The organism is Pseudomonas fulva, from assembly GCF_023517795.1.
Taxonomy (GTDB): domain Bacteria; phylum Pseudomonadota; class Gammaproteobacteria; order Pseudomonadales; family Pseudomonadaceae; genus Aquipseudomonas; species Aquipseudomonas fulva_D.
On record NZ_CP082928.1, the window covers coordinates 3,528,892 to 3,583,767 of the forward strand.

Annotated in this window: 58 protein-coding genes (2 of these 58 cut by a window edge); 35 read left to right on the plus strand and 23 right to left on the minus strand. The window is 64.4% G+C overall.

Features of this window, described 5'->3' with window-relative positions; genetic code table 11:
• A protein-coding gene (gene garD / locus K8U54_RS16100) for a galactarate dehydratase (protein ID WP_249906757.1) crosses the window boundary here: on the plus strand, positions 1-56 show its end. 1,501 nt of this gene lie to the left of the window's left edge; only the last 56 of its 1,557 coding nucleotides appear in the window; its start codon lies beyond the left edge, outside the window; it ends in the stop codon at positions 54-56.
• Between the two features lie 313 nt (positions 57-369).
• Positions 370-1,299 carry a 2-hydroxyacid dehydrogenase gene (locus tag K8U54_RS16105; protein WP_249906758.1) on the plus strand — a complete coding sequence of 310 codons (930 nt, stop codon included), beginning with the start codon at positions 370-372 and terminating at the stop codon, positions 1,297-1,299.
• Positions 1,300-1,410: 111 nt separating this feature from the next.
• On the opposite strand, the gene K8U54_RS16110 is transcribed toward K8U54_RS16105, so the two are convergent.
• Both K8U54_RS16110 and K8U54_RS16115 read right to left on the minus strand, forming a co-directional pair.
• The gene (locus K8U54_RS16110) at positions 1,411-2,088 is read right to left on the minus strand and encodes a GntR family transcriptional regulator (RefSeq protein WP_249906759.1); all 678 of its coding nucleotides are present in this window, start codon (positions 2,086-2,088) and stop codon (positions 1,411-1,413) included.
• Positions 2,089-2,136: 48 nt separating this feature from the next.
• Entirely contained in the window at positions 2,137-2,871 is a 735-nt protein-coding gene (locus K8U54_RS16115) for an SDR family NAD(P)-dependent oxidoreductase (protein ID WP_249906760.1), read from the minus strand.
• A 210-nt stretch (positions 2,872-3,081) separates the two neighbouring features.
• Here K8U54_RS16115 and K8U54_RS16120 point away from each other — a divergent pair, with 210 nt between their 5' ends.
• Both K8U54_RS16120 and K8U54_RS16125 read left to right on the plus strand, forming a co-directional pair.
• On the plus strand, positions 3,082-4,143 hold the full coding sequence (locus tag K8U54_RS16120; protein WP_249906761.1) for a phosphotransferase: 1,062 nt from the start codon (positions 3,082-3,084) through the stop codon (positions 4,141-4,143).
• 2 nt (positions 4,144-4,145) lie between these two features.
• Positions 4,146-5,462 carry an aspartate aminotransferase family protein gene (locus tag K8U54_RS16125; RefSeq protein WP_249906762.1) on the plus strand — a complete coding sequence of 439 codons (1,317 nt, stop codon included), beginning with the start codon at positions 4,146-4,148 and terminating at the stop codon, positions 5,460-5,462.
• A 46-nt stretch (positions 5,463-5,508) separates the two neighbouring features.
• On the opposite strand, the gene K8U54_RS16130 is transcribed toward K8U54_RS16125, so the two are convergent.
• On the minus strand, positions 5,509-6,066 hold the full coding sequence (locus K8U54_RS16130) for a tetratricopeptide repeat protein (RefSeq protein ID WP_249906763.1): 558 nt from the start codon (positions 6,064-6,066) through the stop codon (positions 5,509-5,511).
• Between the two features lie 188 nt (positions 6,067-6,254).
• On the opposite strand from K8U54_RS16130, the gene K8U54_RS16135 reads away from it, so the two are divergent.
• Genes K8U54_RS16135 through K8U54_RS16145 form a run of 3 tightly spaced genes read left to right on the plus strand, consistent with a single transcriptional unit; the run spans position 6,255 to position 9,476 of the window.
• On the plus strand, positions 6,255-7,544 hold the full coding sequence (locus K8U54_RS16135; RefSeq protein ID WP_249906764.1) for an NAD(P)/FAD-dependent oxidoreductase: 1,290 nt from the start codon (positions 6,255-6,257) through the stop codon (positions 7,542-7,544).
• Between the two features lie 14 nt (positions 7,545-7,558).
• The gene (locus K8U54_RS16140; protein ID WP_249910457.1) at positions 7,559-8,116 is read left to right on the plus strand and encodes a helix-turn-helix domain-containing protein; all 558 of its coding nucleotides are present in this window, start codon (positions 7,559-7,561) and stop codon (positions 8,114-8,116) included.
• Positions 8,117-8,135: 19 nt separating this feature from the next.
• A complete protein-coding gene (locus K8U54_RS16145; RefSeq protein ID WP_249906765.1) occupies positions 8,136-9,476 on the plus strand; it encodes a glutamine synthetase family protein in 1,341 nt (446 codons plus the stop codon).
• Positions 9,477-9,536: 60 nt separating this feature from the next.
• Here K8U54_RS16145 and K8U54_RS16150 read toward each other — a convergent pair whose 3' ends face one another.
• Positions 9,537-10,148: a Yip1 family protein gene (locus K8U54_RS16150; protein WP_083329891.1), complete on the minus strand. Its 612-nt coding sequence runs from the start codon at positions 10,146-10,148 to the stop codon at positions 9,537-9,539.
• Between the two features lie 433 nt (positions 10,149-10,581).
• Between K8U54_RS16150 and K8U54_RS16155 the strand changes: the two genes are divergently transcribed.
• From K8U54_RS16155 to K8U54_RS16190, 8 genes are all read left to right on the plus strand, one after another.
• Positions 10,582-10,884, plus strand: coding sequence for a hypothetical protein (locus K8U54_RS16155; protein ID WP_249906766.1), 303 nt, complete (start codon positions 10,582-10,584; stop codon positions 10,882-10,884).
• Positions 10,884-11,495: a DUF6436 domain-containing protein gene (locus K8U54_RS16160; RefSeq protein WP_249906767.1), complete on the plus strand. Its 612-nt coding sequence runs from the start codon at positions 10,884-10,886 to the stop codon at positions 11,493-11,495. The genes K8U54_RS16155 and K8U54_RS16160 overlap by 1 nt, the downstream gene beginning before the upstream one ends.
• 452 nt (positions 11,496-11,947) lie before the next feature.
• On the plus strand, positions 11,948-12,844 hold the full coding sequence (gene cyoA, locus K8U54_RS16165) for a ubiquinol oxidase subunit II (RefSeq protein WP_249906768.1): 897 nt from the start codon (positions 11,948-11,950) through the stop codon (positions 12,842-12,844).
• 3 nt (positions 12,845-12,847) lie between these two features.
• Positions 12,848-14,821, plus strand: coding sequence for a cytochrome o ubiquinol oxidase subunit I (gene cyoB / locus K8U54_RS16170; RefSeq protein WP_249906769.1), 1,974 nt, complete (start codon positions 12,848-12,850; stop codon positions 14,819-14,821).
• A gap of 3 nt (positions 14,822-14,824) precedes the next feature.
• Positions 14,825-15,448 carry a cytochrome o ubiquinol oxidase subunit III gene (cyoC, locus tag K8U54_RS16175; RefSeq protein ID WP_070887569.1) on the plus strand — a complete coding sequence of 208 codons (624 nt, stop codon included), beginning with the start codon at positions 14,825-14,827 and terminating at the stop codon, positions 15,446-15,448.
• Positions 15,448-15,780, plus strand: coding sequence for a cytochrome o ubiquinol oxidase subunit IV (locus K8U54_RS16180; protein WP_070887568.1), 333 nt, complete (start codon positions 15,448-15,450; stop codon positions 15,778-15,780). The genes cyoC and K8U54_RS16180 overlap by 1 nt, the downstream gene beginning before the upstream one ends.
• Positions 15,781-15,791: 11 nt before the next feature.
• Positions 15,792-16,736, plus strand: a complete 945-nt coding sequence (gene cyoE, locus K8U54_RS16185) for a heme o synthase (RefSeq protein ID WP_205881611.1) — start codon at positions 15,792-15,794, stop codon at positions 16,734-16,736.
• A 94-nt stretch (positions 16,737-16,830) separates the two neighbouring features.
• Positions 16,831-17,223, plus strand: a complete 393-nt coding sequence (locus tag K8U54_RS16190; protein ID WP_249906770.1) for a 3-phosphoshikimate 1-carboxyvinyltransferase — start codon at positions 16,831-16,833, stop codon at positions 17,221-17,223.
• Here K8U54_RS16190 and K8U54_RS16195 read toward each other — a convergent pair.
• Together K8U54_RS16195 and K8U54_RS16200 are read right to left on the minus strand one after the other, a co-directional pair.
• Positions 17,210-18,148: a class I SAM-dependent methyltransferase gene (locus K8U54_RS16195; RefSeq protein WP_249906771.1), complete on the minus strand. Its 939-nt coding sequence runs from the start codon at positions 18,146-18,148 to the stop codon at positions 17,210-17,212. The two genes, K8U54_RS16190 and K8U54_RS16195, sit on opposite strands and share 14 nt — an antisense overlap.
• A 138-nt stretch (positions 18,149-18,286) precedes the next feature.
• Positions 18,287-19,555, minus strand: a complete 1,269-nt coding sequence (locus K8U54_RS16200; RefSeq protein WP_249906772.1) for an OprD family porin — start codon at positions 19,553-19,555, stop codon at positions 18,287-18,289.
• 533 nt (positions 19,556-20,088) lie between these two features.
• Between K8U54_RS16200 and K8U54_RS16205 the strand changes: the two genes are divergently transcribed.
• Positions 20,089-20,445, plus strand: a complete 357-nt coding sequence (locus K8U54_RS16205; RefSeq protein WP_249906773.1) for a 5-carboxymethyl-2-hydroxymuconate Delta-isomerase — start codon at positions 20,089-20,091, stop codon at positions 20,443-20,445.
• 35 nt (positions 20,446-20,480) lie between these two features.
• Here K8U54_RS16205 and gcvT read toward each other — a convergent pair whose 3' ends face one another.
• The 6 genes from gcvT to K8U54_RS16235 all read right to left on the minus strand — a co-directional run bounded on the left by gcvT (position 20,481) and on the right by K8U54_RS16235 (position 26,608).
• Positions 20,481-21,602 carry a glycine cleavage system aminomethyltransferase GcvT gene (gcvT, locus tag K8U54_RS16210; protein WP_249906774.1) on the minus strand — a complete coding sequence of 374 codons (1,122 nt, stop codon included), beginning with the start codon at positions 21,600-21,602 and terminating at the stop codon, positions 20,481-20,483.
• Between the two features lie 91 nt (positions 21,603-21,693).
• Positions 21,694-24,546: an aminomethyl-transferring glycine dehydrogenase gene (gcvP, locus tag K8U54_RS16215; RefSeq protein WP_249906775.1), complete on the minus strand. Its 2,853-nt coding sequence runs from the start codon at positions 24,544-24,546 to the stop codon at positions 21,694-21,696.
• 9 nt (positions 24,547-24,555) lie between these two features.
• Positions 24,556-24,939: a glycine cleavage system protein GcvH gene (gcvH, locus tag K8U54_RS16220; RefSeq protein WP_249906776.1), complete on the minus strand. Its 384-nt coding sequence runs from the start codon at positions 24,937-24,939 to the stop codon at positions 24,556-24,558.
• A gap of 289 nt (positions 24,940-25,228) precedes the next feature.
• The gene (locus tag K8U54_RS16225; RefSeq protein WP_249906777.1) at positions 25,229-26,032 is read right to left on the minus strand and encodes a SirB1 family protein; all 804 of its coding nucleotides are present in this window, start codon (positions 26,030-26,032) and stop codon (positions 25,229-25,231) included.
• Between the two features lie 94 nt (positions 26,033-26,126).
• Positions 26,127-26,390, minus strand: a complete 264-nt coding sequence (locus tag K8U54_RS16230; protein WP_249906778.1) for a YebG family protein — start codon at positions 26,388-26,390, stop codon at positions 26,127-26,129.
• Positions 26,391-26,413: 23 nt separating this feature from the next.
• Positions 26,414-26,608, minus strand: a complete 195-nt coding sequence (locus K8U54_RS16235) for a hypothetical protein (RefSeq protein ID WP_249906779.1) — start codon at positions 26,606-26,608, stop codon at positions 26,414-26,416.
• A 65-nt stretch (positions 26,609-26,673) separates the two neighbouring features.
• Between K8U54_RS16235 and K8U54_RS16240 the strand changes: the two genes are divergently transcribed.
• A complete protein-coding gene (locus K8U54_RS16240) occupies positions 26,674-27,147 on the plus strand; it encodes a phosphate-starvation-inducible protein PsiE (protein WP_249906780.1) in 474 nt (157 codons plus the stop codon).
• 6 nt (positions 27,148-27,153) lie between these two features.
• Here K8U54_RS16240 and K8U54_RS16245 read toward each other — a convergent pair whose 3' ends face one another.
• The 7 genes from K8U54_RS16245 to yaaA all read right to left on the minus strand — a co-directional run bounded on the left by K8U54_RS16245 (position 27,154) and on the right by yaaA (position 34,366).
• Positions 27,154-29,787, minus strand: a complete 2,634-nt coding sequence (locus tag K8U54_RS16245) for a DEAD/DEAH box helicase (RefSeq protein WP_249906781.1) — start codon at positions 29,785-29,787, stop codon at positions 27,154-27,156.
• Between the two features lie 105 nt (positions 29,788-29,892).
• On the minus strand, positions 29,893-30,138 hold the full coding sequence (locus tag K8U54_RS16250) for a hypothetical protein (protein WP_249906782.1): 246 nt from the start codon (positions 30,136-30,138) through the stop codon (positions 29,893-29,895).
• A 65-nt stretch (positions 30,139-30,203) separates the two neighbouring features.
• Entirely contained in the window at positions 30,204-31,616 is a 1,413-nt protein-coding gene (locus K8U54_RS16255) for a GGDEF domain-containing protein (protein WP_249906783.1), read from the minus strand.
• A gap of 65 nt (positions 31,617-31,681) precedes the next feature.
• The gene (locus K8U54_RS16260) at positions 31,682-32,068 is read right to left on the minus strand and encodes an ABZJ_00895 family protein (RefSeq protein WP_249906784.1); all 387 of its coding nucleotides are present in this window, start codon (positions 32,066-32,068) and stop codon (positions 31,682-31,684) included.
• 57 nt (positions 32,069-32,125) lie between these two features.
• Positions 32,126-32,956: an SDR family oxidoreductase gene (locus K8U54_RS16265; RefSeq protein WP_249906785.1), complete on the minus strand. Its 831-nt coding sequence runs from the start codon at positions 32,954-32,956 to the stop codon at positions 32,126-32,128.
• A gap of 44 nt (positions 32,957-33,000) precedes the next feature.
• A complete protein-coding gene (locus K8U54_RS16270; protein ID WP_249906786.1) occupies positions 33,001-33,465 on the minus strand; it encodes a multidrug transporter in 465 nt (154 codons plus the stop codon).
• A gap of 121 nt (positions 33,466-33,586) precedes the next feature.
• Positions 33,587-34,366: a peroxide stress protein YaaA gene (gene yaaA, locus K8U54_RS16275; RefSeq protein ID WP_249906787.1), complete on the minus strand. Its 780-nt coding sequence runs from the start codon at positions 34,364-34,366 to the stop codon at positions 33,587-33,589.
• A 386-nt stretch (positions 34,367-34,752) separates the two neighbouring features.
• Here yaaA and K8U54_RS16280 point away from each other — a divergent pair, with 386 nt between their 5' ends.
• From K8U54_RS16280 to moaE, 4 genes are all read left to right on the plus strand, one after another.
• On the plus strand, positions 34,753-36,144 hold the full coding sequence (locus tag K8U54_RS16280) for a PhoH family protein (RefSeq protein WP_249906788.1): 1,392 nt from the start codon (positions 34,753-34,755) through the stop codon (positions 36,142-36,144).
• 110 nt (positions 36,145-36,254) lie between these two features.
• Positions 36,255-36,734: a cyclic pyranopterin monophosphate synthase MoaC gene (gene moaC, locus K8U54_RS16285; RefSeq protein WP_249906789.1), complete on the plus strand. Its 480-nt coding sequence runs from the start codon at positions 36,255-36,257 to the stop codon at positions 36,732-36,734.
• On the plus strand, positions 36,731-36,973 hold the full coding sequence (locus tag K8U54_RS16290) for a MoaD/ThiS family protein (protein ID WP_249906790.1): 243 nt from the start codon (positions 36,731-36,733) through the stop codon (positions 36,971-36,973). Before moaC ends, K8U54_RS16290 begins: the two co-directional genes overlap by 4 nt.
• A gap of 1 nt (position 36,974) precedes the next feature.
• The gene (moaE, locus tag K8U54_RS16295; protein ID WP_249906791.1) at positions 36,975-37,433 is read left to right on the plus strand and encodes a molybdopterin synthase catalytic subunit MoaE; all 459 of its coding nucleotides are present in this window, start codon (positions 36,975-36,977) and stop codon (positions 37,431-37,433) included.
• A gap of 7 nt (positions 37,434-37,440) precedes the next feature.
• Here the strand turns inward: moaE and K8U54_RS16300 are convergent, their stop codons facing one another.
• Entirely contained in the window at positions 37,441-37,605 is a 165-nt protein-coding gene (locus tag K8U54_RS16300; protein ID WP_167364675.1) for a hypothetical protein, read from the minus strand.
• A 273-nt stretch (positions 37,606-37,878) separates the two neighbouring features.
• Between K8U54_RS16300 and purT the strand changes: the two genes are divergently transcribed.
• Positions 37,879-39,060, plus strand: a complete 1,182-nt coding sequence (gene purT, locus K8U54_RS16305) for a formate-dependent phosphoribosylglycinamide formyltransferase (RefSeq protein WP_249906792.1) — start codon at positions 37,879-37,881, stop codon at positions 39,058-39,060.
• A gap of 433 nt (positions 39,061-39,493) precedes the next feature.
• On the opposite strand, the gene K8U54_RS16310 is transcribed toward purT, so the two are convergent.
• Entirely contained in the window at positions 39,494-40,747 is a 1,254-nt protein-coding gene (locus K8U54_RS16310; protein WP_249906793.1) for an HlyC/CorC family transporter, read from the minus strand.
• Between the two features lie 3 nt (positions 40,748-40,750).
• On the minus strand, positions 40,751-41,551 hold the full coding sequence (locus K8U54_RS16315) for a cytochrome C assembly family protein (RefSeq protein WP_249906794.1): 801 nt from the start codon (positions 41,549-41,551) through the stop codon (positions 40,751-40,753).
• A 196-nt stretch (positions 41,552-41,747) separates the two neighbouring features.
• On the opposite strand from K8U54_RS16315, the gene ffh reads away from it, so the two are divergent.
• The 9 genes from ffh (at position 41,748) to thrC (ending at position 50,073) form a co-directional block, all read left to right on the plus strand.
• Positions 41,748-43,124 (plus strand): signal recognition particle protein, encoded by a 1,377-nt coding sequence (ffh, locus tag K8U54_RS16320; protein ID WP_249906795.1) that lies wholly within the window; start codon positions 41,748-41,750, stop codon positions 43,122-43,124.
• A 143-nt stretch (positions 43,125-43,267) separates the two neighbouring features.
• Positions 43,268-43,519: a 30S ribosomal protein S16 gene (rpsP, locus tag K8U54_RS16325; RefSeq protein ID WP_009403592.1), complete on the plus strand. Its 252-nt coding sequence runs from the start codon at positions 43,268-43,270 to the stop codon at positions 43,517-43,519.
• A 9-nt stretch (positions 43,520-43,528) separates the two neighbouring features.
• Positions 43,529-44,065: a ribosome maturation factor RimM gene (gene rimM, locus K8U54_RS16330; protein WP_249906796.1), complete on the plus strand. Its 537-nt coding sequence runs from the start codon at positions 43,529-43,531 to the stop codon at positions 44,063-44,065.
• A gap of 5 nt (positions 44,066-44,070) precedes the next feature.
• Positions 44,071-44,823 (plus strand): tRNA (guanosine(37)-N1)-methyltransferase TrmD, encoded by a 753-nt coding sequence (gene trmD / locus K8U54_RS16335; protein WP_249906797.1) that lies wholly within the window; start codon positions 44,071-44,073, stop codon positions 44,821-44,823.
• Between the two features lie 41 nt (positions 44,824-44,864).
• On the plus strand, positions 44,865-45,215 hold the full coding sequence (rplS, locus tag K8U54_RS16340; RefSeq protein WP_013790154.1) for a 50S ribosomal protein L19: 351 nt from the start codon (positions 44,865-44,867) through the stop codon (positions 45,213-45,215).
• Between the two features lie 187 nt (positions 45,216-45,402).
• Complete coding sequence (gene xerD, locus K8U54_RS16345) at positions 45,403-46,299, plus strand: site-specific tyrosine recombinase XerD (RefSeq protein ID WP_249906798.1); 897 nt, start codon at positions 45,403-45,405, stop codon at positions 46,297-46,299.
• A 108-nt stretch (positions 46,300-46,407) separates the two neighbouring features.
• Complete coding sequence (locus tag K8U54_RS16350; RefSeq protein ID WP_249906799.1) at positions 46,408-47,133, plus strand: DsbC family protein; 726 nt, start codon at positions 46,408-46,410, stop codon at positions 47,131-47,133.
• A gap of 165 nt (positions 47,134-47,298) precedes the next feature.
• Positions 47,299-48,603 carry a homoserine dehydrogenase gene (locus K8U54_RS16355; RefSeq protein ID WP_249906800.1) on the plus strand — a complete coding sequence of 435 codons (1,305 nt, stop codon included), beginning with the start codon at positions 47,299-47,301 and terminating at the stop codon, positions 48,601-48,603.
• Positions 48,604-48,663: 60 nt separating this feature from the next.
• Positions 48,664-50,073 (plus strand): threonine synthase, encoded by a 1,410-nt coding sequence (thrC, locus tag K8U54_RS16360; protein WP_249906801.1) that lies wholly within the window; start codon positions 48,664-48,666, stop codon positions 50,071-50,073.
• A 246-nt stretch (positions 50,074-50,319) separates the two neighbouring features.
• Here the strand turns inward: thrC and K8U54_RS16365 are convergent, their stop codons facing one another.
• Positions 50,320-51,042, minus strand: coding sequence for an endonuclease (locus K8U54_RS16365; RefSeq protein WP_249906802.1), 723 nt, complete (start codon positions 51,040-51,042; stop codon positions 50,320-50,322).
• A gap of 259 nt (positions 51,043-51,301) precedes the next feature.
• On the opposite strand from K8U54_RS16365, the gene bacA reads away from it, so the two are divergent.
• From bacA to K8U54_RS16385, 4 genes are all read left to right on the plus strand, one after another.
• On the plus strand, positions 51,302-51,916 hold the full coding sequence (bacA, locus tag K8U54_RS16370; protein ID WP_249906803.1) for a biofilm formation regulator BacA: 615 nt from the start codon (positions 51,302-51,304) through the stop codon (positions 51,914-51,916).
• Between the two features lie 12 nt (positions 51,917-51,928).
• Positions 51,929-52,624, plus strand: a complete 696-nt coding sequence (locus tag K8U54_RS16375) for a PspA/IM30 family protein (RefSeq protein ID WP_249906804.1) — start codon at positions 51,929-51,931, stop codon at positions 52,622-52,624.
• Positions 52,625-52,696: 72 nt separating this feature from the next.
• A complete protein-coding gene (locus tag K8U54_RS16380; RefSeq protein ID WP_249906805.1) occupies positions 52,697-53,323 on the plus strand; it encodes an OB-fold-containig protein in 627 nt (208 codons plus the stop codon).
• Between the two features lie 38 nt (positions 53,324-53,361).
• Positions 53,362-54,876 carry the 5' portion of a flotillin family protein gene (locus K8U54_RS16385; protein ID WP_249906806.1) on the plus strand. Its footprint extends 537 nt past the window's final position, so 1,515 of the gene's 2,052 nt are visible here — the first part of the coding sequence; it begins with the start codon at positions 53,362-53,364; the stop codon falls past the right edge of the window.

A 54,876-nucleotide genomic window follows, 5' to 3' on the forward strand; every position in this document is an offset into this window, starting at 1 on the left:
AGAAGCATCGCCTGCACAACGACTTGGTGCTGTTTAACCCGGCCCCAGTCACCTGAGAACCCGCCCCAAGTCAGCTGCGCGTCGGCCCTGCGGCGTTAAAAACAGGCTCGGAAGCCGCTTGCGGCTAACGCGCTTTAGCGCGGCTCTGAAGGAGCGAGCGGAGCGAGTCATGCTCATGTACACCAGTACAGTCGGACGCGACCCCGGCCACTTCCTCGCCTGTTTTTGCGGGGCCGCCTAGGCCTTGCAGGGCTCTAGCTCGCAAGACTCGAAGCGGATTCTTTCTGAGGAGAATCCCGAGCCGCGTTGCTTTCGCCCGTGCCGGGGCAGGTATCATCCGCACTTCGATATCCACGACAGGAGAGCCGCATGAGTCGTCCAACCGTGCTTCAGGTCGGTCGTTTTCCGCCGCGTTTCAATGAGCGCCTGCAGCGCGACTATCAGTTGATCCGCCTGTGGGAGCAGAAGGATTTCCTCACCGAGCGCGGCGCCGAGGTCGAAATCGTCGTCACCTCGGCGCGTTATGGTTGCTCGGCCGAGCAACTGGCGCAGATGCCCAACCTCAAGGCGATCTGCAGTTTTGGCGTTGGTTACGACTCGATTGCCGTCGATGAGGCCAAGGCCCGCGGCATCCTGATCAGCACCACGCCGGACGTGCTCAACGAGTGCGTGGCCGACACCGCCATCGGCCTGATCATCGACACCGCCCGGCAGTTCGCCGCGTCCGATCAACACGTGCGCCAAGGCAAATGGCTCAAGGGCCAGTACCCCTTGACCCGCAAGGTCAGCGGCAAGAAGCTCGGTATCGTCGGCTTCGGGCGAATCGGCAAGGAGATCGCCAAGCGCGCCGCCGGTTTCGATATGGATATCCGCTACCACAATCGCCGGCCTGACCCGAGCACCGATCATGGCTACGAGGCCGATCTCAGGGCCCTGGCCGGCTGGGCAGATTTCCTGGTGCTGGCCTGTCCGGGCGGTGCGTCCACCCATCACCTGATCGATGCCGAGGTGCTCGCCGCCCTGGGCGCCGAGGGCATCCTGGTCAACATCGCCCGCGGCAGCGTGGTGGACGAACAGGCGCTGGTCGCGGCGCTGCAGGCCGGCACGCTGGGTGGCGCAGGGCTGGATGTATTCGAAGACGAGCCGCGGGTACCCGAGGCACTGTTCGACATGCCCAACGTGGTGCTCTTGCCCCACGTGGGCAGTGCCACCGAGGAAACCCGGCTGGCCATGGAGAACCTGGTGTTCGATAATCTCGATGCTTTCATCGAGCGTGGTGAGTTGATCACTGCGCTTTGACCGAATAGGCGAATCGTCCCCGCGACTTCGCTTATACGCGCCGGGCCACAAGCCCGACCGCGGTTTCTACCCTCGAGCGTCACCCGGTGCGCCACAAGCGCACCGGGCTCCTCAGGCCTGCGTGGCCTCGCGCCGTGCGATGAACGCCATCATGGTCTGGTTGCCATCGAGAATGTCGTTGCAGATAGCCTGACGTGCCGCTGCGCCGTCACCGTTCTGCAGGGCATGAAACACTTCCCAGTGGTGCTCGATGGCCATGCGCTCGTTGAAGTCGCCATAGGCCCGGGCGATCAGCGGCCCGGTGCGCATCCACAGGCTGTCGAGCATATCGCGCAGCAGCGGCATGCCGGCGATATCGGCCAGGGCGAAGTGGAAGGCCTGGTTGAGCTTCAGCGCCGCGATCAGGTCGCCGCTGTGCACCGCCTTCAGGTTGTCGCGGATCGTGCGTTCGAGCATCTGCAGCTGTTCGGCGGTCACCTTGCCGGCTGCGGTTTGCGCCGCCAGGCCTTCGAGTGCCAGGCGGATGCTGCGGATTTCCGCGTACTGCTCCTGGGTCAGCACCGGCACGCGGATGTCGCGCGGGGTCTTGAGGATCAGCGCCTTTTCCTTCGCCAACTGCAGGATGGCGTCGCGCACCGGCGTGACGCTGGTGCCCAGTTGCTCGGCCAGGTCACGGATGCGCAGGCGATCGTCGGGCTGGAAGCGGCCGGTGATCAATGCCTCGCGCAGCAGGGCGTAAACTCCACTACCCAGGTAGGCGTGGCTGAGACCGTCGATGGGGTATTTCATGGAGGTGGCTTCCGGGGCGCGGGCCGGGCGATTCTACCTGGCGCCACCTCACACGTGCTGGCCACCGTTGACGTGGATTTCCGCCCCGTTGACGTAGGTCGCTCCAGAGGTGCAGAGAAAGTACACCAGCGAGGCGACTTCCTCGGGTTTGCCCAGGCGATGCATGGGAATGTCGCGTTCGACGATCTGCTCGGTGCCCGAAGAGAGGATCGAGGTGTCGATCTCGCCCGGTGCGATGGCATTGACGCGCACCCCGTGACAGCCGAATTCATGGGCCATCTCCCGGGTCAGCGCCGCCAGCCCGGCCTTGGAGGCGGCGTAGGCGGACCCGGCGAAAGGGTGCACCCGAGACCCGGCGATGGAGGTGACGTTGATGATGCTGCCCTGGGCCGCCTTCAGTTCTTCGAACAGGCCGCGGGCGAGCAGGGCGGTGGAGAACAGGTTGACGTTGAATACCTTGGTCCAGGTCGCGTAGTCACTGCCCAGCACGCCAAGGCGCTGGCCATCCTCGCCCTTGGGCGACACCCCGGCATTGTTGACCAGCGCATCCAGGCGCCCGCCGAGTTTCTCGCGGATCAGCGGCAGGCTCTCCTGCAAATGCTCAATGTCTTCCAGGTCCAGGTGAATGTGGTTGAGCTTGCCCTCGGCCCACGGGCACTCGCTGACCCAGTCATGCCGCGAGGCGGTGAAGACTCGCCAGCCCGCTGCATGGAAGTGTTTGACCGTGGCGTGGCCGATGCCGCGGCTGGCACCGGTCAGCAACAGGGTTTTCGAGTGACTCATGGCGGTTCTCCGCAGGGGGCAATGGCTGTGGCAACGGATGGATCATGGCGCAGCTGCATTTATGATGCATCATGTTTTTCAGGATGCTTTAATGGCTCGCCCTAGCAGACAGGTTAGATAGCCCGCCAAAGGCCTTCGGTTCCATCGTTCGCAGAGCCGACGAGGCCGTGGCGATGGCAGCTGGCGTCGGGCCTCGCGAGGTAGCTGGATATGTCACTGAATACCCAGGTCGTGCATGACCCCCTGCTGCAGGCGCAGCCCGCGCAGGTCAGCGCGGTGCGCGCCGCCATCATCGCCTGCGAGCGCTTTGGCGCGTTGGGTAGCGCTCGCCCCCTGGCCGGTGAGCGTGACCTGAATTTCCAGCTGACCTGCGCCGATGGCTCAGCGTATCTATTGAAGATTTCCCACCCGCTGGAAACCCCCCAGGTGGTGGATTTCCAGAACCAGGCGCTGCTGCAGATCCAGCGCGCCGATCCCGAGTTGCCGGTACAGCGGGTGTACCCGGCGCGCGACGGCCGCTACCAGGCGCTGGTCGATATCGATGGCCGGAGCATGCTGGTGCGCCTGCTGTCGTTCATCGATGGGCGCCCGCTGCATCAGGTTGGCGGGCGCAGCGCCGCGTTGCGTCATAACCTGGGCGAGGCCATGGCGCGGCTGGACAGGGCGCTAGCCGACTATCGGCATCCGGCATCGGGGCACGAGCTGCTCTGGGACATGCAGCAGGCCGCCCGGCTGCGGCCGCTGCTGGCGCATATCGCCGATCAGTCGTTGAGCGCGCTGGTCGGCGAGGCGCTGGACGCCTTCGAGGCACAGGCCTTGCCGCGTTATCCGAGGTTGCGCCGGCAGGTGATCCACAACGACCTCAACCCCCACAACGTCATCGTCGACCCCCGGCAGCCGGAGCGCGTGTTGAACATTCTCGATTTCGGCGACATGGTCGAGGCGCCGCTGATCAACGAGGTCGGCGTGGCGGCCGCCTACCAGCTGGGCCACCAGGGCGACGTGCTGGCGCCGGCCCTGGATTTCGTGGCCGCCTACCACCGGCGCAACCCGCTGCACGAGGACGAGCTGGATATCCTTGGCGTGTTGATCGCCACGCGGCTGGTGATGACCATCGCCATCACCGCCTGGCGTGCCAGCCTGCATCCGCAGAACCGCGACTACATCCTGCGCAACGTGCCCCAGGCCAGCGCCAGCCTGCGGGGGCTGGCGGCTATCGAGCCGGCGGTGGTGCGCCAACGTATCCAGCAAGCCTGCCGGGGAGCCTCTTAGCCATGAGCATGATCAACGGCTTCAAGGCGGCGGATGCCGAACGGCTGAGTGAAACGGAGCGCCGGCTGATCGCGCGCCGCGAGCGGCTGCTCGGGCCGGCCTACCGGCTGTTCTACGAACGCCCGCTGCACACCGTGCGCGGTGAGGGCGTGTGGCTGTACGACGCCGCCGGGCGGCGTTACCTGGATGCCTACAACAACGTGGCGTCCATCGGCCACTGCCACCCGCGGGTGGTGCAGGCGATCGCCGCGCAGGCGGCGCTGCTCAACACCCACACCCGCTACCTGCAGGAAGGCATTCTCGATTATGCCGAGCAACTGCTGGCGACCTTTCCGGCCGGGCTGGCGCAGGTCATGTTCACCTGCACCGGCAGCGAGGCCAACGACCTGGCCCTGCGTATCGCCCGGCACTACACCGGCGGTACGGGCGTGATCATCACCCGGTTCGCCTATCACGGGGTGACCGGCGATATTTCCGCGCTGTCGCCATCGCTCGGCGCCAGCATCCAGCTTCCTGCCCATGCTCGTACCGTGCGCGCCCCGGATGTCTATCGCCTCGGGCCCGAGGCGGGCAAGCTGTTCGCCGAGGACGTGCGTGCCGCCATCGCCGACCTGCGCGCCCAGGGCATCAAGCCGGCGGCGCTGCTGATCGACGGCATCTTCGCCAGCGATGGCATCTTCGCAGGGCCCGCAGGCTGCATCGCCGAAGCGGTGGCCATAGCCCAGGCCGAAGGGCTGCTGTACATCGCCGATGAAGTGCAGTGCGGCTTTGCCCGCACCGGCTCGCACCTGTGGGGGTTCCAGCGCCATGGCGTGCAACCGGATCTGGTCAGCCTCGGCAAGCCCATGGGCAATGGCCAGCCGATCGCCGGCGTGGTGGTGCGCCCCGAGGTGCTCGAACCCTTTGGCCGCAGCCTGCGCTACTTCAACACCTTTGGCGGCAACCCGGTGTCCTGCGCCGCTGGCCAGGCGGTGCTGGACGTGATCCGCGACGAAGGCCTGCAGCAGCGTTCGGCGCAGATCGGTGGCCATTTGCTGGCCGGCATCCGCCAGTTGGCGCAGCGCCACGAACTGATCGGCGATGTACGCGGGGCGGGGATGTTTATCGGTGTCGAGCTGGTCAGTGATCGGGCCAGCAAGGCGCCGGCGGCCGACCAGGCCAGGCGCGTGGTCAACGGCATGCGCGAACGCGGGGTGCTGATCAGTGCGGCCGGGCCGCTGGAGAACATCCTGAAGATTCGACCCCTGCTGGCGTTCGAGCGGGAGCATGCCGATCTGCTGATCGCCGTGCTGGATGAAGCCTTGCTCGCCCTGGCGTGACGCCGCGGTTCAAAACAGGCCCTGCCTCATCAGGGCGTTGTCTCGCTCAGGCGCCCGGCGCGCTGTCCAGCGCCTTGCAACTGGCCGCGTAGTTCTGCCGGCAGGCGCTCTGGAACAGGCGGCGGGCCTGGTTGGGGTCGCGCTCGACGCCATCGATGCCGCGCATGTAGAGGTTGCCGAGAATATGCTGAGCCATGGGATTACCGCTACTGGCGGACTGGTTCAGGTACTTGAGCATGGCAGGCGGGTTGCGGAATTCCGGGTTGTCACGGCCGGTGTAGAGGTAGGCCAGGCTGACGGCTGCCTCAGCATGGCCGCGATCGGCCGCCTGTTTCCACCAGTATTCGGCCTGCTTGAGGTCCTTCTGGGGTTTGCCGACGAAGTAGAAGCTGCCCAGCTTGAACTGACTGTCCAGATCGCCGCGCTGCGCCAGCTCGCTCAGGCGCCGGATGTCGCCGTCGACGGCCTGCTGTTCGGATGACACGGTGGCAGGCGTGCCCGGGGTTGCGGGCGCCTTGCTTTCGTCGCGGTTGGCGCAGCCGGCGAGCAGGACGATGCAGCTGGCGAGCAGCAGGGGAGTGGTCAGTGCGGACAGTTGGATCATGTAGGGCTCCAGATAGACGACCCGCGCTTCGTGGCCGATAGCGGTCAGGGAGCCGTCAGTGCTTCGATTGTTGTCGATCTTCGACCGGCTTGCTGGCAAACGGTTCGCCCCGGCGAACAGATCCTGCTTGGAGGGGTGAAAATATTCGTGTATTTTTTCATGAAATAATCATCCGATAATTTCATCGCATGTATATGCAAGCCTCCGGGCACCTCGCCACCTACTATGCAGGCTGCTACCCAGGCTCGCTCCCCGAGCGTGCTGGTCTGGAAGGTGATCTCGACTGCGATGTGGTGATCGTCGGCGGCGGCTTCAGCGGCCTGCATTGTGCCCTGCGCCTGGCCAGAGCCGGCAAGCGTGTAGTGGTGCTGGAGGCCAGCCGCGTGGCCTGGGCGGCCTCCGGGCGCAATGGCGGGCAGGCGCTGCTGGGCTGGTCGTGCGACATGCCGCCACTGGAAAAGGCCCTTGGCCTGCAGGGTGCCCGCCAGCTGTGGGACAGCATGTGCTGGGCCGCCGAGGAGTTGCGCGCATTGCCGGCGCGCCACGGTTTCGAGGTCGATTACCGGGTCGGCAGCTTGTGGACGGCGGTGCTGCCGCGCCGCGTCGCCCAGTTGCGCGAGGCGCAGCACGAGGCGCTGCACAAGTGGGGCTATCACGACCTGCGGCTGATCGAAGGCGCCGAGCTGCGTGAGTGGGTCGACAGCCCGCGTTACGTTGCGGCCCTGCATGATGCACGCGGCGCCCACCTGAATCCGCTCAAGCTGGCCCAGGGGCTGGCCACGGCCGTCGAGCAGCATGACGGCCGTATCTTCGAACGGACCCGCGCCCTTGCCTACGAAACTCTGCCGCACGGCTATCGGGTGCGCACCCCGCAGGGCGAGGTGCGCGCCGAGGTGCTGATCCTGGCCTGCAACGCCTACCTCGATAAGCTGGATCCATCACTGTCGCAACGGTTACTGCCGGTGGGCTCCTACCAGGTGGCCACAGCCGTGCTCGACCCGCAGCTGGCACGCTCGCTGCTGCCCCATGACAGCTGCGCGATCGACAACCAGTTCGTGCCCGACTATTTCCGCCTGACGCCGGACCATCGCCTGCTGTTCGGTGGCGGCTGCACCTATCTCGGCGGTTTGCCGGAGGACGTTCCCGCGGCGACACGGCCCTATCTGGAGCGGGTATTTCCCCAGCTCAAGGGTGTCGCCATCGATTACGGCTGGGGCGGGCACATCTACGTGACCATGAAGCGCGCCCCGGATGTCGGTCGTCAGGGGCAGCGTTACTGGCTGCAGGGGTTTTCCGGGCACGGCGTACTGCCGACCCTGGCCGCGGCGCGGGCAGTGACCGACGCGATTCTCGGCGATGAACAGCTGCTGGCCCTGTATCAGCGCATCGGCAATCCGCGCTTTCCGGGCGGCGCCTGGCTGGCGGCGCCGCTGGAAGCGGCGGGCAAGGCCTGGTATCGGCTGCGTGACTATTTATGAAGGACTCCACCGGCATGGACATGCAGGAAGAAATCGAAGGCCTCGCGATCCTCATCCGCGACCTGCGCAAGCACAAGAACCTTACGCTCGGCGAGCTGGCTGCGCGCATCGGCCGCTCGGTGGGTTTCCTGTCCCAGGTCGAGCGCGGCCTGTCCAGGCCGACCGTGGCGGACCTGACCGCCATCAGTGAAACCCTCGGGGTGTCGACCACCTATTTCTACAGCCTGGAAAAGCCCCGGGCCTTGCCGTGGGTCACCCGCCCGGGCGAACGTCGCACCCTGTATTACGCCGGAGGCATCACCGATGTGCTGGCCTCGCCGAGCATGTCGGCCGGCTTCTCCATGCTGGAAAGCCACCTGGCGCCCGGCGCGACCAGTGGCCAGGGGCACCTGAACGACAGCTCGGAGCAAGGCGGCTTCGTGCTCGAAGGCCAGCTGAGCATCTGGCTGGATGACCAGCCGGAGCCGGTGACGCTCGGCCCCAACGACAGCTTCCAGTTGCCGCCGCACAGCCAGTTTCGCTACGCCAACCTTACCGACCAGCCCGCACGGGTACTCTGGGTGTTCCGCTAGGCGGGCACAGGAATCTCATATGACCTTCACAAGCCTGTCCGACGAAGTTCGCGCCTTTCGCGCCGCTCACCCCGAGGTGCGTTATGTCGACCTGATCTGCCTGGACATTCCCGGGCACTTCTATGGCAAGCGTTACCCCATCGACATGCTGGAAAAAGTCGCCGCCGGCAGCCTGCTCAAGTTGCCGCAGAACTGCGTGCTGCTCGGTGCCCAGGGTGGCCTGCACGAGATCGGCGACTACTGCTTCCATGATGGCGACCCGGACGCCACGCGGCGGCTGATCCCCGGTACGCTGAAACCGGTGCGCTGGGAGCAGCAGCCGCTGGGGCAGATGCTGATCAGCTCCGATGGCACCGAGTCGCCCATCGAGTTCGAGCCCCGGGAAGTGCTGGCCCGGGTGCTGGCGCGCCTGGCCGCCAAGGGCATGCACCCGGTGGTGGCCTTCGAGCTGGAGTTCTACCTGTTCGACCGGGCCCTGAAGGAGGGCATGCCGCAATACCCGCGTGACCCGCTGTGCGGCGATGAGGACGACCAGCCCAACCTGCATATCGAGCGCCTGTCGCGTTTTTCCCCGGTGCTGCACGAGATCGTCGAGGTGGCCAATGAGCAGGGCATCGACGCCAACGTGATCACCGCGGAGATCGGCCCCGGGCAGTTCGAGATCAATTTCGGCCATTGCGAAGATGGCCTGCAGGCCGCCGACTGGGCGGCGCTGTTCACCCGGCTGACCCGTGGCGTCGCGCTCAAGCACGGTCATCGCGCCAGTTTCATGAGCAAACCCTACCTGGATGCGCCGGGCAGCGGCATGCATGTGCACGTCAGCCTGTATGACCGGCAGGGCAACAACCTGCTGGCGCCTGACGACGGCCGGCCGCTGCGCCACGCCGTAGCCGGTTGCCTGGACTGGTTGCCGCACTGCATGCCGATCTTCGCGCCGCACCATAACGCCTATCGCCGCTACGGCTCGCGGGTGAACGCCGCCAGCCGCGCCAGCTGGGGCTACGAGGACCGCGATGCCTGCGTGCGGATTCCCGACTCCGATGCCCGCAACCTGCGTATCGAGCATCGCCTGGCCGGCGCCGATGCCAACCCGTATCTGGTGCTGGCGGCGATTCTGGGCGCTATGGAGCATGGCCTCGAACAACGTGCCGAGCCTATCGCACCGCTGAACGAGAACCGTCAGAGCGGCATCGACTTTCCCATGGACATGCTTGCGGCGGTGGCGCAGATGCGCCATCACCCGGCCGTCAATGCGGGGCTCGGTGAGGAGTTCGTGATGGTGTATTGCGAGAATAAACGACAGGATCACCTGGCGTTCATGGAGCATATCAATGCCCGCGAGTACCGCTGGTTCCTCTGAGTGTGGCGCCGCTATAGATAGAAAAAACCCGCCAATGGCGGGTTTTTTATGGGGCAGCTTTTAGCGGAACAGCGACCAGCTCACCGCGTAGTCGTTGAACCCCAGGCCCCACAGGGCCACGGTCAAGGCCAGCAGCAGCTCCAGCACCAGCACGCCGATGGCCAGGGTGCCACCGGAGATGGTCAGGCCCTCGTTGACCGGGATGCGCAGGAACGCCGGCATGCCCACGTAGAGCAGACGCGCGCTGTAGGCCAGCGCGACGATGCCGACCGCCAGCAGCAACCAGGCTTTCGGGTAGAGCAGGGCGATACCGGCGATGAACAGCGGCGTGGCCACGTAGCCTGCGAAGATGATGCAGCGGCGGCGGGTCGGGCGGCTGGCGAAGGAGTCGGACATCCAGTGGATGACGTTACCCATGATCGCCACGCCGATCAGCATCAGGATGTAGAACACGATACCCAGCGCTGCCGCCGTGGGCACCGCCACCTTGTAGGCCTCGCCGCCCAGGTGCCAGCCGATCTGGGTGGTACCGATGAAGGCGCTGACCACGGGGATGAGTGCCATCAGCAGCACGTGGCGTGCGTAAAGGTGGGTGATGCTTTCCTTTTCCCGGTCGATGTTGCGCCACTCGCGGCCCGGATTGGCCAGCAGTCCCCAAATGTGATTGATCATGACTCTTCTCCTCTGACTCCAGCATCGTGCCGGCATGAGATACTCGAGAGCTGATCAGCCTGGATTGTGCGGCAGGTGCCATTCAATTCAGCCCTCACAGGTATGAGTGAAGTTCACCGCAATAGGTTTGACCAGAAATTCACCACCCCTGCCAGGCGCGGCCGATCCATTGCCAAGGCGGCGCGCTCGCACGCCACGGCCGGCGGGGCACCGCAGCAGTCGGGCACGGGCTGCAGGGGCTCGTAACCGGTTATGTCGAGCAGGCCTGGCAAGGCGCCTGGCCACCCCGGGCAAAGCCCAGCAGCCGCGCGTCTTGGCGGGCCGGCGGGGGAGAGGAGGGCGCATTCCCCTATGTTTTATGTGTGCTCTTTGGCCCCTGCCTCGGGCAGGGCAAAGGTGCTATGTTGCGCACCCTCTCAGGCAGGGCCAGAACATGAGCGACGACAACGCACGTAATCGATCCCCCGAGCAGCCGGACAGCGGCAAGCGCGGCGGTTGCCTGTGGCTGACCCTGCTGGGGCTCGGCTTCATCGTGTTGGTATTCGGCATCATCATCTATGCCATTACCCGTGAGCAGACCGCCGACGTGCAGGCCAACGAGCAGCGCGCCATCCAGGCCTGCTGGGTCAAGGCCAACGACCCGTCGGCCACGCCCACCTCGCGGGCCTTCGCCACCGACAGCTGCAAGGAGATGGAGAAGCAGTTCCGCATCAAGTACGACCGGGATCCCCAGTGATGAGCCAGGAACAGGCCGCGCCGTCCAAGCGCTTTCTGCTGATCCTGTGCCTGCTGGCGCTGGTCATCGTGGTGGCCATGGCCGCCTGGGCGTGGAGCCGCTTCGGGGTGTCGTACCTGCGCCCCTTCGGTGACCAGGAGCAGCAGGCGGTGTTCTTCCAGGGCGGTGGCCTCAAGCTGCCCGCCGAGCTGGCCGGGCCGGGCAAGATTCGCGTGGTGCATTTCTGGGACCCGCAGTGCCCCTGCCACAAGGAAACCGACGCCCACCTCAATTACCTGATCGGCCTCTACCGGTTCTCCGGGGTGGAGTTCTACAGCGTGCAGAAGCCGGGCAGCACCGGCGAGATGCTGCCGTTCCTGCGTGGCAAGCTGACGCCTCTGGAAGCGCTCGAAGGCATGGAGTCGATTCCCGCCAGCCCGGCCATCGCCATCTGGGATCAGCAGGGTAACCTGGCCTATGCCGGCCCCTACAGCGAAGGGTTGGTGTGCAACTCCTCGAACAGTTTCGTCGAGCCGATTCTCGACGCCTTGTCGGCCAATCGCAGCGTCTCGGCGGCCAATACCATGGCGGTGGGTTGCTACTGCGACTGGCAGGCGAAAGAGGGTTCCTGACTTACCCCAGTAACCCATGAGTTCCTCGTGGTTGTGGCTGTGCGACATATTGCCGCGCAACTGCGCGGATATGAGCCACTATTATGAGTCGCAACTCTCCCGGTGATGCGCGCTCGGTTCGTGAGCGGTCTTCCGCTCTCGCGCTACAGGTGCGGTCATGTGGGGCTTTGCGAGTAAAGCGAGCTGTTGCCAGCTGCCGGATAGCGGCTGGTTTGGCAGGGTCGGGGCAGGCCGGGGCGAGCAATACACCCCGACTATTTGTAGGCCCATCGTCGTTATGCGGTTGGTTTTTTTGGCTGCGTAACCGAAAATGTCGCCCCCTCCGTTTAGTAGTTTCGAAGCTGAAACGATTTCGGTGCCTCGGCGCATCGTTTTCCTGGCATGCCCGGTGGCATTGGGCGTCAGGCTGAACAGAACGCTATGTGGGATATCACTTTGCTGAAGGTCGTGAAATGAGAGAAGAGAAGTACCACCGCTTGTTCCGCACGCTTCTGACGATTGTCGTGGCCGTCTCCCTGAGTGGCTGCGACTGGGCTCTTTTCGATTCGAAAGGGCAAATCGGCATCGAGCAGCGCAACCTGATCATTACCGCCACTCTGCTGATGCTGATCGTGGTGGTACCCGTCATTTTCATGACCATTCTGTTCGCCTGGCGCTACCGCGCTTCGAACAAGGACGCGACCTACGCGCCTGAGTGGGCTCACTCGCACAAGATCGAGGCCATCGTCTGGGGCGTTCCGTGCGTGATCATCATCGTGCTGGCGGTGATCACCTGGAAGACCACTCACTCGCTCGATCCTTACCGGCCCATCGAGCACGAGAACAAGCCGCTGACCGTCGAAGTGGTCTCTCTGGACTGGAAATGGCTGTTCATCTATCCCGAGCAAGGCATCGCTTCGGTCAATGAGCTGTACATCCCGGACAATACGCCGATCAGCTTCCAGATCACTTCGCAGAGCGTGATGAACACCTTCTTCATCCCGCAGCTCGGCGGCATGGTCTACGCCATGGGCGGCATGCGCACCCAGTTGCACCTGATTGCCAACGAGCCGGGTGAATTCTTCGGCCTGTCGGGCAACTACAGCGGTCATGGTTTCACCGGCATGAAGTTCGCCGTGCATGCCACCAGCAACGAAGAGTTCGAGCAGTGGGTGGCCAAGGCCAAGCAGTCGCCGAACACGCTGGACTTCAATGGCAGCTACCAGATGCTGGCCAAGGCGAGTGAAAACAACCCAGTCGAGTACTTCAATGCTCAGCCAGGTCTGTTCCGGCAGATCCTCGGCCAGTACATCGATTACAAGAGCAACCCTGTGAGCGAAGCCGCGCACGCTTCAGGTGCGGAGGAATAAACGATGTTCGGAAAGCTGACACTAGATGCAATACCCCTGCACGAGCCCATCCTTGTAGTCACCATGATCGCGGTGGCTCTGGGTGGTATCGGTGTGGTCGCCGCCCTGACCTACTTCAAGAAGTGGGGCTACCTGTGGACCGAGTGGCTGACCTCGGTCGACCACAAGAAAATCGGCGTGATGTACATTCTCGTCGCCCTGGTCATGCTGCTGCGCGGCTTCGCTGACGCCATCATGATGCGTACCCAGCAGGCGCTCGCCCACGGCGGTGCCGAGGGCTACCTGCCGCCGCACCACTACGATCAGATCTTCACCGCTCACGGTACGATCATGATCTTCTTCGTGGCCATGCCACTGGTGGTCGGCCTGATGAACATCGTCACGCCGCTGCAGATCGGTGCGCGCGACGTTGCCTTCCCGTTCCTCAACTCGCTGAGCTTCTGGCTGTTCGTGGTCGGCGTGCTGCTGACCAACGTGTCGCTGTTCGTCGGTGAGTTCGCCATGACCGGTTGGGTCGCGTATCCACCCTTGTCGGGGATCGAATACAGTCCAGGGGTCGGGGTCGACTACTACATATGGGCGCTGCAGATATCCGGTATCGGTACGCTGCTCACCGGTGTCAACTTCTTCGTGACCATCATCAAGATGCGTGCCCCTGGCATGACCCTGATGAAAATGCCGATCTTCACCTGGACCATCCTGTGCACCAGCGTGATCATCTGCGGCGCGTTCCCGATCCTGACTGCCGTGCTCGGCATGCTGACCCTGGACCGCTACCTGGATTTCCACTTCTTCACCAACGAAGCCGGTGGCAACCCGATGATGTACGTCAACCTCCTGTGGGCCTGGGGCCACCCTGAGGTGTACATCCTGATCCTGCCGGCTTTCGGTGTGTTCTCCGAAGTCACCGCGGTATTCGCCCGCAAGCGTCTGTTCGGCTACGCCTCGATGGTCTGGGCCACCGTGGCGATCACCGTACTGTCGTTCGTGGTCTGGCTGCACCACTTCTTCACCATGGGTTCTGGCGCCAGCGTCAACGCCTTCTTCGGTATCGCGACGATGATCATCGCCATTCCGACCGGTGTGAAGATCTTCACCTGGCTGTTCACCATGTACCGCGGTCGTCTGGAGTTCACGTCGCCGATTCTGTGGACCCTGGGCTTCATCATCACCTTCTCCATCGGTGGTATGACCGGCGTGCTGCTGGCCGTTCCGGGTGCTGACTTCCTGCTGCACAACAGCCTGTTCCTGATCGCCCACTTCCACAACGTGATCATCGGCGGTGCGGTATTCGGCTACATGGCCGGTATCACCTTCTGGTTCCCGAAAGCCTTCGGCTTCCGTCTGCACGAAGGTTGGGGCAAGGCGTCCTTCTGGTTCTGGATCATCGGCTTCTACCTGGCGTTCATGCCGCTGTACATCCTGGGCTTCATGGGCATGACCCGTCGTCTCAACCAGGTCACCAACCCGGAATGGGTGCCATGGACCTACGTTGCGGTGTGCGGTGCGGCGCTGATCGGTCTGGGCATCCTGTGCACCCTGATCCAGTTCGCGGTATCGATCATCAAGCGCAAGGAACTGGCCGACGTGACCGGCGACCCATGGGATGCTCGCACCCTGGAATGGTCGACCTCCTCGCCACCACCGTTCTACAACTTCGCCGTCACCCCGCGTGGTGATCGCATCGACGAGTTCCACGAGCAGAAGCGTGACGGCCTCAAGCCGGCGCCAACCAAGTACTCGCCGATCCACATGCCGAAGAACACCGGCGTGGGCCTGATCATGTCCGTTGGCGCTCTGGCCTTCGGTTTCGCCCTGGTCTGGCACATCTGGTGGCTGGCTGCGGTGAGCTTCGTCGGTACGTTCGTGGTTCTGATCCGTAACAGCTACAACACGGATGTCGACTACTACGTGCAGCCCGACGAGATCGAGCGCATCGAAAAGGCACACATTCAAGCAAAGGCTAATCAGGCGTAAACCATGTCCAGTGAAGTTTTGAGCAACCACGCCGCTCATGACGATGATCATGAGCACGAGCATCACCACGACGCGGGTGAAATGAAGGTCTTCGGGTTCTGGATTTACCTGATGACCGACTGCATCCTGTTCGCGAGTATCTTCGCAGGCTACGCGGTGCTCAGCACCGCGTACGCCGGCGGTCCCACTCCGAAGGATCTGATCGACCTGAAGCTGGTTCTGGTCGAGACGTTCGCCCTGCTGTTCTCCAGTATCACCTACGGTATGGCCATGCTGGCCATGTACCGCGGCGACAAGGGCAAAGTGCTGTCCTGGCTTGCCGCCACCTTCCTGTTCGGCCTGGTGTTCATCTCGATCGAGCTGTACGAGTTCCACCACCTGATCCACGAAGGTGCCGCGCCGCAGGTCAGCGCCTACTGGTCCGCGTTCTTCACCCTGGTCGGCACCCACGGTCTGCACGTCAGTGCCGGCCTGGTGTGGATGGCCGTGATGATGCACCAGGTCGCCAGCCGTGGCCTGACTCCGGCCACCCAGACTCGCCTGAGCTGCCTGAGCCTGTTCTGGCACTTCCTCGACGTGGTCTGGATCTGCGTGTTTACCGTTGTTTACCTGATGGGGGCTCTGTAATGGCTCATGATCACCACTCTGTTGCTGGCGCGAGCCACGGCAGCACCAAGGATTACGTCGTCGGCTTCGTGCTGTCGGTGATCCTCACCGTGATCCCGTTCGCGATCGTGATGAACCCCGTCATGTCGAAAGCGGCCACGTTGTTCACCATCGTCGCGTTCGCGGTCGTGCAGATCTACGTACACCTGGTGTACTTCCTGCACATGAACACTTCGTCCGAGCAGCGTTGGAACACGGTTGCCTTCGTGTTCACCATCCTGATCACCATCATCGTCGTAGCGCTCTCTATCTGGATCATCTGGAGCATGCACTACTACATGATGGCCAACTAAAAGAGAGCAGCCTGATGTTCAAGCAATACCTGCTCCTGACCAAGCCGGGCATCGTCTTCGGGAACATGATTTCCGTGGCCGGTGGCTTCTTCCTGGCTTCGAAGGGGGATATCGACCTGATGCTGTTCCTGGCAACAGCACTCGGCGTCGCTCTGGTGATTGCTTCCGGTTGCGTGTTCAACAACTACATCGATAGGGACATCGATGAAAAGATGGAGCGGACCAAGAACAGGGTGCTGGTAAAAGGCCTGGTTCCGCCGACTCATGCCATCGTTTACGCCTGCGTCCTCGGGATCGCAGGCGTTGCCTTGCTCTATAAAGCCACGAATCTGCTTGCAGTCGCCTTGGTCCTGATGGGCTTCGTCGTCTACGTCGGGCTGTACAGCCTGTACCTCAAGCGTAATTCGGTTTATGGAACCCTGGTTGGCAGTCTGTCGGGCGCCGCTCCGCCTGTTGTGGGCTATTGCGCTGTAAGCAACGAGTTCGACATGGGGGCAGCGATTCTGCTGCTGATCTTCAGCCTCTGGCAGATGCCCCACTCGTACGCTATCGCCATCTTTCGTTTCAATGACTACCAGGCCGCCAACATTCCGGTGTTGCCGGTGATCAAGGGCGTTCCCGCTGCCAAGCGCAGCATCGTCCTGTACATCGCCGCGTTCCTGGTCGCCACCCTGATGCTCACCATCAGTGGTTACGCGGGCTACAGCTACTTCGTGGTAGCGGCAGTCAGCGGCGCCTACTGGTTGTGGATGGGGGTGTCGGGTTACAAGGCCGTCGATGACAAGGTCTGGGCACGCAAGCTGTTCGTGTTCTCCATCGTCACCATCACCGCCCTGAGCGTGATGATGTCGGTGGACTTCCAGGCCACGCCGAGCCAGATGCTGATGACCTCGGTCAATCACATCTGCGGCGTCGACAACGTCAGTGGCTTCTGTGCGGCATTTGCCTCGCGCTGAGTCTTGACGAGCGAATCGAGCGGGCCCCGTCATCAGCCGATGACGGGGCCCGTTTTCGTTGTGGAGGCTGTTAGGCTTTCAGCGATTTGGAGATATGCACGTGAACGAGCAAGACGCCTTTATCACCGGCCTCAGGGATCGCCTGCCCGAGGATCTCAAGGATTCCTTCACCGCCGAGCAGCTCGCCGCGCTCAAGGTGGCCTTCGGCGCACGGCAGTGGGGCCGCCACCCCGTGGATCTGCGTGGCACCCTCAAACTGTGGCGCTGGCGCTACTATTTCGTGTTCCTGGCCGGGCGCAACAAACGTGACCTCAGCCGCGCCCAGCAGGAATTGTCGCTGACCGCCAAGGCCCTGGGCGTCAGCCTGTTCCTGATGATTTCCCTGGCGATCGGCCTGCTGTTCCTCTACCTGATCAAGTCGGCGCTGGGCATCAACCTGTTTTCCGGCTTCTCCCTGGGGCTGTGGGACTGGTTCAACCGCGTTTGAACAGCAGGACCTTGAGCCCGCCCTCGGGGCTCACGTCGGGAAACTCCGGCGGGTTGTCCAGGCGCTGCTCGAAGCGCAGTTCGGGGGCTTCGCTGGCCATGCCGGCGATCAGGAAGTCGCTGCCGACATCCGGGTCGTTGACGCAGGCCAGTACGCAGCCTGCAGGCGCGAGCAGCTCGGGGAGTCTGCGCAGGATCTTGCCGTAGTCGCGGGTCAGCGCGAAGCTGCCTTTCTGGAAGGAGGGTGGGTCGATGATGATCAGGTCGTAAGGCCCGTGGCGCTTGACCTTGCCCCATGACTTGAACAGCTCGTGGCCAAGGAAACTGACCCGGCTCAGGTCATGCTCGTTGAGGCGGTGGTTGTCGCGGCCACGGCTCAGCGCGGCCTTGGCCATGTCCAGGTTGACCACGTGCTCGGCACCGCCGGCAAGCGCAGCCACCGAGAAGCCACAGGTGTAGGCGAACAGGTTGAGCACCCGCTGGCCGCCGGCATGCTCGCGCACCCAGCGCCGCCCCAGGCGCATGTCGAGAAACAGGCCGGTGTTCTGCTTGCGGCCCAGGTCGAGCAGAAAGCGCAGGCCGTCTTCCTCGATGACCCACTCTTCGGGCAGCTCGCCGACCAGGCAGTGCATCGGGCTGTCGGGCAGGTAGCGCTGCTGCAGCAGCAGGCTGTGGGCGCCGCTGGCTCGCCACTGATCCGACTCGCTCAGCTGCTGCAGCATGGCCTGCAAGGCTTGCAGCTGATCCATCTGCGGCTCGCGAAACAGACACACCAGCACGATGCCCTGCAGCCAGTCGACCGTGATGTGTTCGAGCCCCTCCCTGCAACGCCCACGGCCATGGAACAGGCGACGCGTTTCGGCCGGCCTGGCGTTCAGCGCATCGTTCAGGTGTCGGTGTAGCAGGGCAAGATGGGCGGCATTCATGGGGAGGGCGTGATCGGTCGGCGGGGCGCGGCAGTTTAAACCAGCTCATCGGGGGGAGGGTGGCCGGGCGGCGCATAAAAAAGCCCGTCACGAGGACGGGCCAACTGTGCCACTGGAGTCAGCGATGCGATGGGCGTGTTACAGGATCGACAACGGGTAGTTGAAGATCAGGCGGTTTTCACTGGCGTCCTGGCCGACGTCGCGGCGGACGCTGGAGTTGCGCCAGCGGATGCTCAGGTTCTTGAAGGTGCCGTCCTGCACGGTATAGGCCAGCTCGGATTCGCGTGCCCATTCCTCGGCTTCGCCGCCACCGGCCACACGAATGTTCGAGCCGCTCATGTAGCGGTTCATCAACACCAGGCCGGGGACGCCCAGGCCGGCGAAGTTGTAGTCGTGGCGTACCTGCCAGGAACGTTCTTCAGGGCTGTCGAAGCTGGTGGTGAAACCGTCGTTGACCAGGGTGCCGCCGCTGGCGCCGTCGACGCGCATGAACTTGGTGTCGCCGCCCATGCGCTGGTAGCCCACCAGGAAGGTGTTGTTGCCACGCTTGGCGGACAGGGCGCCCTGGTAGACCTTGTTGTCCAGGTCGCCGGCCTTGGCCGAGCCTTCATCCTTGCCGGTGACGTAGCCGAGGTTGGCGCCCAGTACCCAGTCGCCGACCGGCTGGCTGTGGGTCAGTTGCAGGTAGCTCTGCTGGTAGATGTCTTCCAGGCGCGCGTGCCACAGGCCGACCAGGGTGTTGTTGCCGTTGAACTTGAACTCGCCGCCACCGAAGTTGAAATCGCCACCGGAAATGCCGCTGTAGGACATGTCTTCACGGCTGGCGTCGTTGCGCTGGCTGTTCTTCCAGAACTGACCGCCGAACAGGGTCAGGCCGTCGATTTCCGCGGAGGTGATCTGCGCGCCCTGGAAGGTCTGGGGCAGCGAACGGCCGTCGTCGGCACGCAGGATCGGCAGCACGGCGAACCACTCGCCGACCTTCAGTTCGGTTTTCGAGATCTTGGCCTTGGCGGCCACGGCGGTACGCCCGAAGTCGTCGGGAATGTTGCGATTGGCCGCCGGGCCGTGCTCTGGCAGCAGGCCGCTGTTGCTGGTGTTGGCATTGCCATCCAGCTTGACCGAGTACAGGCCCAGCACGTCGATGCCGAAACCTACGGTGCCGGCCGTGTAGCCGGAGCGCGCATCGAGAATGAAGCTCTGCGTCCAGCCCTCTGCCTGGCCCTGGCGCTCGCCATTGATGACCGGGTCGGTGCCGTTGAGGTAGTTACGGTTGAAGTAGTAGTTACGCAGGTTCAGCGACACCTTGGCATCGTCTACGAAGCCATCGGCATGGGCGGCGAACGGCACGGCCAGGGCCATGGTTCCGGCCCCGATCAGGCCCAGCGAGATGATTTTGCGTGCGGTCATTGTTGTTGTGCTCCCGATTTTTGAACAGCCCGTCCTCTGTCGATCGCTGATCGGCATGCCGTGAGGGCGGTATGGAATGCCCTTTACAGGGCGCAGACCTGCGCGATGACGCAGGACGTGCCTCAGGCCCTAGCCTTTGGCGAATAGGTGGCGCGCAGGTATCGAGATGAATGCGGCGGATCGGGCGCGGGTGCCCGGAAGACGGTATGCGGGTGACGTGAAGGCGACTGGCTTCATGGTGCGACCTTTTTTGTTTTTATAAGGCTTGTTGTCATACAACATTGGCGGCGATTATCGACAGCTCCCAATCGGCTTGTCAACGCAAGCCGATGAAAAGATCTCCTGAGCCTTCCAGGATGCCCTGTCGATACGTGCAGTCTGTGGTCAATGCCTTGCAAATAAAAGCTTTCAGCGTTTCTCTTGAAGCACGAGAAGGTTTTTGGAGGGTATCGCGGCCAGGGAGCCTATGCACTCTCGCCACTGGCCCAATGTTGTGCGATAACGGATGACGAATCAAAAACAAGAGAAGCGTCATGCCACATTGCCTGATCGAAGGTTCCCGCTCCCTGCTGCAACTCGTGGACGGTCATGAATTGGTGACGCGGGTCCATGCGGCCGCCATGGGCAGCGGATTGTTCAAGGACGGCGAGGTGAAGGTGCGGCTAAGCCTTTACGAGCACTTCACGGTCGGCGGTAGTGAGGAGGATTTCGTGCACGTGATCTTCTATCTACTGGCCGGTCGCAGCGACGAGCAGAAGAAAGCGCTGTCCATGGTCATCGTGCGCGCGCTGCTGGAACGCCTGCCGGCGGTTCGAAGCCTTTCGGTGGACGTGCGTGATATACGCCGCGAGGTGTTCAGCAACCGACGCAGTTGCCTGGACGCCGGCTGAGAGCGAGGGGCGGCCGGCAGGCCGCCCCAGCAGGTTCAGCCGCGGTAGTAGCGCTGCGCCACGAACGGGGTCTTGGCGACCTTCATGGCCACGCGCTTGCCGCGCACCAGGGCCCATACCTCGGCGTCCACGGCCGCGTGACTGCTCTGCACGTAGCCCATCGCCAGCGGCGCACCCAGGCTCGGGCCGAAGCCACCGCTGCAGACCTGGCCGATGACTTCGCCTTCGGCGTTCACCAGCTCGGCTCCTTCGCGCACCGGCTTACGCTCCTGGGGCAGCAGGCCGACGCGCTTGCGGGCGACGCCATCGCGCTGCTGGGCGAAGATCCGCTCGGCGCCCGGAAAACCGCCGGGGCGTGTGCCGTCGGCCCGGCGTGCCTTGGAGATCGCCCACAGCAGGCTGGCCTCGATCGGCGTGGTCTCGGCGCTCATGTCATGGCCGTAGAGGCACAGGCCGGCTTCCAGGCGCAGGGAATCGCGGGCGCCGAGGCCGATGGGTTGTACTTCCGGTTCGGCCAAGAGGCTGCGCGCCAATGCTTCGGCATGGTTGGCGGGCACCGAGATCTCGAAGCCGTCTTCGCCGGTATAGCCGGAGCGGCTGACGTAGCAGTCGACGCCAAGCAGGCGCACGGCCTGGAACTGCATGAAGGTCATCTTGGCGACTTCCGGCGCCAGGCGGGTCAGCACCTCGACCGCCCTGGGGCCCTGCAGGGCGAGCAGGGCACGCTCGAAGCGCGACTCGACCTGGCACTGGCCCGCGATGCGCTGCTGCAGGTGCATCAGATCCTGATGCTTGCAGGCGGCGTTGACCACCAGGAACAACGTGTCATCACCCAGGTTGGCGACCATCAGGTCGTCGAGGATGCCACCGTTGTCATCGGTGAACATGGCATAGCGTTGCATGCCCACCGGCAGGTCGACGATATCCACCGGCACCAGGCTTTCCAGTGCCTTGGCCGCACCGGCGCCGCGCAGGATGATCTGGCCCATGTGCGAGACATCGAACAGGCCGGCGGCTTCACGGGTATGCAGGTGTTCCTTCATCACGCCGAGCGGGTACTGCACCGGCATTTCGTAGCCGGCGAACGGCACCATGCGGGCACCGAGTTCCAGGTGCAGGGCATGAAGGGGCGTTTTCGCCAGTATTTCAGAGCTCATTGCGCTCTCCTGTATAGGTCGTGAGCGGCCCGCAACAGCGTGCGGGCTATAGAGGGAGGGGCTGCCGACGCGTTCGGCAGCCCAGGCGCGATCAGGCGTCCTGATAGGCCTCGATGGGCGGGCAGGCGCAGACCAGGTTGCGGTCGCCGAACACGTTGTCGACCCGGCCCACGGGCGGCCAGTACTTGCCGTCGATCAGGCTGCGGGTCGGGTAGACCGCCTGTTCGCGGCTGTACGGGTGCGTCCATTCGCCGACCAGTTCGGCGGCAGTGTGCGGGGCGTTTTTCAGCGGGTTGTCGTCGGCGTGCAGCTGGCCGCGCTCGACCGCGCGGATTTCCTCGCGGATGGCGATCATGGCGTCGCAGAAACGGTCCAGCTCTTCCTTGGACTCGCTCTCGGTGGGCTCGATCATCAGCGTGCCGGCCACCGGGAAGGACATGGTCGGGGCGTGGAAGCCGAAGTCGATCAGGCGCTTGGCCACGTCGTCGACGCTGATGCCGCTGCTGTCCTTGAGTGGGCGCAGGTCGAGGATGCACTCGTGGGCCACCAGGCCGCCTTCACCGCTGTACAGCACCGGGTAGTGCTCTTCCAGGCGACGGGCGATGTAGTTGGCGTTGAGGATCGCCATCTGCGAGGCCAGGCGCAGGCCGGTGCCGCCCATCATGCGGATGTACATCCAGGTGATCGGCAGGATGCTCGCGCTGCCGAACGGTGCGGCACTGACCGCACCCTCCTTGCGCGCCATGTGCCCGTGGCCGGGCAGGAACGGCGCCAGGTGGGCCTTTACACCGATCGGGCCGACGCCCGGGCCGCCACCGCCGTGGGGGATGCAGAAGGTCTTGTGCAGGTTCAGGTGGGACACGTCGCCGCCGAACTTGCCAGGGGCGCAGAGGCCGACCATGGCGTTCATGTTGGCGCCGTCGATGTACACCTGGCCGCCGTTGTCGTGGACGATGGCGCAGATCTCGCGGATGCCTTCCTCGAACACGCCATGGGTGGAGGGGTAGGTGATCATGATCGCCGCCAGCTGGTCGCGGTGCTGCTCGGCCTTGGCGCGCAGGTCGTCGATGTCGACGTTGCCGCGGGCGTCGCAGGCGGTCACCACCACGCGCATGCCGGCCATATGGGCGGTGGCCGGATTGGTGCCGTGGGCCGATTGCGGGATCAGGCAGATGTCGCGCTTGTCGTCGCCGCGGCTGTGGTGATAGGCGCGGATCGCCAGCAGGCCGGCGTATTCGCCCTGGGAGCCGGCGTTGGGCTGCAGCGACACGGCGTCGTAGCCGGTGGCGGCGCAGAGCATGGCTTCCAGCTCGTCGGTCAGCGCCTGATAGCCGGCGCTCTGCTCGGCCGGGGCGAAGGGGTGCAGGTTGCCGAACTCGGCCCAGGTGATCGGGATCATCTCGCTGGCGGCATTCAGTTTCATGGTGCAGGAGCCCAGCGGGATCATGCTGCGATCCAGGGCCAGGTCCTTGTCGGCGAGCTTGCGCAGGTAGCGCATCAGCTCGGTTTCCGAGTGGTAGCGGTTGAACACCCGGTGCTCGAGGATCGCCGACTGGCGCAGCTGTGCAGCCGGCAGGCTGCTGTCGGCCCCGGCGGCCAGTGCGGTGAAGTCCGGCATCGGCTTGTCGTCTGCGAACAGCGACCAGAGTTGCTCGATATCCGCCTGGGTGGTGGTTTCGTCGAACGACAGGCCGAGGCGCTCGGCATCCACTTCACGCAGGTTGATGCCGGCTGCACGGGCTTTCTCGTGCAGGGCGGCGGTCTGCGCACCGGTGCGCAGGGTAACGGTGTCGAAGAACGCCTGCTGCTCGACCGCCAGGCCGAGGCCCTGCACGCCACGGGCGAAGATCCGGGTTAGCTGATGGACGCGCCTGGCGATCCGGGTCAGCCCCTGTGGGCCGTGGTAGACGGCGTACATGGCGGCGATGTTGGCGAGCAGCACCTGGGCGGTGCAGATGTTGCTGGTGGCCTTCTCGCGGCGGATGTGCTGCTCGCGGGTCTGCATGGCCAGGCGCAGGGCCGGGTTGCCGAAGCGGTCCACCGACAGGCCGACCAGGCGGCCCGGCATGTCGCGCTTGAAGGCGTCACGGGTAGCGAAGTAGGCCGCATGCGGGCCACCGAAACCCAGCGGCACGCCAAAGCGCTGGGCGCTGCCCAGGGCTACGTCGGCGCCGAACTCGCCCGGTGCCTGCAGCAGGGTCAGGGCCAGCAGGTCGGCGGCGACGGCGACCAGGGCGTTGGCGCCGTGGAAGCGTTCGACCACCTCGCGGTAATCGAAGATGTCGCCATTGCTCGCCGGGTACTGCAGCAGGGCGCCGAAGAAGGCGCTGGCATCGTCAATGGCCGCTTCGTCACCGACCACTACCTCGATGCCCAGGGGGGCGGCGCGGGTGCGCAGCACATCGAGGGTCTGCGGGTGGCAATGCTGGGAGGCGAAGAAGGCGTTGGCGGCCTTGTTCTTCGACAGGCGCTTGCAGAAGGTCATGGCTTCGGCGGCGGCGGTGCCCTCGTCGAGCAGCGAAGCGTTGGCGATCGGCAGGCCGGTAAGGTCGCTGATCAGGGTCTGGAAGTTGAGCAGCGACTCCAGGCGACCCTGGGAGATTTCCGGCTGGTAAGGCGTGTAGGCGGTGTACCAGGCCGGGTTCTCCAGCAGGTTGCGCAGGATCGGCGACGGCGTGTGGGTGCCGTAGTAACCCTGGCCGATATAGTTGCGAAATAGCTTGTTCTTGGCAGCGATGGCCTTGATGGCGGCCAGGGCCTCGGCTTCGCTCTGGCCGTCGCCGGCCGGCAATACGCTGGTGCCCTTGATGCTGCCCGGAATCACGCTGGCGGTCAGCGCGTCGAGGTCGCTCAAACCTAGGGTTTCCAGCATGGCAGCGGTGTCCCGCTCGCGCGGGCCGATATGGCGGGCGATGAATTCGTTGCGGGTGGTCAGGTCAGTCATGGGGTTCTCTCAAGCGTCGGCTTTGGCGTTGAGCAGGCGCTCGTAGGCGTTCTGATCGAGCAGGCCGGCGAGGGCGCCGGCATCGGCTGGGCGAAAGCGGAAGAACCAGCCCTGGCCGAGTGGCTCGGCATTGACCAGCTCGGGGCTGGCTTCGAGATCCGGGTTCACCTCGACCACTTCGCCGTCGAGTGGCATGCCGATATTGCTGGCGGCTTTCACGGACTCCAACACCGCCACCTCGTCGCCGGCGGCGTAGGCCTGCAGCTCGGGCAACTGCACGAACACCACGTCGCCCAGCGCGTCTTGAGCGTAGGCGGTGATCCCTACGGTGACCAGGCCATCGGCCTCCTGACGCAGCCATTCGTGTTCGACGGTGAAACGCAATTCGCTCATGGGGGCTCCCTTGTTGGTCTTTGCCCATCTGGGTGGGCGCGGTTTATAGGAAACGGATAAGCAAGGTCGGTGCCATATAAAATAATCATTAAAAATCAATGAGTTATATATTTTAAAGCTTGATGTTTGGCAGCAGTGTATCGTTTTCGATACAGGCGGCGTGCCCCAGGCTGAAAAGCCCTGTCCGGGCCCACGAATGTCGCTGTTGGTTATCCGTGTGTCGTATTGGATACGGTGTATCGAAATCGGTACGGATGCGTGGGGCTGAGTGGCGCCCGCCCAGGGAGCATCAGTGGAGCGCCGGCTGTGCACTGGATTGGCGCAGCCGTTCACCGAGTTTCAGGCGCATGGCCGGGTCTTCGCACAAGAGCAGGGCGCGCTGTATGTCGAAGCGCTCGGCATGGGAACAATCGAGGTGCTGATACAGATCGGCCCTGGCCAGGTGGTCGTTGACGTTGGGTGGCGCCAGCTGCAGCACCCGTTCGGCGTCCTTCAGGGCGCTGAGGTAGTCCTCGGCCTGGGCGTGCAGATGGCGCAGGTTGCGCGACAGGCGCACGATCATGCTGCGCACATCGCAGCCCTGCATGTGCTCGGCGCTCAGCTGGGCAAGGGGGCCGAGGTAGCGCAGCAGCAACTCCCGGCAATCACGGGTGTACAGCCGGCGCCCGCCACAGGGATCGAGCAGGTGGTCGGCGCCGGGCACGCGCAGCAGAAAATAGCCGGGAAAGCTCACACCCTGCAACGGTATCTGCAGCCGCCGCGCCAGTTCCAGAGCGATCAGCGCGATGCTCAGCGGCTGGCCGCGACGCCGTTGCAGCACCTTGTGCAGCAGTGCGGCCTGCGGACGGACCGGGCTGTCGTCATCCTCGTGGAAATGCAGGTCGCTGAGGCGTCGCAACAGGGGTTGCGCCAATTCCTGGGGCGGGAAGTCGGGCAGGCCGGCGCCGACCTGCTGTTTGAGATTCTCCAGCTCGCCCATGAGCTGCTGGGGCTGCACCGTCGGGTCGTGCTCGGCGGCGATCCACAGTGCGGCTTCGAAAAGCATCGGCTGTTCGGCATTCAGACAGGCAAGGCAGTGATCGCGCGCGCTCATGGTCACCTCCCGGGGGATGTGCCTGTTTTAGCTGCGCGCGCGCCGGCCGTCCAGCCCGGAAAAGCGAAGAGATGTTAACCGGGGGGCCGGGCGGTCACTCCGCTTCCGGCTGGCCGCCCAGTTCGCCCAGGGCGTCGGGCTGGTTCTTGAACGCCTTGGCGAACACGTCGCGATTTCTGGCCATGTAGATACCCAGCTCCTCGCCCTGGTCCTCGCTGAGCGACGGTACGGCCTTCTGCAGGACCTCGCTGAGCAGCTCGGCCAGCTCCAGCATCTTGTCATGACGATCTGCTTCGGCCTTATCCATAAACAAACGCTCCGGGTCGCGACTGCTGCGGTACACCACTTCGACGGCCATTCATCACCTCTACGCCTTCGCTGTTAATTAAGAATACTGTTCATGCATACAGTTGTGGCAAGCATAATCAACTGGGCAGCGTTTGAACAGCGTAAACCCGGGCTGGCGATCATGCGCGACATCCTGCCACGGGCCTGGGCGATGATGGCATGTGTCTTTGCCGTGCCGCTGCGCATCTGTGTGCCATCGCAGCCGGTTCGCTGGTCTTGTTCCTGCATGGCAATGTCATGCGGGTGCGTCATGATCAGGGCGCCAGGCAGCATCATTTGGAAAGGGGAATGCCATGAAGTGGGTGGACAATAGCCGCAAGCGGATGCACAAGGGCGCGAATTCGATCGGTAATCTGTTCGTCGAAGGTTTTCATTACCTGGGGCTGTTCGCCATCGGTGCGGCGACCGCCTGGGCGTCGGTCGCCGCGTTCATCGGCATGGTGGACAAGGGCAGCGCCAGCGTCGACGACATCCTGCTGCTGTTCATCTACCTGGAGCTGGGGGCGATGGTCGGCATCTACTTCAAGACCAACCATTTGCCGATCCGCTTCCTGCTGTACATCGCCATCACCGCGCTGACCCGCTACCTGATCGGCGACGTGTCCCATCACAAGGCACCGGACATCGGCCTGTTGTACCTGTGCGGCGGCATCTTCTTCCTGGCGCTGTCGGTACTGGCGGTGCGTTTCGCGTCGTACAGGTTCCCGTCCAGCAAGGCCATCGACTCCACCGGTGAAGTGGTGGGCGACAACTACTCCGAGCGTTGAAGGCGCTCAGTCGGCCAGGGGTGCGAACAGCGCCTGCAGGTCGTCTTCGCTGAGCTGCCAGGTGCTCTGGCTGCCGCCTTCCTCGAGCAGGCCGTGGGCCAGGTTGGCCTTGGCCTGCTGCAACTGCTGGATCTTTTCTTCCACGCTGCCGCGGGCGATCAGCTTGTAGACGAATACCGGCTTGTCCTGGCCGATGCGGTAGGCGCGGTCGCTGGCCTGGGCCTCGGCCGCCGGGTTCCACCAGGGGTCGAAGTGGATCACGGTGTCGGCAGCGGTCAGGTTCAGCCCCGCGCCGCCGGCCTTGAGGCTGATCAGGAAGACCGGAAACTGCCCGGCCTGGAACTGCTCCACGGGGGTGCGCCGGTCACGGGTGCTGCCGGTCAGTTTGGCGTAGCCGATGCCACGCGCCTGCAGCTCGCTTTCTATCAGTGCCAGCATCGAGGTGAACTGGGAGAACAGCAGCACGCGGCGGCCTTCGCCGATCAGCGCGTCGAGCATGTCCAGAAGGCTACTGAGCTTGCCGGAGTCGCTGCTGCTCAGTTCGGCCGGGGCTTCGTCGAGCAGGCGCAGGTCGCAGCACACCTGGCGCAGGCGCAGCAGGGCTTCGAGGATGACGATCTGGCTGCGCGCCAGGCCCTGGCGGGTGATTTCCTCGCGTACCTTGCGGTCCATGGCCAGGCGCAGGATCTCGTAGCGATCGCGCTGGGCCGGCGTCAGTTCTACCCACTGGGTGATTTCGGTCTTGGGCGGCAGTTCGCGGGCCACCTGTTCCTTCTTGCGGCGCAGCACGAAGGGCTTGATGCGCCCGCGCAGGTGTGCCAGGCGCTGCTCGCTGCCGTGTTTTTCGATGGGCGTTCGGTAGTCGCGGGTGAAGCGCTTGGCGTCGCCGAGCCAGCCCGGCATCAGGAAGTTGAACAGCGACCACAGCTCGCCCAGGTTGTTTTCCAGGGGCGTGCCGCTCAGGCACAGGCGCTGGCGAGCGATGATCTGGCCGGCGGCGAGGGCCGCCTTGCTGCGCGGATTCTTGATGCTCTGCGCCTCGTCGAGAATCAGCAGGTGGAAGCGCTGCGCGGTCAGCGCCTTGAGGTCGCGTGGCAGCAGGGCATAGGTGGTGAGCACGATGTCATGCTCGGCGATCAGCTTGAACCCGCTGCGCCGCTTGCTGCCATGCAGGGCCAGCACCTTGAGGGTCGGCGCGAAACGTGCGGCCTCGTCCTGCCAGTTGGGAATCAGGCTGGTGGGCATGACGATCAGCGCCGGCTGCTGGAGGCGACCGTTCTGCTTCTCCAGCAGGATGTGCGCCAGGGTCTGCAGGGTCTTGCCCAGGCCCATGTCGTCGGCCAGCACACCGCCGACTTCCAGTTCGCCCAGCGCCTGCATCCAGCCCAGCCCCTGAAGCTGGTAAGGGCGCAGCTGTGCGGCCAGCTCGTCGGGGGCGCTCACCGCTTGTTGCGTGGTGTGCTGCAGGCGCCTGGCGAACTCGCGCAGCTCGATGCCGCCCTGCCAGTTCAGCGCCGGGCCCTGCTGCAGGGTGTTGAGGCGGGCAGCATCGGCGCGTGCCAGGCGTACCCGGGTGCCGATTTCTTCGGCCTCGCCGATGAACAATTCGCCGAGCGCCGCCAGCAGTGGCTTGAGCCGCGCATAAGGCAGGGCCACGCGGCGCTGGCTATGGGGCAGGCTGACCAGCAGCAGCTCCTCGTCCTGGCGCTGGGCCAGGGCGTCGCCGGAGAGCAGCCAGGGCGAGCGGCGGATGGCCTGCAGCAACACCGGCAGCAGGCTGATGCGCTGGCCCTCGACCTCGATGCCCAGCTCCAGGTCGAACCAGCCCTGCTCGGGCACCTCGTCGACATCGGCGTACCAGTCGTCGATCTCGGCCAGGTTGTACTGGAAGTCGGGCTGGATCTCGACGCGCCAGCCTTCGGCGCGCAGCGCCGGCACCTGCTGCTGCATGAAGCTCAGCCAGGCGGCATCGCCCTGCAGTTCGAAATGCTCGCCGGGGTGCTGGGCCAGGGCTTCGCTCTGCCGCAGGGCGATGCGCAGGCCGCCCGCTTCCAGGCGACGGCGCAGCTCGGCCTCACGCGGGGCGTCGCGGCTGATGCGTAGCTGGCGATTGGGCCCCAGGCGCACCAGCAGGTCCTTGGTCGTCTTGCCGACAGCCGTGTGGCCCTGGTAGTCGAAGGCCAGGGCGGCGCGGTGTTGGGTCTGTTCCAGCATACGGCCCTTGCGCGCATCGAAATGTACGCGTACGTGGCTGCCCAAGGTCAGGACCGGTTGTGGCTGCAGGTCGTCCAGCACGGTTTCGTCCACCGGCCTTTCGGTGACGATCAGGGTGCCGAGGTCATCGCCGGCGCGCTGCCGCGCCTCCAGGGTGAGCAGCGCCGCCGCCACGTGCTTGCAGTTGAACCCCACCGGGCAGCTGCAATGGCCGGTCACGCCCCAGCCCTTGCCGTAGGCGTGCAGGGTGATGCGCTGCTGGTAGGGACGCTCGCCGCTGCCCAGGCAACTGGCGAGCAGGCTGTGGTCCTTGAGGCTCAGCAGGCGGCTCAGGCCGCGTGTGGCGTAGTCCTGGCCGCGGCGTAGCGCACCTTCATCGAAGTCGCCGCGCCAGTCGGCCTGCTGCAGGTGCAGGATGTCAGGCATCGGGCGGGCTCTCTGGCGTCAGGGCGAGGTTCGGCATGGCAGTGAAAAAACGATGGCAAGCCGCCGATGGTCTCACAGCTCGCCCGGGAATGGCAGCACTGCGGCTCAGGTGCGTTCGGCTGGTGCTTCGGTCTTGATGGCGCCGCGAATGTTCATCGCGCCCAGGCACAGTTGCAGCACGATCAGGGCGTAGGCGTGGCTGTAGAGGCCCCAGGCGATCCACAGCAGGTTGCTGGCCATGAACACCCAGAAGCCCAGGTTACGGCGGCGGCGCTGCTTGGAGGCGACCAGCCAGGCGGCGATGACGGTGATCAGCATGGCTGGCCATTGCAGCCAGTCGAGGTAATCCATAAGGCATCCAGAAACGAGAGGTGACCTCACTAGCGACCGGCGCAGTGCCGCGTGCGTTCGACCTTTCAGACCGGGGCGTTCTCACGCTGCGCCTTGTCGGCATACATCTCGGCGTCGGCCATGCGCAGCAGGTCGCTGGCGCTGGTGCCGTCCTGGGGCGCGATGGCGATACCGATGCTGATGCCCACCTGGACACTCTGCCCGTTGAAGACGATAGGATCGCTCAAGTCGTCCTCGATGCGTTGCCCGAGGCGAATGGCTGCGGCCCTGTCGAGACCCGGCAGCAGCACGGCGAATTCGTCACCGCCCAGGCGCGCCGGCATGTCGATGCTGCGCAGCAGGCCGCGCAGCCGGCTGGCGCTGACCCTGAGCACCTCGTCGCCTGCGGCGTGACCGTAGCGATCGTTGATCTGCTTGAAGTGATCCAGGTCGATCATCATCAGCGCGAAGGATGCCGAGCGGCCATTGGCCAGGGCGCTGGCGACGCTGTGATCGAACACCCGGCGGTTCGGCAACTCGGTCAGCGGGTCCTGGTGTGCCAGGGTGTTGAGGGGCCGCAGCAGGTGGCGGCCGATCAGTACCACCACCAGTGCCGACAGGCCCAGGCTGGCCAGCAGTAGATAGCGCTGGAAACCCTCGATGCGCTCGTAGGCGGCCATGTTCTGGCTCAGCGACTTGCCGGCGATCAGCAACACGTCGCTGGCCTGCTGGGCATTGAAGTTGTTCAGTGCCACCGAGCGCATCAGGTATTCGTCATGCTCGTCCTGCAGCGTCCACTCGGCGCCGTCGACCAGCGCCGCCGGGTTGCCCAGCAGGCGCTCGAAACTGCTGCTCAGGGTATTGCCGTGCAGCTGCCAGGCACCGTTCTGCCCCCGGGACAGAAACACGAAGTCGGTATCGGTGACCTTTTTGAGGGCCTGCGCCAGTTCATCGTCGATGGCAAAGCCCAGAGTCAGCTCGGCCTGGGGCGTGGGCATGTTCACCACGCTGTGGATGAGCTGGTAGAGCACGCCGCTCTGGCTGCGCAGCAGGCTGACCGGTTGCGCCTCGGGGCTCGCGGACCGGGCAGCCGCCTTGAGCAGTGGCGCGATATCGGCCTGTTGCAGTTCCCTGGGCACGCTGGCGATCAGCTGGCGGTCGAGGGTATTGAGCAGGGCGATGTCGGCCTTCAGCCGGCTGCCGTGGTTGTCCAGCATGGACTCGATGGTCGAGCGCTCGCCCGTGGCGATGGCTTCCTTGAGGCCGTAGTCGGCAGCCAGTACCGCGGCGCCCTGGGCCAGTTGCCGCTGGCGCAGCTCGAGCAGCTCGTCGACCACCTGGGTGGTGGTCTGCAGGCTGCTGCTGATGGTTTCCTCGACGATGCTGCGGTTGGTGCGGGTGCTGACTAGGTAGATGACCACCTGCACGGTGAGCAACGCCACGAGCAGCATCACGATGATGCGTCGCTCCTGGGTCTTGATGTGCCGGCTGCTTCTCATCGAGGTTCCAAATCGTTCTCTGTCATCGAGTGTAGAGCAGCGATCGGCCGGCAAGTGCCAGCCGATCACGGCGTGCGCTTGAAGATGCGCTCCGAGAACAGCAATTGGGCGAGTAGCGGATAAGCGAGGTAATGCAGGATGAAGATCACTATGCCCATGGGGCTGGGCTCGTCCTGCAGGGTCATCATGGTCAGCAGCCCGGCGTACAGCAGCGCCAGCAGGCCGCCGTACAGCCATACCAGGCGGCGTCGCTCGCCTCGGGTGGGCGGGCGGCGTTGCTGCCAGGCGAACAGCAGCGCCATCAGCGCCGCGATGCTGGCGGCGATCACCAGGGTGGCCAGCACGCCGCCGAGTTTGACGAAGCTGCGCAGCAGTAGGTTGAGCACCACGGCCGCCACCACGCCGACGAGGGCGTAGCGCAGCATGGCGACTGGCTGATGGGAAGGCGGCATGGCGACAGGGCTCGGCGACGGCGATGAAGCTTGGAGTCTCGCCCGTGCCGCGAGGTTCTACAAGCGGCGATCCAGGCCGAAGCGGCGGCTCAATACCCGGTCGAGCAGGGCGCCGGGCAGCAGCGCGGCAAGCAGCGGCAGGGCCCGGCTGCCATTGCCCAGGCGCAGCACCCGCGGGCGCTTGGCGCTGGCCACTGCGGCGAACACGTTGCGCGCCACGTGGCTGGCGGGTGTCGGGTCGTCCTGGGAGGCGATGGCGCGGGCGCGGATGCCGTCGCGCATCGGCCACCAGGGCGATTGCTCGCCGATCAGCTGTTCGGCCTGGCGGCTGGCACGGGTACCGAAGCTGGATTCGATGGCGCCCGGTTGCACCTCCATCACCCCTACCCCGAACGGTGCGAGCTCCAGCCGCAGGGCGTCGCTGATGGCATGCACCGCGGCCTTGGAGGCGCAGTAGGCGCCTGCGAACGGGGTCACCAGCACGGCGGAAACACTGCCAATGTTGATCACCAGGCCCTTGTTCTGGCGCAGCAGCGGGAACAACGCGCGGGTCACGTTGACCAGGGAGAACACGTTGGTCTCGAACTGCTTGCGCAGCGCCGTGGCGCCGCCATCGAGCAGCGGGCCCATGGCGCCATAACCGGCATTGTTGATCAGCACGTCGAGTCCCGCGTTGCGCGCCTTGAGCGTGCTGGCCAGCTGTTCGACCGCGGCGGCGTCGTTGACGTCCAGTTGCACGGCGTGGAAACCGGCCTCGGCGAGGCGCGCCACGTCCTCGCTCTTGCGGGCGCTTGCCCAGACCTCATAGCCCTGCTGGGCGAAGGTATCGGCCAGTGCCCGGCCAATGCCGCTGGAGCAGCCGGTGATCAGAACCCTAGGGTGGCTCATGGATAATCCTTGTGATTGTTGTTGTGTGGATCGTGAAACAGCGCCTAGCGACTGAAGGTGCCCTGCAGCTGCTCGGCGCGAAACTCCAGGGTGCTGGCGCGATAGCCGCTACGCAGGGTAGGCAGCGGCAGGCAGGTTTGCCAGTCGGCGCCGGGCAACAGCTCACCAGGGCCGCTGTAGCGCGGCGCTTCGAACAGGCGCTGCGCCAGGTTGACGCTGTCACCCGGCCGGTAGGCGGCCACCTGCCACCGCAGCGCCTGCAGGGCAGCCTCGCTGCCGTTGTGCAGGTGCAGTTGCAATGGGCGATCGGCGGGGCAATTCTCGGGGGCGTAGCTCAAGCGCAGCTCGAGGTGGGCCAGGTTGCGGTTCTCGCGGCTTTCCTGCCACAGCACCCAGCTCGCCACCAGGCCCAGCCCGGCCAGTGCCGCCAGGGAAATGGGCAGGGCCTTGGCCGGGTAGCGGATCAGCAGGATGAACCAGCTGAGAACCAGAATCGCGCCGAAAATCATGGCTGGACCTTGAATGTCGAGTGTCCGCCAATCCTACACAAGGCCGGGTTTGTCGGCACGCGCCCAGGGGTTGATGGATGTTTCACGCACGGCCGCGCTGAAATGGGAGCAGACCCTAGGCTCACTCCGGCGCGTGGTCGCGCAGGAATACCAGCCTGTCGGCGCTCGAGTCCTTTGCCGAGAAGCGGTAGCCCTGGTCGTCGAAGTCCTTGAGGTGCTGGGGATCGGTCACCCGTTCGCGGATCACGTGGCGGGCCATCAGGCCGCGGGCCTTCTTGGCGTAGAAACTGATGATCTTGTACTGGCCGTTCTTCAGGTCCTTGAACTCGGTGTCGATGACCCGCGCCTTGAGTACCTTGCGCTTGACCGCCCCGAAGTACTCGTTGGATGCCAGGTTGAGCAGCACGTCGTCGCCCTGGGCCGCCAGCGCCCCGTTCAGCCACTCGCTGATGTGCTCGCCCCAGAAGGCGTAAAGGTCCTTGCCGCGGGCATTGGCCAGCTTGGTGCCCATCTCCAGGCGGTAGGGCATCATCAGGTCGAGCGGGCGCAGCAGGCCATACAGGCCGGACAGCATGCGCAGGTGCTGCTGGGCGAAATCGAAGTCGGCCTCGGTAAAGCTCTGCGCGTCCAGGCCGGTGTACACGTCGCCCTTGAAAGCCAGCAAGGCCTGCTTGGCGTTCTCTGTAGTGAACTCCGGTGTCCAGCTGCCGAAGCGTGCAGCGTTGAGGCCGGCGAGCTTGTCGGAGAGGTGCATCAGTTCGGCGATCTGCGCGGGCGAGAAGTCGCGCAACTGGGCGACCAGCTCCTGGGCGTGGTCGAGAAATTCGGGCTGGGTGAAGCGCGAGGTCACCGGTGCGCTGTCGTAGTCCAGGGTCTTGGCGGGTGAAATCACCATCAGCATGAGTCGTCTCCTTCGGCGGAGCGGCGATTCTAGCCGATTCGGCAGCGCCAGCGGGCGGCTGGCAAGGGGGCCGGACTCATGACTCTAGTGCCCGTTGAACGCCGCTGCCAAGGTCATTCGTCCAACCGACAAATAAAAATAAAAAAACTGAAAAGATCATTTGCCTGTCACATTTTTTGGAGTATCAACGAACTGTGGTTTGCGGCGAGCCGGGCATGAAGACCGGCCCGTACGGACCACGCCTTGAAAGACCGCCGAACCCTGCAGACAGGTGGCGGCCCTCGGCCCTCATCCGTTTGCGGCGCTCCTGATCGGGAGTCGGTGGTTCTGTGTGGCGGAGCGCCGTCCTGGCATTCCGTCGCTGGATCTGACAAGAGGTGACGAGTATGGATGACTACGGACGCATCAAGCCCACCGCCCCAACCTTGTACGCCCTCGACACCAATGTCCTGATTCACGATCCCAACGCACTGCTCAATTTCCAGGAACACCACGTCGCCATCCCGATGACGGTGCTGGAGGAACTCGACAAGCTGAAAACCGGCAAGCAGGGCGTCGCCGCCGAATGCCGGCAGGCCATCCGCCTGATCGACAAGATTCTCGACGGTGCCACCCCCGAGGACGTCGAGCATGGCGTGCCGATCCAGCGGGAAAAGAGCGGCCCCTGCGGCTTCCTGTCGATTCTCATGAGCAAGAGCGCGGCGCCGGTCACCTGGCTGCCCGAAGACCTCAACGACAACAAGATCATCAACCAGCTGGTGGAACTCAAGGCGCGTCGCCCGGGGATGTCCGTGGTGCTGGTCACCAAGGACATCAACATGCGTCTGAAGGCGCGTGGCTGCGGGCTGGATTCCGAGGATTACCACACCGACCAGCTGGTCGACGACATCTCGCTGCTGTCCAAGGGCTACCACAACGTCGACGGCGCCTTCTGGGATCGCGTGGCCAAGGTCGATACCCGTCAGGGTCACGGTCGCACCTGGCACCGCGTGCAGCTCAGCGAGGACCTGCCGGCGGTCAACGTCAACGAATTCATCATCGACGAGCAGGGCTTCGTCGGCTGGGTCAAGGAGGTGGAGGGTAACGAGCTGCTGATTCTCGACCTGCACCAGGAACCACTGCTGCACCAGGAAGCCTGGGGGCTCAAGCCGCGGGACATCCACCAGGCGCTGGCGCTCTACGCGCTGCTCGACCCGGACATCCACCTGGTCAACCTGACCGGTGCCGCCGGCTCGGGCAAGACCATCCTGGCGCTGGCCGCGGCCATCGAGCAGACCATGGTCAGCAAGCGCTATCGGCGCATCATCGCCACCCGCTCGGTGCAGGGGCTGGACCAGGAGATCGGCTTTCTGCCCGGCACCGAAGCGGAGAAGATGGAGCCCTGGCTGGGCGCCATCACCGACAACCTCGAAGCCCTGCACATGGATGACGAGAACACCCACGGCAGCGTCGACTACATCCTGCAGAAGGTGCCCCTGCAGTTCAAATCCCTGAACTACATCCGCGGGCGCAGCTTCCAGCAGAGCCTGATCCTGATCGACGAATGCCAGAACCTCACCCCGCACCAGATGAAGACCATCATCACCCGCGCCGGTGCCGGCTCCAAGGTGATCTGCCTGGGCAACCTGGCGCAGATCGACACCCCTTATCTGTCGGCACCCAGCTCGGGCCTGACCTACCTCACCGAGCGCTTCAAGGGCTTCGAGCACGGCGTGCACATCACCCTGCAGGGCGTGCCGCGTTCGATCCTTGCCGAGTACGCGGAAAGCCATATGTAGCAACATTGCCCGGAGCCGCCTGGCGGCTTCGGGCCTCATTGCGGCGTCCGTGGTTTGCAGGGGGCGGTGCGGGGCCTACAATCGCCAGGTTTTCTATTTGGAGATTGCCCGTGCTGACCCATCTCGACTCCCAGGGGCGCGCCAATATGGTCGACGTCAGCGACAAGGCGCAGACCGTGCGTGAAGCCGTGGCCGAGGCCCGGGTGCGCATGCTGCCCACCACCCTGCAGATGATCGTCGACGGCGAACACCCCAAGGGCGACGTGTTCGCCGTGGCGCGTATCGCTGGCATCCAGGCCGCGAAAAAGACCGCCGATCTGATCCCGTTGTGTCACCCGTTGATGCTGACCAGCGTCAAGGTCGAACTGCAGGCCCATGGTGACGACGCGGTGCTGATCCGCGCGCGCTGCAAGCTCACCGGCCAGACCGGCGTGGAAATGGAAGCGCTCACCGCGGCCAGTGTCGCGGCGCTGACCATCTACGACATGTGCAAGGCGGTGGATCGCGGCATGGCCATCGAGCAGGTGCGCCTGCTGGAAAAGCTCGGCGGCAAGAGCGGTCATTTCCTGGCGAGCGAGGACGAGCGATGATCCGTGTGCAGTACTTCGCCCGTTATCGCGAAACCCTGGGCCTGGATGCCGAGGAGCTGCCGGGCAGTTTCGCCACTCTCGACGAGCTGCGCCTGCACCTGCTGGCCCGCGGCGGCGCCTGGGAGGTGCTCGCCGAGCGCGGCTTGATGTGCGCCCGCAACGAGGAACTCTGTACGTTGAGCGAGCCGCTGGCCGATGGCGACGCGGTGGCGTTCTTCCCGACGGTTACCGGAGGCTGAGATGGGTATTCGCGTCCAGCAGGCCGTCTTCGATCCGGGGCACGAGACCAACGCCGTGCACGCCGCCAACACCGGCGTAGGCGCCGTGGCGTGCTTCGTCGGCTACGTGCGCGACTTCAATGACGGCCAGGACGTGGCGGGGATGTTCCTCGAGCATTTCCCGGGCATGACCGAAAAGGCCCTGGCGGGCATCGAGGCCCAGGCCCGCGAGCGCTGGCCGCTGCTCGGCGTCGAGGTGATTCACCGGGTCGGGCGGCTGCAGCCCGGCGAGCCGATCGTCTTCGTCGGTGTGGCCAGCGCCCACCGCCAGGCAGCCTTCGAGGCCTGCGAGTTCATCATGGATTACCTGAAGACCCGCGCGCCGTTCTGGAAAAAGGAAGACACCCCCAACGGCCCGCGCTGGGTCGAGGGCCGTGACAGCGATCAGGCATCCGCCAGGCGTTGGCAGGCCGACAGCTGAAAGCGGCTCAGCCGAACTCGATAAATACCTTGAAGAACAGCGGGGCGAACATCGACAGGCCGCCCAGCCCCGTCAACCAGATGCCCCATTCCTGTTCGCGGTTGTTGAAGCCGATACCCAGCAGCAGAAAGCCGCTGATCAGTAGCACGATCATGATGTGGAAAGCGTCCATGGCGAAGCCTCCTCGAAAGTATCGCGTGCCAGGAGCTGCGCTGCTGCCTCGCATGCCGAGGCAGCGGCGGCCTGTACCTTGAGCGTAGTCGAGGGGGCGGGCGGTGGCGCTGATCCAGGTCAATTCGCGGGATCAATAATGCCTTGTCTTGGCGGGCGCCCAGGCTGCCGCGAACGCACGCTACGTCGGCCGGTTCGCCGATTTTGTTCGCGGTGGCGGCCGGGGGCGATTAAAATCGCCGCCTGAATTCTCCTGCTACCCAAGGATCCTGTTATGCCCCGTATCGGAACCCCCCTGTCGCCCAGCGCGACCCGTGTGTTGCTGTGTGGCTCGGGCGAGCTCGGCAAGGAAGTGGTCATCGAACTGCAGCGCCTCGGCGTGGAAGTGATCGCCGTCGATCGCTACGCCAATGCCCCGGCCATGCAGGTGGCGCATCGCAGCCACGTGATCAACATGCTTGACGGCGCGGCGCTGCGTGCAGTGATCGAGCAGGAGAAGCCGCACTACGTCGTGCCGGAAATCGAGGCCATCGCCACCGCCACCCTGGTCGAGCTGGAGAACGAAGGCTACACCGTGATCCCCAGTGCACGCGCCGCGCAGCTGACCATGAACCGCGAAGGCATCCGTCGCCTGGCCGCCGAAGAGCTCGGCCTGCCGACCTCGCCCTATCAGTTCGCCGATTCCTTCGAGGAGTTCCAGGCGGCAGTCGGCGCCATCGGCTTCCCGTGCGTGGTCAAGCCGATCATGAGCTCGTCGGGCAAGGGCCAGTCGGTACTCAAGGGCGCCGATGACGTGCAGAAAGCCTGGGATTACGCCCAGGCTGGCGGTCGCGCCGGCAAGGGCCGGGTGATCGTCGAGGGCTTCATCGACTTCGATTACGAAATCACCCTGCTCACCGTACGTCACGTCGGCGGCACCACCTTCTGTGCGCCGGTCGGCCATCGCCAGGAGAAGGGCGACTACCAGGAATCCTGGCAGCCCCAGGCGATGAGCCCGGCGGCCCGCGCCGAGGCGGAACGTATCGCCCTGGCCGTCACCGGCTCGCTGGGTGGCCGCGGCCTGTTCGGCGTCGAGCTGTTCGTCAAGGGTGACCAGGTGTGGTTCTGTGAAATCTCGCCGCGCCCCCACGACACTGGGCTGGTCACCCTGATCTCCCAGGACCTGTCCGAATTCGCCCTGCATGCCCGCGCCATCCTCGGTCTGCCGATCCCGGCGATCCGCCAGTTCGGCCCGTCCGCCTCGGCAGTGATCCTGGTCGAAGGTGAGTCGAAACAGGTCAGCTTTGGCAGCCTGGGCGCCGCGCTCACCGAGGCGGATACCGCCCTGCGCCTGTTCGGCAAGCCGGAGGTCAGCGGCCAACGCCGCATGGGCGTGGCCCTGGCCCGCGACGAGTCGCTGGACGCGGCCCGCGCCAAGGCGCTGCGCTCGGCACAGGCGGTCAAGGTCGAGCTGTAAGGCTCAAAGTCTGCTGCGCGTCGGCACTGCGACGTTAAAAACAGGCTCGGAATGCTCATGTACACCAGTACAGTCGCCCGCGACTCCGACCGTTCCTCGCCTGTTTTTGCCTTGCATTGCTCTAGCTCGCGAGACTTTGGTAATCAAGGCATAGAGTGGGTGCGCGCTCTTCACCCACCGCTGCAATAGCAGAGGGTGGATGGGTGAAAGTGTCGTCTAACCTAGGAACTGCTGCTTTTGTGGGAGAGGCTTCAGCCTCGATTTTGTCTGCCTAGGCATAAAAAACTCGCGGCTAAAGCCGCTCCCACGAGATCGCTGAAAGTCCGCTTCTGCTTTGTTTCCTTCGCTCCATGAAGAATACGAGCTCTCGGTTACGGGCGTTCATGAGCGGCCTCTAAACACTAGAAGCGTTCCCGCCGCTGGCTATCCAGCTTCAGTGCTGCTGGGCCTCCCAGGCCCGCACTTCCAGCACCCGGCTGCCGCCGGCCTGGACGATCTCCAGCCGGTAGCGGCCCACCTGCAGGCACACGGCGCAATCCGGGATGTTCTCCAGCACTTCGGTCACCAGGCCGTTGACCGTCTTCGGCCCGTCCACCGGCAGCTGCCAGCCCAGGGCCCGGTTCACTTCACGCAGATAGGCGCTGCCCTGGATCGACCAGGTGCCGTCGCCCAATGCATGAAACTCACGAGGATGGGCGGTTTCCACCGAGCTCAGGTCGCCGACGATCTCTTCGAGGATGTCTTCCAGGGTGACGATACCCATGGCCTCGCCATACTCGTCGACCACCACGGCGGTGCGGTACCTGTGCTGCTGGAAGCTCACCAGCTGGTTCGCCAGCGTGGTGCCTTGCGGCACGAAGTACGCCGCGTCGCAGGCCTGCAGCACCGCCGCTTCGTCCAGCTCGCGGCGTCCGGCCAGGCGGCGCATGTGCAGGATGCCTTCGGTCTGGTTGAGGCTGTTGCGGTATACCGGCAGGCGGGTGTGCGAGGCGGCCCGGATCTGCTCGAACAGCGGCGTGCTGCCCGACAGGTCGATGCCGTTGATCTCGTGGCGCGGAATCATCACGTCCTCGACGCTGACCTTGTCCAGCTCCAGCACGCCCAGCAGCATGGCGCGTCGCTCGGCGGGCAGCGGCAGGTCGTCGGCCTGCAGGGCGTCACGCAGCTCGGTGAGGCTCGGCGCATCATCGGGCTCGGTGCCTGGATCGGCCTTGCCGATGCGTCGGCGCAGGCCCTGGCCGATGGTCATCAGCAGGCGGGTGAGCGGTGACAGGGCCAGGCTGACCAGGGCCAGCGGTCGACTGGCCGGGTAGGCGAACAGCGGCGGCGGCAGGATGGCCAGCAGGCGCCCGAAGGGGTGGGCGAGCATCAGCACGGCCAGGGTCAGGATGAAGGGCGACGGCGCCAGGGTGCCGGGCGCGCCGTGGCGCAAGGCCAGCAGGGTGGCGGCGACCGAGGCGGCCATGGTGCTGCAGATGGTGCCGATGCGCAGGGTGGCCGACAGCCGCTGGGGCTGGTCGAGCAGGGCGATCAGCCGGGCGGCCGCGCGATGGCCCTGGCGCGCCCGGTAGCGCAACCGATAGCGGTTGAGGCCGAACAGCACGGTACGCGCGCAGATGAAAAAGGTCGCGCAGCCCAGCAGGATCAGCAGCACGGCCAGCTGGAACAGCGGAGAGGGTGCGTTCACGGCTCAGATATGGAGGATGAATTCGCGAACCAGCTTGCTGCCGAAGAAGGCCAGCATCAGCAGGCAGAAACCGGCCAGGGTCCAGCGGATCGCCTTGTGGCCGCGCCAGCCGAGCTGATGGCGGCCCCACAGCAATACGGCGAACACCACCCAGGCGAAGCACGACAGGATGGTCTTGTGCACCAGGTGCTGGGTGAACAGGTTGTCGATGAACACCGCGCCGGAGAGCAGCGACAGCGACAGCAGCGCCCAGCCGCCCCACAGGAAGCCGAACAGCAGGCTTTCCATGGTCTGCAGCGGCGGGAAGTTGCGGATCAGCCCGGATGGATGCTTGTGCTTGAGCTGGTGATCCTGCACCAGCAGCAATAGCGACTGGAACATGGCGATGGTCAGCAGGCCGTAGGCCACGATCGACAGCAGGATATGGGCGAGGATGCCGGGGCCTTCCTCTATCGGCTGGCTGGTGCCGCTGGGCATGAACTGCGCGCACAGCACCGTCAGCCCGCCGAGCGGAAACAGGAACAGCAGCAGGTTGTGCACCGGCATGCGCTGGCAGGCCAGCAGGATAAGGGCGATCACCGTGAAGGCGATCAGGCTGGCGGTGTTGAAGAAGTCCAGGTTCAACCCGGCCGTGTAGTGCATCTGCATGAACAGGCTGCCACCGTGAAAAAGCAGGGCAACCACGCCCACCAGCAGCAAAACGGCGTTGCTGGGCTGGCTGCGGCGGGCCAGATGCAGGCCTTGGTAACCGGCGGCGCCAAAATAAAGGACGGCTGCGGCGAGACTGGGCAACAGAGGGTGCATAGATCCTGGATGACGAGAGCCTGAAAGGCGCCGAGTGTGGCACACAACGGGAGACGCAAAAAGACTGCAAGTGGTATCAGGTCTCACTAGGGTCGCAGGCGCACCGACAAACAAGCCTCGAAAGCGTCGCGGTCTTCGTTATAATCCGCCGTTTGCTGCCAGCCCATCCCGGCCAGACGGCCTGAAAGGAACGCGCATGTTCGAAAACTTAACCGATCGCCTCTCGCAGACTCTGCGCAGTGTCACTGGCAAGGCCAAGCTGACCGAGGACAACATCAAGGACACCCTGCGCGAAGTGCGCATGGCGTTGCTCGAGGCCGACGTGGCGCTGCCCGTGGTCAAGGATTTCGTCGCCCGCGTCAAGGAGCGCGCGGTCGGCACCGAGGTGTCCAAGAGCCTGACCCCGGGCCAGGCGTTCGTGAAGATCGTGCGCCTGGAGCTGGAAAGCCTCATGGGCGCCGCCAACGAAGACCTCGACCTGAGCACCACACCGCCGGCGGTGGTGTTGATGGCCGGTCTGCAGGGTGCCGGTAAGACCACCACCGTGGGCAAGCTGGCGCGCCTGCTCAAGGAGCGCAAGAAGAAGAGCGTGATGGTGGTGTCCGCGGACGTCTACCGCCCGGCGGCGATCAAGCAGCTGGAAACCCTGGCCAATGACCTGGGCGTGACCTTCTTCCCCTCCGATATCACCCAGAAGCCGGTGGCCATCGCCGAAGCGGCGATCCGCGAAGCCAGGCTCAAGTACATCGACGTGGTGCTGGTCGATACCGCCGGCCGCCTGGCCGTCGATGCCGAGATGATGGCCGAGATCCAGGCCCTGCACGCCGCGGTCAAGCCGGTGGAAACCCTGTTCGTGGTCGATGCCATGACCGGTCAGGACGCCGCCAACACCGCCAAGGCCTTCAATGACGCACTGCCGCTGACCGGCGTGGTGCTCACCAAGGTCGACGGCGACGCCCGTGGCGGTGCTGCGCTGTCGGTGCGCGCCATCACCGGCAAGCCGATCAAGTTCATCGGTATGGGCGAGAAGAGCGAAGCGCTCGAGCCGTTCCACCCCGAGCGGATCGCCTCGCGCATTCTCGGCATGGGCGACGTGCTCAGCCTGATCGAGCAGGCCGAGCAGACCCTCGACCGCGAGAAGGCCGAGAAGCTCACCAAGAAGCTCAAGAAGGGCAAGGGCTTCGACCTCGAGGACTTCCGCGATCAGCTCGTGCAGATGAAGAGCATGGGCGGCCTCGGCGGCCTGATGGACAAGCTGCCGCAGATGGGCGGTGTCAACCTGGCACAGATGGGCAATGCCCAGGGCGCGGCGGAAAAGCAGTTCAAGCAGATGGAGGCGATCATCAACTCGATGACTCCCGCCGAGCGCCGCGACCCCGATATCATCAGTGGCTCGCGCAAGCGCCGTATCGCCATGGGTTCCGGTACCCAGGTGCAGGACATCGGCCGGCTGATCAAGCAGCACAAGCAGATGCAGAAGATGATGAAGAAATTCAGCGCCAAAGGCGGCATGGCCAAGATGATGCGCGGCATGGGCAGCATGATGCCCGGCGGCGGCATGCCGAAGTTCTGATGGCTCTGGCGGGCCGCCTGGCGGCCTGTGGAAAAAGAGATTTGCAAACAGCCGCATAATCCTTAGAATATGCGGCCTTTCGGGCCTAGGCCCATTTTTGATGTGTGCCTCAAGTTAGCACCGACTACAGGAACGATGTTCACATGGTAACTATTCGTCTCGCTCGTGGCGGCTCCAAAAAGCGCCCCTTCTACCACCTCACCGTGACCAACAGCCGCAATGCGCGCGACGGTCGCTTCGTAGAGCGTATCGGTTTCTTCAACCCGATCGCCTCGGGTGCTGAAGTCAAGCTGTCCGTGAATCAAGAGCGCGCCACCTACTGGCTGAGCCAGGGTGCCCAGCCGTCTGAGCGTGTTGCTCAGCTGCTGAAAGAAGCTGCCAAGGCTGCTGCCTAAGCACTTCTTATGAGCACGACGCCGGCCCCCGCCGAGGATCTTCTGGTTCTCGGCAAGATCGTTTCGGTGCATGGCGTCAAGGGTGAGATAAAGGTGTATTCCTTTACCGATCCCCTGGATAACGTGCTCGACTACCCCCGCTGGACGCTACGGCGCGAAGGCGAGGTGAAACAGGTTGAACTGGCTGGTGGACGCTTGCAGGGCAAGGTTCTGGTCGCCAGGCTCAAGGGGCTCGATGATCGTGAAGTGGCGCGTACCTACGCGGGCTTCGAGATCTGCGTTCCCAGGAGCCAGCTGCCGGAGCTCGATGACGGCGAGTTCTACTGGTATCAGCTGGAAGGTCTGAAGGTCATCGATCAGGCGGGGCAATTGCTCGGCAAGGTCGATCATCTGTTCGAGACCGGTGCCAATGACGTGATGGTGGTCAAGCCCTGCGCTGATAGCCTCGACGATCGTGAGCGCCTGCTGCCGTATACGCAGCAGTGCGTGTTGTCGATCGACCTCGAGGCTGGCGAGATGCAGGTCGACTGGGATGCGGATTTCTAAGCGCCATGCCGAGCTTGCGCGTTGATGTCATCACGCTGTTCCCGGAAATGTTCGCCGCCATCGGCGATTACGGCATCACCAGCCGTGCGGTGAGGCAGGAGCTGTTGCAGCTGACCTGCTGGAACCCGCGCAGCTACACCACGGATCGTCATCACACGGTTGACGACCGCCCCTTCGGAGGTGGTCCCGGCATGGTGATGAAGATCAGGCCGCTTGAGGATGCCCTGGCCGATGCCAGGCAGGCCAGCGGCGGCCGGGCGAAGGTGATCTACCTCTCGCCACAGGGCCGCAAGCTGACCCAGGCGGCGGTACGCGAGCTGGCGAAGGAGGAGCGTTTGATCCTCATCGCCGGCCGCTACGAAGGCGTCGACGAGCGTTTCATCGAAACCCACGTCGACGAGGAATGGTCGATCGGCGACTACGTCCTGTCCGGCGGTGAGCTGCCGGCCATGGTGCTGATCGATGCGGTAACGCGCCTTTTGCCTGGTGCATTGGGTCATGCAGATTCGGCCGAGGAAGACTCCTTCACGGATGGCTTGCTCGACTGCCCGCACTACACCCGTCCGGAGGTGTATGCGGATAAGCGTGTTCCGCAGGTGCTGCTTGGCGGCAACCACGAACACATCCGGCGCTGGCGTTTGCAGCAGTCCCTGGGACGCACCTGGGAACGCCGTGTCGATCTTCTGGATAGCCGCTCGCTTTCTGGAGAAGAGAAGAAGCTGCTGGAGGAATACATCCGCCAGCGGGACGATAACTAAATATCGATGGCCGGCCTGACGGCCCGTCTTAGGAGCGCAGCATGACCAACAAAATCATTCAGCAACTCGAAGCTGAGCAGATGAGCAAAGAGATCCCGACCTTTGCCCCGGGCGACACCGTAGTCGTTCAGGTGAAAGTAAAGGAAGGTGACCGTCAGCGTCTGCAGGCGTTCGAGGGTGTGGTAATCGCCAAGCGTAACCGTGGTCTGAACAGCGCCTTCACCGTGCGCAAGATTTCCAGCGGCGTTGGCGTTGAGCGTACTTTCCAGACCTACAGCCCGCTGGTCGACAGCCTGGCCGTCAAGCGTCGTGGTGACGTTCGCAAAGCCAAGCTGTACTACCTGCGCGACCTGTCCGGCAAGGCAGCACGCATCAAGGAAAAACTGGTTTAAGCCAGGCTTTCCCCTCGAAAAAAGCAGCCTCGGCTGCTTTTTTCGTTTCTGGTGTTTGGTGGGTTGGCTGTTTACGGTTCATTGTGGGAGCGGGCCATGCCCGCGAATCGCGCGCATGGCCCGCTCCCACAGGTAACGCTCGCGAGCACCAGCGCCATGACTATTCACCTGAAGCAGATCTGACCCCATGTCCGCTGTCGACCATCCATTGATCGAGCGTTTCATCGAGGCCTTGTGGCTGGAGAAAGGCTTGTCTGCCCATACCCAGGCGGCCTATCGCAGTGACCTGGCGCTGCTCAATGGCTGGCTGCAGGCCCGTGGCGTCGAGTTGCAATCGGTCGGGCGCGAGGTGCTGCTCGATCACCTGGCCTGGCGCATGAGCCAGGGCTACAAGGCGCGCTCCACGGCGCGGCTGATTTCCGGCATGCGCGGCTTCTACCGCTTCCTGTTGCGTGAAGGGGTGATCGATACCGACCCTACGCTGCAGGTGGACATGCCCCAGCTTGGCCGGCCCCTGCCGAAATCGCTGTCCGAGGCCGATGTCGAAACGCTGCTGGCGGCGCCGGATCTGGACGATCCCATCGGCCTGCGTGATCGCGCCATGCTCGAGGTGCTGTACGCCTGCGGGTTGCGGGTCAGTGAACTGGTCGGCCTGACCCTCGAGCAGGTCAACCTGCGCCAGGGCGTGCTGCGGGTGTTCGGCAAGGGCAGCAAGGAGCGTCTGGTGCCCATGGGCGAGGAGGCCATCGGCTGGGTCGAGCGCTATTGTCGCGAGGCGCGGCCCGCGCTGCTGGCGGGGCGGCCGGCGGACGTGCTGTTTCCCAGCCTGCGCGGCGAGCAGATGACCCGGCAGACCTTCTGGCACCGCATCAAGCATCAGGCCCGGGTGGCCGGTATCGCCAAGTCGCTGTCGCCGCACACCCTGCGTCACGCCTTCGCGACCCATCTGCTCAATCACGGTGCGGACCTGAGGGTGGTGCAGATGCTGCTGGGCCACAGCGATCTGTCCACCACGCAGATCTACACCCATATCGCCCGTGCCCGCTTGCAGGCCCTGCATGCCCAACACCATCCGCGAGGCTGAATCGGCTGGCGCCAGTTCGCGCTTTGCGTCTGCCGCCCGCAGCCTGTGGCCGCGGTTATGGTAGTCTCTGTGCTTTCCCCGTCACCCCGTCGCTCGATAGGAGTATTCATGCGTGTGACCCGCATCGTCGCGGCCATGGCTCTCGGCCTGGTCAGTACCCTCGGCCATGCCGCCGACCCGGATCAGGCGATCCGCAAGAACCTGCTTTCCATCCAGCCCGATCTGCCGATCGAGGCCATTGCCGAGAGCCCGATGCCCGGCGTCTACCAGGTGCAGCTCAAGGGTGGCCGCCAGCTGTACGCCAGTGCCGACGGTCAGTTCGTGATGCAGGGTTACCTGTTCCAGTTCAAGGATGGCCAGGCCATCAACCTCACCGAGGCGGAAGAAGGCAAGGCCATCGCCAAGCAGATCAACGGCATTCCTGCCAAGGACATGGTGGTGTTCGCGCCGAAACAGCCGAAGACCCATATCACCGTGTTCACCGACACCGACTGTGGTTACTGCCAGAAGCTGCACAGTGAAGTGGGCGAGCTGAACAAGCTGGGTGTCGAAGTGCGCTACCTGGCCTTCCCGCGCCAGGGGCTCGGCAGCAAGGGCGCAAAGGACCTGGCCAGCGTGTGGTGCGCCAAGGATCGCCAGGCGGCGATGAACAAGGCCAAGGCCCGCGAGTCGGTGCCTGCGGCCACCTGCGACAACCCGGTTGCCCAGCAGTATCAGCTGGGGCAGATGATCGGCGTCAATGGCACGCCGGCGATCATTCTCGAAAACGGCAAGATGATTCCCGGCTACCAGCCCGCTGCCCAGCTGGCCAAGCTGGCCCTGGAAGCCAAATGATTTGAGCGGCTGGGGGCTGTTGGCGCGCGCGGCAGCGCGACTCGTGCGGTAGCGTTAACAGGCCCTCGCCGATTGACTATCCCTGGGCCGCTTCGTAATGTGCGGCTCTTTTCCACGGCCGGCGCCCGCGTCGGCCGTTTTATGCAGTGCAGTTGGGAGTCTAGTGTGAATCCGGTCAAAGTAGGCATCTGTGGGCTGGGTACCGTCGGTGGCGGTACCGTGAATGTGCTCAAGCGCAACGCCGAGGAAATCGCGCGTCGTGCCGGGCGTGGCATCGAGGTGGCGCAGATCGCCACCCGTACACCCAAGCCCCAGTACCAGTCGACCGGCATTATTATGACCGACGATGTCTTCGCGGTGGCCAGCAACCCCGAGATCGATATCGTCGTCGAACTCATCGGTGGCTACAGCGTCGCCCGTGAGCTGGTTCTCAAGGCCATCGACAACGGCAAGCACGTGGTCACCGCCAACAAGGCGCTGATCGCCGTGCACGGCAACGAGATCTTTGCCCGCGCCCGCGAAAAGGGCGTGATCGTCGCGTTCGAAGCGGCGGTGGCCGGTGGCATTCCGGTGATCAAGGCGATCCGTGAAGGCCTGTCGGCCAACCGTATCAACTGGTTGGCCGGGATCATCAACGGCACCGGCAACTTCATTCTCAGCGAGATGCGCGAGAAGGGGCGCACCTTCGAGGACGTGCTGGCCGAAGCCCAGGCCCTGGGTTACGCCGAGGCCGACCCGACCTTCGACGTCGAAGGCATCGACGCGGCCCACAAGCTGACCATCCTGGCGTCCATCGCCTTCGGTATTCCGCTGCAGTTCGACAAGGCCTACACCGAAGGCATCACCAGGCTGACCACTGCCGACGTCAACTACGCCGAGGCCTTGGGCTATCGCATCAAGCACCTGGGTGTGGCGCGCCGCACCGAGGCCGGCATCGAGCTGCGCGTGCACCCGACGCTGATCCCGGCCGACCGCCTGATCGCCAACGTCAATGGCGTGATGAACGCGGTGATGGTCAATGGCGACGCCGCCGGCAGCACCCTGTTCTACGGCGCCGGTGCCGGCATGGAAGCGACCGCCTCGGCCGTGGTGGCCGACCTGGTCGACGTGGTGCGGGCGCTGACCACCGACCCGACCAACCGCGTGCCGCACCTGGCCTTCCAGCCGGATTCGCTGTCCGACCACCCGATCCTGCCGATCACCGATTGCGAGAGTGCCTACTACCTGCGCATCCAGGCCAAGGATCGCCCCGGCGTGCTGGCCCAGGTGGCGAGCATCCTGTCGGAGCGCGGCATCAACATCGAATCGATCATGCAGAAGGAAGTCGAGGAGCAGGACGGCCTGGTGCCGATGATCCTGGTCACCCATCGCGTTGCCGAGCAGCGCATGAACGACGCCATTTCTGCCCTGGAAGCGCTGGCCGACGTCGTCGGCAACGTGGTGCGCATCCGCGTCGAACAACTCAGCTAATTCAGTCGCGCGCCGCGACTCATTCGCGGCGTGGCGCCCCAGACCGAAGGTTTGCAGACCATGCGCTATATCAGCACTCGCGGCCAGGCACCGGCCCTGAATTTCGAAGACGTCCTGCTGGCTGGCCTGGCCACGGACGGCGGCCTGTACGTGCCGGAAAACCTGCCGCGCTTCACCCAGGAGGAGATCGCCTCCTGGGCCGGCTTGCCCTACCACGAGCTGGCCTTCCGGGTGATGCGCCCGTTTGTCACCGGCAGCATCCCGGATGCCGACTTCAAGAAGATTCTCGAAGACACCTACGGCGTGTTCGAGCACGCGGCCGTGGCGCCGTTGCGTCAGTTGAACGGCAACGAGTGGGTGCTCGAGCTGTTCCACGGCCCGACCCTGGCGTTCAAGGATTTCGCCCTGCAGCTGCTCGGCCGCCTGCTCGACTACGTGCTGGCCAAGCGCAACGAGCGCGTGGTGATCATGGGCGCTACCAGCGGTGATACCGGCTCGGCGGCCATCGAAGGCTGCAAGGCCTGCGACAACGTCGACATCTTCATCATGCATCCGCACAACCGGGTGTCCGAAGTGCAGCGCCGGCAGATGACCACCATTCTCGGCGACAACATCCACAACATCGCCATCGAAGGCAACTTCGACGACTGCCAGGAAATGGTCAAGGCCAGCTTTGCCGACCAGGATTTCCTCAAGGGCACGCGCCTGGTGGCGGTCAACTCGATCAACTGGGCGCGGATCATGGCCCAGATCGTCTACTACTTCCATGCGGCGCTGCAGCTGGGCGGGCCGGCGCGTTCGGTGGCCTTCTCGGTGCCGACCGGCAACTTCGGCGACATCTTCGCCGGCTATCTCGCCCGCAACATGGGCCTGCCGGTCAGCCAGCTGATCGTCGCCACCAACCGCAATGACATCCTGCACCGCTTCATGAGCGGCAACGGGTACGCCAAGGGCGAGCTGTACCCGACCCTGTCGCCGTCGATGGACATCATGGTGTCGTCGAACTTCGAGCGGCTGCTGTTCGACCTGCACGGTCGCAACGGCCCGTCGATCGCCGCGCTGATGACCGAATTCCGCCAGACCGGCGGCTTCACCGTCGAAGACGATCGCTGGACCGAAACGCGCAAGCTGTTCGATTCCCTCGCCGTGAGCGACGAGCAGACCTGCCAGACCATCGCCGAGGTCTACGCCGCCACCGGTGAGCTGCTCGACCCGCACACCGCCATCGGCGTGCGTGCCGCCCGCGAGTGCCGGCGCAGCCTGGCCGTGCCGATGGTGGTGCTGGGCACGGCGCACCCGGTCAAGTTCCCGGAGGCCATCGAGAAGTCGGCTGTGAACCTGTCGCCAGCGCTGCCGGCGCATCTGGCTGACCTGTTCGGGCGCGAAGAGCGCTGCACCGTGCTGGCCAATGACCTGGCGGCCGTGCAGCAATTCGTGGCGGCGCACGGTAATCGCGGCAAGCCGTTGTAAGCGATAGGCTGCAATTTGAAAGGCCGGTCACCGAGAGGTGCCGGCCTTTTGTGTTTTAGCGCGTCTCGACTGGCTCCTGTGGAAGCGGGCGGGTGCATGGTTCATATGAAAAAACGCGGGCATGGACTAGGCGTCCCCGCCCGCTCCCACAAAGGCAGACCTGGGGTTTCCAAGTCGTAGGGTGGGCTTCAGTCGTAGGGTGGGCTTTAGCCCACCAACCCAACAGAGCGCTTTTGCCTCCAGGCGCTACCGCCGATTGACCGCCGCCACCGGCGCCTGCTGGCAAAGCCGCTTGTCCAGCTGCCCGACATAGGGGTTGCCCCAGCCCATCACGCAGCCGACCAGCTGGTTGCGCTGGCGCTCCCAGTGTTCGGCGGGGTAGGTCTTGTTCCAGGCGTTGAACAGCTGGCGGTTCTGTTTCGACAGGCGCAGCTGGTAGCGGTCGCTCATGTACAGGTAGGTGCGGGCGATCATGCCGCGAACCTGCTGGCGCGGCATCACCTTGCGGGCCTTGAAGTCCACCACTGTGGGGCAGGCGCCGTACTGGCTGGGCTTTTGCGGCAGCCAGCCGAAGTCATAGTTGCTGCGGTCACCATTGACCTCGCCTATCGCCGGTACCAGGTTGTGCAAGTCGGCCTCGGCGCGGCGGTAGACGCTGTCGTTCTTGCTGCAGTTCTTGCGCCCGCCGTGCTGCCAGCACTGGCGTTGATGACCGATCTGCCAGGCCGGGACGATATGCTCCCATTCGATACGCGCGGCGCGAGTGGCATTCTTGCGTGGCGTGTAGCCGCAGCTTTTCAGGTCGACGCGATTGCCCTTGAAGCTGCAGCCGCAATAGAACTCCACCGACTGGCGCTCGTAGAGGGTCCAGCCGATCTTCTTGGCCTGGCTGAAGCTTTGCGGTGGGGCGGCCTGCAGCGAGGTGCAGAGGGTCAGGCACAGCAGGGCGAGAAGGCTGCGGAACGGCATGCGGCTTTCCTAAAAAGTGGCGCATCATACCGGCTCGTTGCGGTTTGCCAAGGCTGGCCCATTGATGGCGTCTATCCAGATCGCGACCCACCTGCTCTGCGACCCAGTTGGCGAACCGCCAGCCCTTTCTAGGCTAGAGTTGCTGGGTCGATCTCCCCTCGACGGCTTCCAGCGCCTTGCAGATGACCAGGGTCCACCCTTGGATTAAATTACATGTGATGTCTTGAGTTATCACATGTGATGTTCTAGTCTGCGCCTCATGGAAAATAAATCATCTGCCCATTACCAGCGTCTTTTCCGTCAGCGTCTGCGCGAGCAGGGCCTGGTGAAGAAGGAGGTCTGGATTCTGCCCGAGCATGCCCAGAAGCTCTCGGCGGTCGAAAGGAAACTGCGCCAGCCCCAGCCGGAGCTGGCTTCAATGGAGGAGGGGGTGAGCATGCCTCAGGTTTGGACTGCACAAACGTTGTTCGATGCGCTATCGGCGACAGCGCCGTTTGCCGATGGTCGCGCGGCCGTCGAGCTGATCCAGGGTGCCGACGCCAGTCTGCACGTGACCATGAAGGAATACGGCGATCTGCCGCTGTTCATCGCCGTGTTCGGCGACCAGATCGTGGTCGAGGCGCTGCTCTGGCCGGCCAGCGACGTGCGCGACACCGCCGCCTTCAACGAGGAAGTGCTGCGCAGCCACAAGCTGTTCCCGCTGTCCTGCGTGGGGCTCGAAACCCTGCCGGACGGTCAGGCCTGCTACACCATGTTCGGTGCGCTCAGCGCTTCGTCGATCCTGCCCAACGTGGTGCTGGAGATCGAAACCCTGGCGGACAACGTGATCAAGGCGACCGAAGCCTACGAAGACTTCCTCAAGGCCAGTGCATAAGGAGACATGCCCATGAACGTGTGGAGCAAATTGCTGACGGCGCTGCGCGGCGGTGCCAACGAAATGGGCGAGGCCCTGGTCGATGGCCAGGCCTTGCGCATCCTCGATCAGGAAATCCGCGACGCCGATGCCGAGCTGCGCAAATCCAAGGAAGCGCTGGCCGAGATCATGGCCAAGCAGAAGCTGGCCGCCGAGCGCGCCGGCAAGTGCGCCGCCAAGATCGCCGAGTACGAAGCGTACGCGGTCAAGGCGCTGGAGACCGGCAAGGACGACCTGGCTGGCGAAGTGGCCGGCAAGATCGCCAACCTGGAAATCGAACTGGGCAGTGAGCGCGAGCAGGCCGATGCCTATGCGGCCAGCGTGGCCCAGCTGCGCGCGGCGGTGAGCCAGGCGGAAGCCAATATCAAGCGCCTGAAACAACAGGTCGATACCGTCAAGGCCACCGAAAGCGTGCAGAAGGCGCAGATGGCCGTGGCCCAGCGTTATGGTGGCTCCCAGGCCAAGCTGCACACCGCGGTCGAATCGTTGGAGCGCATCAAGCAGCAGCAGGCCGAGCGTGCGGCGAAGATGGAAGCGGCGGCCGAGCTGGCCGAGGCCTCCAACCCTGACCAGTCGCTGGACGCCAAGCTGCGCGCCGCCGGTATCGTCGCCGACAAGAGCAGCGCCGACAGCGTGCTGGCGCGCCTCAAGGACAAGGCCAAGCCCTGACCGCGGGCTGGCTCCTAGCGTCATGAGTGGTGGGGCCGGCAGGCTCCGCCCTGTTTTCAGGGATAGGAAATCATGGAAATCTTCCTGCAGGTCTCGTTGGCGTTCCCGACGGTCATCTTCAGCTTCCTGCTGTGCCTGGCAGTGCTGTACTGGGTCGTCGTCGCGTTCGGCCTGATCGAGATCGACGTGCTCGACGTCGAGGCCGATTCCGCCCTGGAAGGCCCGGCGGCTGCGCTCCTGTCCAAACTCAAGCTGCGCGACGTGCCGCTGACCCTGGTGCTGACGCTGCTGATCTTCTTCGCCTGGTTCATCAGCTATTTCGCCGACCTCTGGCTGCTCAGCCTGCTGCCGCTCGAGTGGCTGCGTTACCCGCTGGGCCTGGTGGTCGCCGCGCTGGCGCTGCTGCTCGCCGTGGCGCCCACCCGCCTGCTGTGCGCGCCATTGCGCCCGCTGTTTCTCAAGCTGGAAGTGACCAGCAGCAAGAGCGTGCTCGGCCAGACCGCCGTGGTGCGCAGCGGGCGGGTGACCGCCAGCCATGGCGAGGCCGTGCTGGAAAACGGCGGCGCCGGGCTGATCCTGCGCGTGCGCGCCGACGAGCAGTTGGGGTTCAAGCGTGGCGACCGTGTCGTTTTACTGGAGTACCTGGAGGCGCAGCACGCCTACCGGGTGATAACCGAGGATGAGTTCCGCGGCATCTGAGCCGTCGGTTCCGTTTGTCTCAAAGGAGATTGAGTGCAATGTACAACCTTCCCCCGTCGCTGATCCCCGTGCTGGTCGGGGTCGGCCTGGTCGCCCTGCTGATCGTCGGCCTGCTGGCCCTGTTCAAGGCCTTCTACATCAAGGTTCCCCAGGGTACCGCACTGATCGTCAACGACATGTCGTCCACGCCCAAGGTGCACTTCACCGGCGCGCTGGTGTACCCGGTCATCCACCTCAAGGAGTTCATGAAGATCTCCCTGATCACCCTGGAAGTCGACCGCCGCGCCAAGGACGGGCTGATCTGCCGCGACAACATGCGCGCCGACATCACCGTGGCCTTCTACCTGCGCGTCAACGAGACCCAGGAAGACGTCCTCAAGGTGGCCAAGGCCATCGGCGTCGAGCGTGCCTCCGATCGTGCGGCGGTCAACGAACTGTTCAATGCCAAGTTCTCCGAGGCGCTGAAGACCGTCGGCAAGCAGTTCGACTTCGTCCAGCTGTTCGAGAACCGCCAGGAATTCCGTGACCGCATCGTCGAGGTCATCGGCAACGACCTCAATGGCTACGTGCTCGAAGACGTGGCCATCGACTACCTGGAACAGACCGCCAAGAGCTCCCTGGACCCGAGCAACATTCTCGACGCCGAAGGTATCCGCAAGATCACCGAGCTGACCGCTGCGCAGAACGTCATCACCAATGACCTGGAGCGTAACGAGGAGCTGGCGATCAAGAAGAAGAACGTCGAAACCCGCGAGGCGACCCTGGCCCTGGAGCGTCAGCAGGCCGATGCCGAAGCGCGGCAGAAGCGTGAGGTGGAGACCATCCGCGCCCGCGAGGAAGCGGAAACCCTCAAGGTGCGCGAAGAAGAGCGCCTGAAGGCCGAGCAGGCGCGCATCCAGACCCAGCAGGAGCTGGACATCCGCGCCGAGAACCACCAGCGCGAAGTGGAAGTGGCCCAGCAGAACCGTCAGCGCGCGGTGGTCATCGAGGTGGAGAAGGTCACCCGTGCCCAGGAGCTGGAAGTGGTGGCCCGCGAGCGCGAGGTCGAGCTGCAGCGCATCGAGAAGGAAAAGGCGCTGGAAGAGGAACGCAAGAACATCGCCGCCGTGGTGCGCGAGCGCGTTGCGGTCGAGAAGACCGTGGCCCAGGAGGAGGAGCGCATCAAGGAAGTGCGCGAGGTCTCCGAAGCCGAGCGCCTCAAGCAGGTCACCGTGCTCAATGCCCAGGCCGAGGCCGAGCAGGAGCTGGTGCGCCAGGTCAAGCAGGCCGAAGCCGACGAAACCCGTTCCAAGCACAAGGCGGTGGAGATCAACAACCTCGCCCAGGCCGAACTGGAAGCCGCGGCCAAGAGCGCCGAGGCCAAGAAGAAGCTCGCCGAAGGCATCGAAGCCGAGCGCGCCGCGCCTGGCCTGGCCGATGCGCGGGTGCGTGAAGTCACCGCCGCGGCCAAGGAGAAGGAAGGTCTGGCCGAAGCCCGCGTACAGGCCGAGCGCCTGATCGCCGAAGCCAAGGGTGAGCAGGAGAAGGGCCTGGCTCAGGCCCGCGTGATCGAA

Coding starts and splice junctions, on each gene's coding strand:
- bacA (WP_249906803.1), top strand. CDS start 51,302: ATGGAAAATAAATCATCTGCCCATTACCAGCGTCTTTTCCGTCAGCGT.
- thrC (WP_249906801.1), top strand. CDS start 48,664: ATGCGCTATATCAGCACTCGCGGCCAGGCACCGGCCCTGAATTTCGAA.
- K8U54_RS16115 (WP_249906760.1), bottom strand. CDS start 2,871: ATGAGTCACTCGAAAACCCTGTTGCTGACCGGTGCCAGCCGCGGCATC.
- K8U54_RS16290 (WP_249906790.1), top strand. CDS start 36,731: ATGATCCGTGTGCAGTACTTCGCCCGTTATCGCGAAACCCTGGGCCTG.
- rimM (WP_249906796.1), top strand. CDS start 43,529: ATGAGCACGACGCCGGCCCCCGCCGAGGATCTTCTGGTTCTCGGCAAG.
- K8U54_RS16245 (WP_249906781.1), bottom strand. CDS start 29,787: ATGCCTGACATCCTGCACCTGCAGCAGGCCGACTGGCGCGGCGACTTC.
- K8U54_RS16145 (WP_249906765.1), top strand. CDS start 8,136: ATGACCTTCACAAGCCTGTCCGACGAAGTTCGCGCCTTTCGCGCCGCT.
- moaE (WP_249906791.1), top strand. CDS start 36,975: ATGGGTATTCGCGTCCAGCAGGCCGTCTTCGATCCGGGGCACGAGACC.
- K8U54_RS16270 (WP_249906786.1), bottom strand. CDS start 33,465: ATGATTTTCGGCGCGATTCTGGTTCTCAGCTGGTTCATCCTGCTGATC.
- K8U54_RS16155 (WP_249906766.1), top strand. CDS start 10,582: ATGAGCGACGACAACGCACGTAATCGATCCCCCGAGCAGCCGGACAGC.
- K8U54_RS16120 (WP_249906761.1), top strand. CDS start 3,082: ATGTCACTGAATACCCAGGTCGTGCATGACCCCCTGCTGCAGGCGCAG.
- K8U54_RS16315 (WP_249906794.1), bottom strand. CDS start 41,551: ATGCACCCTCTGTTGCCCAGTCTCGCCGCAGCCGTCCTTTATTTTGGC.
- K8U54_RS16260 (WP_249906784.1), bottom strand. CDS start 32,068: ATGCCGCCTTCCCATCAGCCAGTCGCCATGCTGCGCTACGCCCTCGTC.
- purT (WP_249906792.1), top strand. CDS start 37,879: ATGCCCCGTATCGGAACCCCCCTGTCGCCCAGCGCGACCCGTGTGTTG.
- yaaA (WP_249906787.1), bottom strand. CDS start 34,366: ATGCTGATGGTGATTTCACCCGCCAAGACCCTGGACTACGACAGCGCA.
- K8U54_RS16365 (WP_249906802.1), bottom strand. CDS start 51,042: ATGCCGTTCCGCAGCCTTCTCGCCCTGCTGTGCCTGACCCTCTGCACC.
- K8U54_RS16225 (WP_249906777.1), bottom strand. CDS start 26,032: ATGAGCGCGCGCGATCACTGCCTTGCCTGTCTGAATGCCGAACAGCCG.
- cyoA (WP_249906768.1), top strand. CDS start 11,948: ATGAGAGAAGAGAAGTACCACCGCTTGTTCCGCACGCTTCTGACGATT.
- K8U54_RS16255 (WP_249906783.1), bottom strand. CDS start 31,616: ATGAGAAGCAGCCGGCACATCAAGACCCAGGAGCGACGCATCATCGTG.
- K8U54_RS16230 (WP_249906778.1), bottom strand. CDS start 26,390: ATGGCCGTCGAAGTGGTGTACCGCAGCAGTCGCGACCCGGAGCGTTTG.
- cyoB (WP_249906769.1), top strand. CDS start 12,848: ATGTTCGGAAAGCTGACACTAGATGCAATACCCCTGCACGAGCCCATC.
- K8U54_RS16240 (WP_249906780.1), top strand. CDS start 26,674: ATGAAGTGGGTGGACAATAGCCGCAAGCGGATGCACAAGGGCGCGAAT.
- K8U54_RS16105 (WP_249906758.1), top strand. CDS start 370: ATGAGTCGTCCAACCGTGCTTCAGGTCGGTCGTTTTCCGCCGCGTTTC.
- K8U54_RS16180 (WP_070887568.1), top strand. CDS start 15,448: ATGGCTCATGATCACCACTCTGTTGCTGGCGCGAGCCACGGCAGCACC.
- K8U54_RS16205 (WP_249906773.1), top strand. CDS start 20,089: ATGCCACATTGCCTGATCGAAGGTTCCCGCTCCCTGCTGCAACTCGTG.
- ffh (WP_249906795.1), top strand. CDS start 41,748: ATGTTCGAAAACTTAACCGATCGCCTCTCGCAGACTCTGCGCAGTGTC.
- K8U54_RS16375 (WP_249906804.1), top strand. CDS start 51,929: ATGAACGTGTGGAGCAAATTGCTGACGGCGCTGCGCGGCGGTGCCAAC.
- rpsP (WP_009403592.1), top strand. CDS start 43,268: ATGGTAACTATTCGTCTCGCTCGTGGCGGCTCCAAAAAGCGCCCCTTC.
- K8U54_RS16300 (WP_167364675.1), bottom strand. CDS start 37,605: ATGGACGCTTTCCACATCATGATCGTGCTACTGATCAGCGGCTTTCTG.
- K8U54_RS16350 (WP_249906799.1), top strand. CDS start 46,408: ATGCGTGTGACCCGCATCGTCGCGGCCATGGCTCTCGGCCTGGTCAGT.
- K8U54_RS16160 (WP_249906767.1), top strand. CDS start 10,884: ATGAGCCAGGAACAGGCCGCGCCGTCCAAGCGCTTTCTGCTGATCCTG.
- trmD (WP_249906797.1), top strand. CDS start 44,071: ATGCCGAGCTTGCGCGTTGATGTCATCACGCTGTTCCCGGAAATGTTC.
- K8U54_RS16130 (WP_249906763.1), bottom strand. CDS start 6,066: ATGATCCAACTGTCCGCACTGACCACTCCCCTGCTGCTCGCCAGCTGC.
- K8U54_RS16235 (WP_249906779.1), bottom strand. CDS start 26,608: ATGCAGGAACAAGACCAGCGAACCGGCTGCGATGGCACACAGATGCGC.
- K8U54_RS16380 (WP_249906805.1), top strand. CDS start 52,697: ATGGAAATCTTCCTGCAGGTCTCGTTGGCGTTCCCGACGGTCATCTTC.
- K8U54_RS16250 (WP_249906782.1), bottom strand. CDS start 30,138: ATGGATTACCTCGACTGGCTGCAATGGCCAGCCATGCTGATCACCGTC.
- gcvT (WP_249906774.1), bottom strand. CDS start 21,602: ATGAGCTCTGAAATACTGGCGAAAACGCCCCTTCATGCCCTGCACCTG.
- K8U54_RS16265 (WP_249906785.1), bottom strand. CDS start 32,956: ATGAGCCACCCTAGGGTTCTGATCACCGGCTGCTCCAGCGGCATTGGC.
- K8U54_RS16135 (WP_249906764.1), top strand. CDS start 6,255: ATGTATATGCAAGCCTCCGGGCACCTCGCCACCTACTATGCAGGCTGC.
- K8U54_RS16200 (WP_249906772.1), bottom strand. CDS start 19,555: ATGACCGCACGCAAAATCATCTCGCTGGGCCTGATCGGGGCCGGAACC.
- K8U54_RS16150 (WP_083329891.1), bottom strand. CDS start 10,148: ATGATCAATCACATTTGGGGACTGCTGGCCAATCCGGGCCGCGAGTGG.
- rplS (WP_013790154.1), top strand. CDS start 44,865: ATGACCAACAAAATCATTCAGCAACTCGAAGCTGAGCAGATGAGCAAA.
- gcvP (WP_249906775.1), bottom strand. CDS start 24,546: ATGACTGACCTGACCACCCGCAACGAATTCATCGCCCGCCATATCGGC.
- cyoC (WP_070887569.1), top strand. CDS start 14,825: ATGTCCAGTGAAGTTTTGAGCAACCACGCCGCTCATGACGATGATCAT.
- K8U54_RS16280 (WP_249906788.1), top strand. CDS start 34,753: ATGGATGACTACGGACGCATCAAGCCCACCGCCCCAACCTTGTACGCC.
- K8U54_RS16190 (WP_249906770.1), top strand. CDS start 16,831: ATGCACGTGAACGAGCAAGACGCCTTTATCACCGGCCTCAGGGATCGC.
- K8U54_RS16110 (WP_249906759.1), bottom strand. CDS start 2,088: ATGAAATACCCCATCGACGGTCTCAGCCACGCCTACCTGGGTAGTGGA.
- K8U54_RS16125 (WP_249906762.1), top strand. CDS start 4,146: ATGAGCATGATCAACGGCTTCAAGGCGGCGGATGCCGAACGGCTGAGT.
- xerD (WP_249906798.1), top strand. CDS start 45,403: ATGTCCGCTGTCGACCATCCATTGATCGAGCGTTTCATCGAGGCCTTG.
- K8U54_RS16195 (WP_249906771.1), bottom strand. CDS start 18,148: ATGAATGCCGCCCATCTTGCCCTGCTACACCGACACCTGAACGATGCG.
- gcvH (WP_249906776.1), bottom strand. CDS start 24,939: ATGAGCGAATTGCGTTTCACCGTCGAACACGAATGGCTGCGTCAGGAG.
- K8U54_RS16140 (WP_249910457.1), top strand. CDS start 7,559: ATGGACATGCAGGAAGAAATCGAAGGCCTCGCGATCCTCATCCGCGAC.